This is a genomic window from Roseateles sp. P5_E1, assembly GCF_054049335.1.
Window position 1 is genome coordinate 1 of the sequence record NZ_JBFUMN010000029.1, and the last position, 56,169, is coordinate 56,169.

Below are 56,169 nucleotides of genomic sequence, written 5' to 3' on the forward strand. Positions count from 1 at the left end.
ACGGCATCCTGCACGTCGGCGCCAAGGACAAGGGCACCGGCAAGGAAAACAAGATCACCATCAAGGCGAACTCGGGCCTGAGCGAGGCCGAGATCGAGAAGATGGTGAAGGATGCCGAAGCCAACGCGGCCGAGGACAAGAAGAAGGTCGAACTCGTGCAGGCCCGCAACCAGGCCGACGGCATGGTGCACAGCGTGCGCAAGTCGGTCACCGAGCATGGCGACAAGCTCGAAGCGGCCGAGAAGGAAGCGATCGAAGCCGCGGCGAAGGACCTGGAAGAAGCCATCAAGGGCGACGACCAGGCCGACATCGAGGCCAAGACCGAGAAGCTGATGACGGCCAGCCAGAAGCTGGGCGAAAAGATCTACGCTGACCAACAAGGCGCGCAGGCCGCTGCGGCAGCGGCCACAGGCGCCGGTGGTGCTGAACAGCCCCAGGCCGCACCGCAAGGTGAAGCCAAGCGCCCGGCCGACGACAACGTCGTGGACGCCGAGTTCAAGGAAGTCAAGGACAGCAAGTAAGTCCCGCATGACCCCTGGCCCGGGACCGCGACAAGCGTGCCCGGGCCTTTGCCCTTGAAAGAAGACGATGGCGTCCAAGCGCGATTACTACGAAATCCTCGGCGTCGCCAAAAACGCGACCGAGGAAGACATCAAGAAGGCCTACCGCAAGCTGGCCATGAAGCACCACCCCGACCGCAACCAGGGCGACGGGGCGAAGAAGTCCGAGGAAAGCTTCAAGGAGGCCAAGGAGGCCTACGAGATGCTGTCCGACGCGCAAAAGCGCGCGGCCTATGACCAGTACGGCCATGCCGGCGTCGACCCCAACATGGGCGCCGGCCGCGGCGGCCCGGGCGCGGAAGGCTTTGGCGGCTTTGCCGAGGCCTTCGGCGACATCTTTGGCGACATCTTTGGCGGCCAAGGCGGCCAGCGCCGTGGTGCGGGCGGCGGCCAGCAGGTCTACCGCGGCAGTGACCTCAGCTACGCGATGGAGATCACGCTCGAGGAAGCCGCCCGCGGCAAGGAAACGCAGATCCGCATTCCCAGTTGGGAAGGCTGCGAGACCTGTGGCGGCACCGGCGCCAAGCCTGGCACCAGCGCCAAGACCTGCGGGTCATGTCAGGGCTCGGGCACGGTGCACATGCGCCAAGGCTTCTTCAGCATCCAGCAGACCTGCCCGCACTGCCACGGCAGCGGCAAGATCATTCCCGACCCCTGCACCACCTGCAACGGCCAGGGCAAGGTCAAGAAGCAGAAGACGCTGGAAGTGAAGATCCCAGCCGGCATCAACGAGGGCATGCGCATCCGCTCGGCGGGCAATGGCGAGCCGGGCGTGAATGGCGGCCCCAGCGGCGACCTCTACATCGAGATCCGCATCAAGCAGCACGAGATCTTCGAGCGCGATGGCGATGACCTGCATTGCACGATGCCGGTGTCCATGATCACCGCCGCCCTGGGCGGCAACATCGAAGTCCCCACGCTCGGCGGCAAGGCGGAAATCGAACTGCCCGAAGGCACCCAGCACGGCAAGACCTTCCGGCTGCGCGGCAAGGGCATCAAGGGCGTGCGTTCGAGCTATCCGGGCGACCTGTACTGCCACATCGCCATCGAGACGCCGGTCAAGCTGACCGAGCATCAGAAGAAGCTGCTCAAGGAGCTCGATGAGTCGCTGAAGAAAGGGGGCGAGCGCCACTCGCCCAACGCCAAGAGCTGGACGGATCGGGTCAAGGACCTGTTCAAGTAAGCGAGCACCAAACCGGTCAGAGCCGCGGCTTCCGCAAGGAGCCGCGGCTTTTTTACGCCTGTCACGCGCAGCCCGCCTGCGTCGTAAATCACGCCGCGCACCAAAAGAGCGAGTAAACGAGATCTCCCGACTTGACTCATAAACCCTAAAGTCCGTCGACTGTCACCCCAATGACTCATAAGTGACTTCTTCTGCGCGTCTCCCGATCAAAATCCACGGCCCGGCGCCGGGGCGGGAGGCCGCTTGTTCCTGATGGACCAGACCATCCAGACGGCGTCGGCGTTGATCATCGACAGCAACGCCAACTCACGCAGCCTGATGTCGGCGCAGTTGCGCGACCTGGGTGTCGGCACCGTGCGCCAGACGCCACGCGTGAAGGATGCGCGGGTGATGCTGGAGCATCAGACGTTTGACATCGTGCTGTGCGACTACCACTTCGACAGCAGCGACACCTCGGGCCAGGACCTGCTCGACGAACTCCGCCGTGAAGGCCTGCTGCCCTATTCCACGGTCTTCGTCATGGTGACGAGCGAGGCCACGTACGCCAAGGTGGCCGAGGCCGCCGAAGCCGCGCTCGACGCCTACCTCATCAAGCCCTACACCAGCGCCAACCTCGCCGAGCGCCTGGCCAGTGCGCGCCACCGCAAGCGCGTGCTCAAGGGCATCTTCGAGGCCATCGAGAACCAGGACTTCGAGACGGCCGCCGATCTCTGCCTGGCGCGCTTCGATGCCAAGGACAAGTACTGGCTCTATGCCGCGCGCATCGGTGCCGAGTTGCTGCTGCGGCTGAAGCGCTTCGACGACGCGCGCACGCTGTACGAGGCCATCATCGCTGCCAAGACCGTGCCCTGGGCGCGACTGGGCGTGGCGCGTACCGAGGTGGCCAGCGGCAATTTGCAGGCCGCACGCCGCACGCTGGAAAACCTCACCGGCGACCTGCCCGACTACGCCGACTCGCATGACCTGATGGGCCATGTGCAGATGGAACAGGGCGACCTCGCCCAGGCACTCAAGACCTATCAGACCGCCGCGACGCTGACGCCCGGCTGCCTGCTGCGCCTGCAGCGCTGCGGCTCACTGGGTTTTTACGCCGGCCAGCGCGCCGAGGCGCTGAAGATGCTGGAGCGCGCCATGTCCCAGGGCCTGCGCTCCAAGCTCTTCGACATGCTCAGCCTCGTGCTGATCGGCCTGATGCGCTTTGACGCGAAGGACCACAAGGGCTTCAAGTACACCCACGACGCGCTGGCCGCCGCGCTGGAACGCGCGCCGGGCTCCATCCGGCTGCAGCGCTTTGACCTGGTCTTGCGCGGCCTGGCCTTCCTGCTGGAGCGCCGTGTCGGCCAGGCCCTGGTCATGGCACGCGAGGTCACCGAGCACGCCCAGAGCGGCAACTTCGACCTCGAGGCGGCCTCGCTGCTGACGGCGCTGTGGATACGCTTGTCCAGCCAGGAGGTCGAGCTTGAAGAGATGATGCCCATTCTGCGCGGCCTGGGCACGCGCTACTGCTCGGCCAAGGCCAGCACCGAGATCCTCGTGTCCATGTCCGAAGGCCACCAGGGCGCGGCCGAGCAGTTCCGCGATTGTCACCAGCAGATCTTCAATGTCGCCGAGACGGCCATGCGCCACTCGCTGCGCGGCAGTGCCAAGGTGGCCGTCGAGCTGCTGATCCAGCAGGGCGAGGCCACGCGCAACGCCAAGCTCATCGACATGGCCGGCCTGGTGCTGAAACGCCATGCCGAGAAGATCGAAGGCGCTTCAAGCCTTGCCGAACAGATCGACGACCTGCACGGGCGCTATGTGAAGCCCATGGGCGGCGGGCCAGGCAAGGCGCGGGCCGCGGGCGGCGTCACGCTGCGCGCGGCGACGGCCGAAATCGCCGCTTGAGCTGACCCGGCGCTGTCGGCCACGTATCACCCGAGACGCCAGCCCGCGCGGGGCCGCGAGAATGCGTCGCCGCCTCTTTCCGCCTCCTGATGCCTTTGCTCAAGCGCCTGCTGGCCTGGTTCCAGCCCGACACCTCGCGTCCCCTCACCCAGGCCTGGCTGGCCGCCCTGTGGATGGGGTTGCTGGCCAATTGGCCGCTGTGGCAGCAGCTGCACGGCATGGCCGATGTGCGCCCCTTCTTCATCCTTGCCTTTGCCGGCATGGTCACCGCCGCGACCGGCGCGCTGCTGAGCCTGCTGGCCTGGCCGCGCTTCATCAAGGGCCTGCTCGTCGTGCTGCTGCTGAGCGCCGGCGCCCTGGCCCACTTCATCGGCAGCTACGGCATCGTCTTCGACCCCACCATGGTCACGAACATGGTGCAGACCGACGTGCGCGAAACGCGCGACCTGCTGAGCTGGCGGCTGCTCGTCAGCATCGCACTGCTGGGCGCCTTGCCCGCCTGGTGGTTGCTGCGCCGGCCCACCGCGCCGCGGCAGGCCCTGCCGAAGCGCCTGGGCGGCAACGTCGTCGCCTTTGGCCTCGGCCTCGTCGCGATGGTGCTGCTGGCGTTGAGCGTGTTTGCCGACCTGTCATCGACGATGCGCAACTACAAGACCATCCGCTACATGGTCACGCCGCTGAACGCGGTCTATTCGATCAGCAGTGCCGCGCTGCGCCGCCAGGCCGCACCCAGCGGCCCGCCCGCCGTCATCGGCGTCGACGCCCGGCTGCTGCCGCGCGCGGAAGGGGCCAGGCCGCCGTTGCTGCTGTTCGTCGTCGGCGAGACGGCGCGCTCCATGAACTTCAGCCTGAACGGCTACGCACGGCAAACGAACCCGGAGCTGGCCAAGCTGCCAAGCTCGAATCTGATCAGCCTGCGCCAGGTCACCTCCTGTGGCACCGCCACGGCGGCCTCCCTGCCCTGCATGTTTTCGCCGCTGGGCCGCGAGGCTTTTGGCGACGTGAAGGGTACGCAGGAAAACCTGCTCGACGTGCTGCAACGCGCCGGCCTGGCCGTGCTTTGGCTGGACAACCAGAGCGGCTGCAAAGGCCTTTGCGACCGCGTGCCCAACAGCTCAACAGCCAAGCTGCCTGAAGGCGCGGCGCCGCTGCCAGCGGGCCTGTGCGATGGTGAGGAATGCTTCGACGAAGCTTTGCTGCATGAGTTGGACAAACGCATCGCGGCGCTGGATCCGGCGCGTGTGAAGCGTGGCCTCGTCCTCGTCATGCACCAGATGGGCAGCCACGGCCCGGCCTACTTCAAGCGCTCACCGCCCGACCTCAAGCCCTTCCAGCCCGAGTGCAAGAGCAACGCGCTGCAGCAATGCCCGCGCGAGCAGGTCGTCAATGGCTACGACAACACGCTGGTGACGACCGACCGCCTGCTGGCGCGCAGCATCGCCTGGCTGCAGGCGCAGCAGGCCTTCGATGTGGGCATGCTCTACGTCTCTGACCACGGCGAGTCGCTGGGCGAGAACGGCCTCTATCTGCACGGCATGCCCTATGCCATGGCGCCGGCCGAGCAAACGCATGTGCCCATGGTGCTGTGGGTGCCCGAGGGTGGAGGGCTGGCTGCGTCGCTGAAGCCCGGCTGCCTGCAAGGCCTGCGCGACAAGCCCGCCTCGCACGACAACCTCTTCCACACCGCGATGGGTTGGGTGGGCGCTCGGTCGGACGTCTACAAGGCCGGATGGGATTTGCTCGCGGGGTGCCGACGCTAGAACAGGCTCCCCTGTGCAGAAGGCTTGCGCGGCGGCGTGAACAACGCCAGTTGCACCGGCCGCCGCTTGTTGCGCAGGCCCAGCTTGTGGACGGCCCGCTGGAAGCGCGCCTGCATCAGCTGAGCCCACACGCCTTCGCCGGTAAAGCGCGTGCCGAATCGAGCGTCGTTGTCTTTGCCGCCGCGCATGTCGCGGATGCGCGCCATGACACGCTCGGCGCGGTCGGGGAAGTGGCGCTGCAGCCAGTCCTGGAACAGCGGATTCACCTCCCAGGGCAGGCGCACCGGGATGCTGAACGCCGAACTCGCCCCGGCCGCTGCAGCGGCTTCGAGGATGCGTTCCAGCTCGGGCTCGTTGATGAAGGGAATGATGGGCGACACGCTGACGCCCACCGGCACGCCAGCCTCGGCCAGTGCCTGGATGGTGCGCAGCCGCCGCGCGGGCGCCGCAGCGCGTGGCTCGAGGATGCGGGCGAGGTCGTTGTCCAGCGTCGTCACCGACAGGTAGACCGACACCAGGCCCTGCATGGCCATCGGCGCGATCAGGTCCAGGTCGCGCTCGATGCCGCTGCTCTTGGTGACGACCGAGAACGGGTGGCTGCACTCCGCCAGCACCTCGACGATGCGGCGCGTGATGCCCAGCTTGCGTTCAACCGGTTGGTAAGCATCGGTGGCCGTGCCCAGCACCAGCGACTTGGGCACGTACTTGGCGCCGGCCAGCGTTTCGCGCAGACGCTCGGCCGCATTGACCTTGGCAATGATGCGGGTCTCGAAGTCCAGCCCCGGCGACAGGTTCAGATAGCTGTGCGTGGGCCGCGCAAAGCAGTAAATACAGCCGTGTTCGCAGCCTCGATACGGGTTGATGGAGTAGTCGAAGGAGATGTCGGGCGACTGGTTGCTGGTGACGATCTTCTTGGCGTGCTCTTCGATGATCTGCGTGGCCACCGGCACATGCTCTTCGCCGGCCTCCTGGTCCAGCGAACCCCAGCCGTCGTCGTACTGCTCACGCTCGCGCTGCTCGAAGCGATGGGGCATGGCGGTGGCCGTGCCACGGCCCTTGATGGAGTCGATCGGGACGAGGGCCGGCTGGGCGGCGGCAATGCGGGTGGGAGCAGGCGACATACTGTAAATATATACAGTATTTTGACGATATTCCAGGCAAACCCCGCGCCTCCTCGGGATGGTGGCGTGACACGCCTTGCGTAGAGTCCGCCCGATGCCCCATCCACTTGCGCGGCCCTGGCCGCTGTTGCTTCTTGCCCTGGCCGCGACCTGCGGCGCCGCCTCACCCCTGCCGACCCCGGGGCACTACCGCATCGATGGCGAAGCCACCATGCGCAGCGGCAGCGGCCCCCTGTTGGTCGAACGCGTCGAGCGCTGGGACGGCAGCAACGGCAACCGCTTCATCACCACGCGGGCCGACGGCCGCTCCCACCAACAGACCTATGCCGGCACCGAGCCGGTGACCTGGTGCGTGCCGGCCGCCTCGGTGCCGCCCAACCAGTTGCCCGACCGCTGCAAGACGCGCTGGTGGCCGGCACAGGGCGGCACCCTGCTGCAGGCCGAGTGCCAGGCCGGCCGGCTGCAGGAGCAATGGAAGCAGCTCGACGCCAAGACCTGGGAGCGGCAGATGCGCCTCACGCTCGCGCCGGGAGGCGGTGGCAGCGACCCCGCGGCCGCTCTCGCCATGGTCGAGCGGGGCCTGTCGCCAGCCGAGGCCGCCAAAGCCCGCGCGGCGATCGCGGCCCTGCCCTCGGCCCAGGGCCGGGCCGCCGCGATGGCGCCGGTCTACGAAAAGATCGAGGCCACCATCCGCAACGGCAAGCCGGAGGAAGCAGCCGCCGCGCGCCAGCAACTGGCCGCCCTGCAAGCCGCCCAGGGCGGCAGTGGCGTGACGTGGACGACGACGCTGACCGAGCGCTGGACACTCACCGGCGATCACTGCAAGCCGGGCTCCTGAAACGCAGCCGCGACCGCGAGAACGCGGCCGAGATAATCCGCCCGCTTTCCCCTTGGCGACTTTTGCCCTTTTGGCAGGTGCCCTCGTCCGCCCAATGCCTCTCGAAGCGATTCCCGGCACCCCCGCCCGACTGCGCGATCAGCGCGACTACATGCGCCTGCTGGGGGCCCGCGTGACCGGCGGCGCAGCCAACCAGATGCTGATGGTGGCCCTGGGCTGGCAGATGTACGACCTCACCTCCAGCGCCTGGGACCTGGGCCTGGTCGGCCTCGCGCAATTCCTGCCTGCCCTGCTGCTCACCTTGCCGGCCGGCCATGTCGTGGATCAGCACGACCGGCGCCTGCTGCTGGCCGCCAGCCTGGGCCTGCAACTCGTTGCCGCGGCCTGCCTGGCGCTGTCCAGCGCCAGTGGCTGGGTGGGGCCGAACATGATCCTGATGCTGTCCGTGCTGCTGGGCTGCGCCCGCGCACTGCAGATGCCATCGCAGCAGGCCCTGATGCCGACGCTTGTGCCCCCCATGCTGCTGCCCCGTGCCGTGGCGGCGGCCAGCTCGTCGATGCAGGTGGCCATCATTGCGGGCCCGGCCCTGGGCGGCGTGCTCTATGCGCTCGGGCCCTGGGCGACGGGTGCTGCCGCGCGCGGCGATGCGGCGCATTGGGGCGCGGCCATCGTCTACGGCGTCTCGCTGCTGTTGCTCGCCGCGGCGATAGCCAGCGTGTTGACGATCCGCCATCGCGCTGCGCCGTTGCGCCGTGCGGCCCCCGACCTGGCGCAGCTGACGGCCGGCATCCGTTTCATCTGGCAGAGGCCCGTCTTGCTCGGTGCAATCTCGCTGGACCTGTTCGCCGTGCTGCTCGGCGGTGCCACCGCCCTGCTGCCCATCTTCGCGCGCGACATCCTGCACACCGGCCCCGAGGGGCTGGGCCTGCTGCGCTCGGCCCCGGCCCTGGGCGCCGTCGTCGTCGGCGTCTGGCTGGCTCGCCACCCCATCGCATGCCGCGCCGGCCACTGGCTGCTCGGCGCCGTGGCGGTGTTCGGCTTGACGATGATCGCGTTTGCGCTGACGACCTCCTTCCTGGTCGCCTTCGCCGTGCTGGCCGTCAGCGGTGCGGCCGACATGTTCAGCGTCGTCATCCGCCAGTCCCTGGTGCAGCTCGAGACGCCGGACGAGATGCGCGGCCGCGTCGGCGCCGTGAATTCGGTCTTCATCGGCGCGAGCAACCAGTTGGGCGAGTTCGAGTCCGGCGCAACGGCGGCCCTGCTTGGCCCGGTCGGCTCAGTGCTGCTCGGCGGCATCGGCACGCTGGCCATCGTCGCGCTTTGGTTCAAGGTCTTCCCGGCGCTGGCACGGCGAGACAGCCTGCAACCCGAGTCGCGCGAAACGTTGGCGCGTTGATCGCGCCGACTACGCGTAGGCCACGACCTACATCTCCACGCGGCCTCGGCGAGATGGCTGGCCCACGCACCGGCGACTAGATTTGAACGGTCGGAAGCCAGGAGCTGTAGCCTCAACAGGCCGCTCAACAGGCCAACGGCGGAACGCTCGACGCCTCGCGTCGAGCGTTCTCTTTTTGCCCAACGCTTCGGAACGCCGCCAGGCACACGGCTTGCCCATCGCCCATCACATGAGCAGCGTCCGCATCCAACCCTTCAATCCCGACAAGATGAGGAGGTGAACATGGACGTCTCGGGGCTTTTCGCCATCCACGTGTCGCCACTGGAGCTGATGCTGCGGGGCACGCTGATGTACTGGTTCCTGCTGCTGATCTTTCGCTTCGTGCTGCGGCGCGACCCCGGCTCCTTCGGCGTCGCCGACATCCTGATGGTGGTCGTGATCGCAGATGCCTCGCAGAACGCCATGTCGGGCAGCTACGACACAGTGGCCGAGGGCTGGATCCTGGTCGCTACGCTGGTGTTCTGGAACTATGCGCTGGACTGGGCCAGTTGCCGCTGGCCCCTCGTGCACAAGCTCACCGAGCCTGCGCCACTGCAGCTCGTCAAGGCGGGGCGCGTGCTGGGCCGCAATCTGCGCAAGGAGTTCCTGACGCGCGAGGATCTGGAGGCCCAATTGCGCCAGGCTGGCGTCGAGGACGTCGGCGCGGTGCGGGCGGCCTACCTGGAGGGCGACGGCAAGTTGTCGGTACTGCGATACGACGAGAAGAAGCCTGCCCGCCGGGACGAGGACGAAGGACCGCCCGGCACATGACGTCGGACGAGACACGGGCACACTGCCTGCCCCCGGCCCGCCCTCAACACGGAAGGACGAACTTGAAAGCCGATGAAGAAGGCCTGCACCGCAGCGAGGAGCGTTTTCGCCTGCTGGTGGACAGCGTGCGCGACTATGCGATCTTCATGCTGGATCCCGCCGGCCATGTGCTGACCTGGAACGCCGGCGCCGAACGCTTCAAGGGATACAAGGCGGACGAGATCATCGGCAGCCATTTCTCGCGGTTCTACCCGCCGGAGGCGCTGGCCCGGCAGCTGCCGGCCCATGAACTCGAGATGGCCGCGCGCGAAGGCGCCTTCGAGGACGAGGGTTGGCGCGTGCGCAAGGACGGGTCGCTGTTCTGGGCCAATGTCGTCATCACGGCGATGCGCGACCCGACGGGACGGTTGGTGGGTTTCGCCAAGGTCACGCGAGACCTGACACAAAGGCGCAACCACGAGGAAGCGCTCAAGCGCAGCGAGGAGCGTTTTCGGCTGCTGGTCGAGGGCGTGGCCGACTACGCCATCTTCATGCTGGACGTGAACGGCCGCGTGTCGTCCTGGAACGAAGGCGCGCAGCGCATCAAGGGCTACGCCGCCGAGGAGATCCTTGGCGAGCATTTCTCCGTCTTTTATCCGCCGGAAGTGCGCGCAAGCGGTTGGCCCGAATACGAGCTGCAGCAGGCCCAGGAGGTCGGGCGTTTCGTCGACACGGGCTGGCGGCTTCGCAAGGACGGCACGAGCTTCTGGGCGCAGGTGAGCATCACGGCGCTGCGGGACGAGACCGGGCAGTTGATCGGCTACGCCAAGCTGACGCGCGACCTGACGGCCACCATGCGCATCGAGGCCATGGAAATCGCCAACCGCGAACACGAGGAAATCCTGGACGCCGAGCGCAATGCGCGCATCGCCGCCCAGCGCGCCACGCGCATCAAGGACGAGTTCCTCGCCACGCTGTCGCACGAACTGCGCACGCCGCTGACGGCCATCCTCGGTTGGACCCAGGTGCTGCTGCGGGCCAAGCCAGGCGATGAGCGCGTCAATGTGCAGCGCGCCATCGAGGTCATCGATCGCAATGCGCGTGCCCAGGTGCAGCTCATCGACGACCTGCTGGACCTGAACCGCATCATGACCGGCAAGCTGAGGCTGGACCTGCAGCAACTGAGCATGGCCAACGTCATCCAGGCAGCCGTCGAAACCGTCGCTCCTTCGGCATCGGCCAAAGGTGTGGAGCTGCAATCCCTGCTGGATACGGGCCCCGCCATGGTCAATGGCGACAGCGGGCGGTTGCAGCAGGTGGCGTGGAACCTGCTGAACAACGCCATCAAGTTCACGCCCGCGGGCGGCCGGGTGCAGGTGCTGCTGCAGCGCGTCGACTCCCAGGTGGAATTCAGTGTCAGCGACACCGGCATCGGCATCCCGGCCGCCTTCCTGCCTCAGGTGTTCGATCGCTTCACGCAGCAGGACGGTTCCACCTCACGGGCCCACGGCGGCCTGGGCCTGGGCCTGGCGATCTGCAAGCAGCTTATCGAGCTGCACGGGGGCAACATCCGCGCCGAGAGCGCCGGTGAGGGCCGGGGCGCGAGCTTCTTCGTCAGGCTGCCGCTGTCTGCCCTGCAGGCGGCCGGAGAGCGTGACGAGGATCCTGCCTCTGCCGATGCGCGGGCCAGCGAGAATCTCGCCCTCCCCAAGCTGGACGGCGTGCACATCTTCGTGCTGGACGACGAGCAGGACACACGCAGCCTGCTGTGCCGCATCCTGGAGGACCAGGGGGCCCGGGTGGTGGCCTTTGCCTCGGCGCAGGAGTTGCTCAAGGCCGTCCAGCTGTCACGGCCGACCGTCATCGTCAGCGATGTGGGCATGCCCGGCGTGGACGGCTATCAGATGATCCGTACCTTGCGGGCGACCGAGACGCGGAACTCCCGCATTCCGGCCCTGGCTCTCACGGCCTTCGCCCGGGCCGAGGACCGCAAGCGCTCGCTGCTGGCCGGCTTCCAGGCCCATCTGGCCAAGCCTTTCGACGTGGCCGAGCTCATCCTGCTGGTGGCCAATCTGGCCGAGAAATAGCGCGCGCCTCAGTACTCGTCACGCTCCACACCCACATACCCAGGTGCGAGGTTCTCAAACTTGGTGTGCATCCGCTGGAACATCAGCTTGACTGTCCCGACCGGGCCATTACGCTGTTTCGCAATGATGATCTCAGCCACGCCCGGCTCCTTGCACTCGTCCTTCGTGTAGTACTCATCACGGTAGATGAACATGATGATGTCGGCGTCCTGCTCGATGGCGCCGGACTCACGCAGGTCGGACATCATCGGCCGCTTGTCGGGCCGCTGCTCCACCGAGCGGTTCAGCTGCGACAGGGCGATGACGGGGCACTTCAGCTCCTTGGCCAGGGCCTTCAGGCCGCGCGAGATCTCGCCCAGCACCGTCGCGCGGTTTTCCTCGCTGCCGCCGCCATTGCCGCTCATCAGCTGCAGATAGTCGATGACGATCAGGCCGAGCTGGCCGCAGATGCGCGCCTGGCGGCGTGCACGGGCGCGCACCTCACTGGGCGATAAGCCGGGGCTCTCGTCGATGAAGATGCTGGCCTTGCCGAGCTTGTCGACGGCCTCCGACAGGCGCCCCCATTCGTCGTCCTTCAGCTGGCCGGTGCGCAGATGGCTCTGGTCGATGCGGCCGATCGAACCGACCATACGCAACGCGAGCTGTGCGGCACCCATTTCCATCGAGTAGATGACGACGGGCAGGCCTTCGTTGATGGCGACGTTCTCGGCGATGTTGACCGCGAACGCGGTCTTGCCCATGGACGGGCGCGCGGCGAGCACGATGAGGTCGCCGCCCTGCAGGCCGGCGGTCTGGCGGTCCAGGTCGTAGAAACCGGTGCGCACGCCGGTCACGTCCTGGGCGCCGCTCTCGGCCAGCTCGTTGACGCGGTCGATCAGCTGCACGACGAGCTGGTCCATGCTCTGGAAACCCTGGCGGCTGCGCGAGCCCTCCTCGCCGATACGGAAGATCTTGCCTTCGGCTTCGTCGAGGATCTGCGTGACGGCGCGGCCTTGCGGATTCATCGCGGCGGTCGCGATCTCGTCGCTGGTGGCGACCAGCTTGCGCAGGATGGCCCGCTCGCGAACGATCTCGGCATAACGGCGCAGGTTGGCGGCACTTGGAACGCTCTGGGCCAGCGCATTCAGATAGGCCAGGCCGCCGCATTCCTCGGCGCGCCCCACCGAGGTCAGTTCGTCAAAGACGGTGACGACGTCAGCCGGCTTGCCCGCATTGATCAGCTTGCCGACCGCTGCGTATACATGCTTGTGCTCGAAGCGGTAGAAGTCGGTCTCGGTCAGTAGGTCGGCCGCCTTGTCCCAGGCCGAGTTGTCGATCAGCAGGCCACCGAGCACGCTCTGCTCGGCCTCGACCGAATGCGGCGGCACGCGCAGGCGTGCGACCTCATCGTCATACGGCGCGGCGGAAGAAGAAGCAGGAAAGATCGCGGACATGCCTGTGGATAAAGCTGTGAACGAACTGGGAGCAGACGGTGGACGAAGCGGGAAAACTCGTCCCAGAAAAACCAAAGGCCGAAACCCTGTGGGGCCTCGGCCTTCTTCAATGTTGCGGCGTCAGACGCCGCAGCGCAAGGGCGCTTACTCCGACGTTACTCGGCTTCAGCAACCACCTGGACGGTGATCTCGACCACGACGTCGGTGTGAGCCGCGACCTGGACCGGGAACTCGCCGACGGTCTTCAGCGGACCGTTGGGCAGGCGCACCTGCGACTTGGCGATGGCGCTGCCAGACTTGGTCAGCGCTTCGGCCACGTCGGCGTTGGTCACGGAGCCGAACAGGCGGCCGTCAACGCCAGCCTTCTGGGCGATGCGCACGGTCTTGCCAGCGATGGCTTCACCCAGCTTTTGGGCTTCGGCCAGCTTGGCAGCAGCAGCCTTTTCGAGCTCTGCGCGGCGGACTTCGAATTCCTTGATCGCGGCCTCGGTGGCGCGGCGCGCCTGCTTGGTCGGGATCAGGAAGTTGCGGGCATAACCGTCCTTGACCTTGACGACGTCGCCGAGGTTGCCGAGGTTGGATACTTTTTCGAGCAGGATCACTTGCATGTCGTCAGCTCCTTAGACCTTGTGCTGGTCGCTGTACGGCAGCAGGGCCAGGAAGCGCGCACGCTTGATGGACACCGTCAGCTGACGCTGGAAGAAGGCGCGCGTGCCGGTCAGGCGAGCGGGCGTGATCTTGCCGTTTTCGGAGATGAAATCGCGCAGCGTGTCGATGTCCTTGTAGTCGATCTGCTCGACACCGGCGACGGTGAAGCGGCAGAAACGCTTGCGACGGAACAGCAACGATTGTTGGTTGCGCTTGGGCTTCTTGTCTTTGGAGAAGCGACCTTTACCACGTGGCGGGGGCATAGAGGACCTCTGTTAAATCTATCCGGATTCAATCAATTCCGGGTTCTAGGAAGCAGCGGGTTCGATCACGGTGACGTGGGCGATGAAGCCCCGGCCGTTGCGCTGGTGGGTCAGGAAACCGCGGAAGACCGCGATGCCACCGACTCCCAGCGCCTGCAACTGCTTGGCCACCTCGCCCACCGCAACCGCTTTGATCTCCAGCGAGATCTTGCGCGGCTTGCCGGCTTCGATGACTTCGGACTCGGCCTTGAGGCTTGCGTCCAGGGCCATCAGCCCGGCGGGTGTGTAGCGAACTTGTCCGAGTTGCTGGATCTGCGCCTGGAGGTGAAGCTGGTTCACGCCAGGGGCACGCTGCTCGAAAAACCTGGTTCTTTAGCGATGACCTGTGCTCAGGCCGCTTCTTGCGGTTGCGGCGCCTTGCGGGCTTCTTCGCGCTCGACGGCCTTCATCATGACCGAGGGGGTCGCGATGGCCTTGTCCTGAACCACGGTGAGGTGGCGCAACACGGCGTCGTTGAAGCGGAAGCCGGTCTCGAGTTCAGCCAGGACTTCCTTGCTGCACTCGATGTTCAGGCACAGGTAATGGGCCTTGGCGAGCTTCTGGATCAGGTAAGCCATCTGGCGACGGCCCCAGTCCTCAACTCGGTGCACGACACCACCACCGGTGGTGATCAGGCCCTTGTAGCGCTCCAGCATGGCCGGAACTTGTTCGCTTTGATCCGGATGGATCAGCAGAACGATTTCGTAGTGACGCATATTTACTCCTTGTGGATTCCAGCCCGACAGGGTTGCCGGTCTGAGGAAGCCGCGCCACGGCGTCTACACGCGGTACGGCAAGGGGGAACCAAGGATTCTAGCCCGGAAGGGGTGAATGACCAAATCGCCGCCCCTTCACTCTCGTTGATCAGGCCACCGGCCGACTGCGCAGCTTGTCGACGAAATCACGATCGCGCTGGCTGGGCGCGGCTGTCAGCAGGCTGACGAGGGCCAGGACCAGCGCACCGGCGGGCACGCCGAAGAGGCCGGCCGAGGCCGGCTGGATGCCCCAGATCAATGTCGCCGGGCCGGGCAGGCCGATCAGGGCCCGCGCGCCCGGGTGGGCGATGACGAGATAGATCAGGCAGACGACGAGGCCGGTCAACATGCCCGCCAGGGCGCCGGCGCGGTTGGCGCGGCGCCAGAACACGCCGGCGACCAGGGCCGGGAAAAAGGTCGAGCCGGCGATGGAGAAAGCGGCCGTGACGACGGCCAGGATGTCCGCCGGCCGGCTGGATGCCACCGCCGCCGCCGCCAGCGCTGCCGCCAGCAACAAGGCCTTGGACAGCGTGACCCGCCGCGTGCGCGACGCCTCGGGGTTGATGGCCTTGTAGTAAAGGTCGTGGGACAGCGCGCTGGAGATGGCCAGCAGCAGGCCGTCTGCGGTGGACAACGCAGCCGCCAGCCCACCGGCCGCCACCATGCCCGAGATGACATAGGGCAGGCCGCCCAGCTCGGGCATGACCAGCATGACGAGATCGGGGTGCAGGCGCAGTTCGCCCAGTTGCAGGCGGCCATCACCGTTCAGGTCCACGGCCGACAGCAGGGTAGGGTCGACGCGCTGCCATTGGCGTATCCAGGCAGGCAGTTGGTCGAAGGACGTGCCCACCAAGCTGTTGAAGACCTCGGTCTTGACCATGACGGCCAGGGCCGGCGCCGTCAGATAGAGCAGGCAGATGAAGACCAGGGACCAGGCCACCGACTGGCGCGCCGTCGCGACGGAGCTGGTCGTGTAGTAGCGCGTCAGCAGATGCGGCAGGCCGGCCGTACCGACCATCAGGCAAAAGGCCAGGGCGATGAAGTTGCGGCGTGCCGCGCTGGCCTGCTCGCGCTCGGGCGGGCTGCCGTCGGGGTTGCCTGCAAAGGGCTGCATATGGGGCACGAGGCCGGACAGCGGCTGGGCGAGCTGAGCCTCCCCCGCCTGCTCGCGCCGCCAGCGCTCCTCGGCCTCGGGCGGTGTACGCGGCAGCGCGGCGCGCTGCTTCTCGGCGGCCTGGATGCGGGCCAGCGGCGCGCCCTCGGCCTTCAGCGCGGCGACCTGAGCGGCCGCCCTGCCCTGCTCGTCGGCCAGCGCCTGGGGCACGTCGGCCAGGCGCGCGGCGGCTGCATCGGCACGCCGCTGGTGGATGGCGCGTACCTGCAGCTCGCCCGGATCGCGCATCAGCTCACGCTCGCGCTCGGCCAGTTGATGCAGCTGCTGGCCGTAGACGAGCTGCGGCAGGGGCCAGCCGGTCTGCTTGACGCTGAGCCAGATGACCGGCACCAGGTAGGCCAGGATCATGATCAGGTACTGGGCCACCTGGGTCCAGGTGACGGCACGCATGCCGCCCAGGAAGGAGCAGACCAGCACGCCGCCCAGGCCGACGAAGACGCCGACCTCGAAGCCCAGGCCGGTGAGTCGCGTCGTGATGAGGCCGACGCCGTAGATCTGTGCGACCAGGTAGACGAAGGACACCAGGATGGCGGCACAGGCGCCCACGAGCCGCAAGGCGCGGCTGTCGAAGCGTTCGGCGAGGAAGTCCGCCAGCGTGAACTGGCCGAAGCGACGCAGATAGGGCGCGATGCACAGCGCCACGAGAACGAAGCCACCCGTCCAGCCCAACACATAGGCCAGGCCCGCGTAGCCGCTGGCGTAGAGCGTGCCGGCCAGGCCGATGAAGGTGGCCGCGCTCATCCAGTCCGCACCGGCGGCCATGCCGTTGTACAGCGGCGGCACGCGCCGGCCGGCGACGAAGTATTCGGCCGGATCGGTGGTGCGGCAAAGGATGCCGATGACGGCATAGACGGCGACGGTCGCGCCGAGGAAGGTGTAGCCGATCCAGACCTTGGGCAGGCCGCGCTGCTCGCCCAGGCCCAGGCTGACCACCAGGGCGATGAAGCTCAGTGCGAACAGGAAATAGCGGCGGTGCAGAGGGCTGGCGGACACGGCCGCGATCATGGCAATAAAAAGCCCGGGTTCCCTTGCGGAGAACCCGGGCCGATCTTCAGTCGCTCAATCGCGAAGACTTACTTGGCGGCCAGGCGCTGCCAGGTCTCGATCACCGTGTCCGGGTTCAGCGAGATCGACACGATGCCCTCCTCGGCCAGCCAGTCGGCGAAGTCCGGGTGATCGCTGGGACCCTGGCCGCAGATGCCGATGTATTTGCCGGTGGCGCGGCAGGCGCGGATGGCGCGCGAGATCATGGCCTTGACGGCCGGGTCGCGCTCGTCGAAATCGCCGGCCAGCTGCTCCAGGCCCGAGTCACGGTCCAGACCGAGTGTGAGCTGCGTCAGGTCGTTGGAGCCGATGGACATGCCGTCGAAATGCTCCAGGAACTGCTCGGCCAGGATGGCGTTGCTCGGCACTTCGCACATCATGATGATGCGCAGGCCGTCCGTGCCACGCTTCAGGCCGCGCTCCGCGAGCATCGCAACGACCTTTTCGGCCTGCTTCACGGTGCGCACGAAGGGCACCATGATCTCGATGTTGTTCAGGCCCATTTCCTTGCGCACGCGCTTGAGGGCCTCGCACTCCATCGCGAAGGCGTCCTGGAAATCGCCGCTGATGTAGCGCGAGGCGCCGCGGAAACCCAGCATGGGATTCTCTTCGTCCGGCTCATAGCGGCTGCCGCCGATGAGCTTGCGGTACTCGTTGCTCTTGAAGTCAGAGAGGCGAACGATGACCGGGCGCGGGAAGAAGGCGGCGGCAATCGTCGCGATGCCTTCGGCCAGCTTATCCACATAGAAGGCGCGCGGCGAGGCGTGGCCGCGGGCGACGGACTCGACGGCCTTCTTCAGGTCGGCATCGATGTTCGGATAGTCCAGGATGGCCTTGGGGTGGACACCGATGTTGTTGTTGATGATGAACTCAAGCCGCGCCAGGCCCACGCCGCCAGAGGGCATCTGCGCGAAGTTGAAGGCCAGCTGCGGGTTGCCGACGTTCATCATGATCTTGATGGGGCAGTACGGCAGCTCGCCGCGGTGCACCTCGCTGATCTCGGTCTCGAGCAGCCCGTCGTAGATATAGCCGGTGTCGCCCTCGGAGCAGGCCACCGTGACGAGCTGGCCGTCCTTGAGCTTCTCGGTCGCGTCGCCGCAGCCGACCACGGCCGGGATGCCCAGCTCGCGCGCAATGATGGCCGCGTGGCAGGTGCGGCCGCCGCGGTTGGTGACGATGGCGCTGGCGCGCTTCATGACCGGCTCCCAGTTCGGGTCGGTCATGTCGGTGACGAGCACGTCGCCGGGCTGCACGCGCTCCATCTCGGCCACGCTATCAACCAGGCGGACCGGGCCGGTGCCGATCTTCTGGCCGATGGCGCGGCCTTCCGCCAGCACGGCGCTGTGGGCCTTGAGCTTGTAGTGGTGCTCGACCTGGCCTGCAGCTTGGCTCTTCACCGTCTCCGGGCGGGCCTGCAGGATGTAGATCTTGCCGTCGACGCCGTCACGGCCCCACTCGATGTCCATCGCGCGGCCGTAGTGCTGCTCGATGATGAGGGCGTACTTCGCCAGCTCGGTCACCTCGGTGTCGTTCAGCGAGTAGCGGTTGCGTTGCTCGGGCACCGTGTCGACGGTCTTGACGAGCTTGCCGGCAGCCGCCTTTTCCTCGGGCGACGCGAACTCCATGCGAATCAGCTTGGAGCCGAGGTTGCGGCGGATGATGGCCAGCTTGCCGGCCTTCAGCGCCGGCTTGTGCACGTAGAACTCGTCCGGGTTCACAGCGCCCTGCACCACCGTCTCACCCAGGCCATAGCTGGACGTGATGAAGACGACCTCCTGGAAGCCGCTCTCGGTGTCGATGGTGAACATGACGCCGGCCGAGCCGAGGTCGGAGCGCACCATGCGCTGCACGCCGGCGGACAGCGCCACGTCGTTGTGCGCGAAGCCCTTGTGCACGCGGTAGCTGATGGCGCGGTCGTTGTAGAGCGAGGCAAACACCTCGCGCATCTTGTGCAGCACGTCATCGATGCCGACGACGTTCAGGAAGGTTTCCTGCTGGCCGGCAAACGACGCGTCGGGCAAGTCTTCGGCCGTGGCGGACGAACGCACGGCGAAGGAGACGCCTGGGTTGTCGGCGGTCAGCTGCGCGAAGGACGAGCGCACGCCGGCTTCCAGGTCGGCCGGGAAGGGTTGGTTCTCGATCCAGCCGCGGATCTCGGCGCCGGCCTCGGCCAGCGCGCGGACATCGTCGGTGTTGAGCGTGGCCAGGCGCGCCGCGATGCGCGCGTCCAGCCCCTCGTGCTTGAGGAACTGCCGGAAGGCGTGCGCCGTGGTGGCGAACCCTCCGGGGACGCGCACGCCGCTGGCGGCGAGCTGCGAGATCATTTCGCCGAGGCTGGCGTTCTTGCCGCCAACTGCCTCGACATCGCTCATCCTCAGGTTCTCAAACGGTACGACCAGGGCGGTCGCCTCGAACAGGGTGGACATGGGGAAACTCCGGGAGGTTGAAAAACCGGTGTCGTCGCGTCGTCCACGCCCAGTGCCGAGCCAAGATGCTCAAGGCAGGCGCAGCTCCGTCCATTTCTGGATTCTTTGAGGAGGAGGGAGGCGCGCATGGGCTGATCGCGATGAATTGCCGCGGATTCTAGGCCTCGGGTTTCATCCGGGTACGGCGGGGGGATGTGCAATAAGTCCCTTCTCGGCGCCGTGTCCCCTCTTTCGGGGTGGCATGAAAACGTTGACGGCCGACTGATGCGGGTCAGGCCAAGGGAGCCCTGGCTGTGCACGATGCCCGCGTGAGCAGCGACGAAGCCACCGCACAGGAGATCAATCGCACGACCTGGAAGATGTGATCCATGTGTCCGAGGTTGCAGGGCGAAAGCAGGGTGCTGGCTATCATGGCCGCGCCGTAACTCGATGGAATGCCGCCATGACCGCCAGAACCGTTTACTTCGTCTCTGACGGCACCGGCATCACCGCCGAGACCTTCGGCAATTCCATCCTCGCGCAGTTCTCCATCAAGGCCCGCCATGTGCGCCGGCCCTTCGTCGATTCGGCCGACAAGGCGCACGCCGTCGTCGCCGAGATCAATGAAGTCGCCGTGCGCGAGGCCCAGCGGCCCATCGTCTTCGCGACGCTGGTGGACCGCGACGTGCTCAAGATCGTGCGCGAGCATTGCCAGGGCCGCGTCATGGACATGTTCGGCACCTTCATCGAGCCGCTGGAAGACGAGTTCGGCATCAAGAGCAACCACCGCGTGGGTCGCTTCTCAGACGTGGCCGAAAGCAAGGAATACCACGACCGCATCGAGGCCATCAACTTCTCGCTGGCCCACGACGACGGCCAGTCGGCGCGCAACCTCGACGTGGCTGACGTCATCCTCGTCGGCGTGTCGCGCTCGGGCAAGACGCCGACTTCGCTGTACCTGGCCATGCAGCATGGCATCAAGGCCGCCAACTACCCGCTGATCCCCGAGGACTTCGAGCGCCGCAAGCTGCCCGCACCGCTGCTGCCGCACAAGCGCAAGTGCTTCGGCCTGACCATCGACCCCGAGCGCCTCTCGTCCATCCGTAACGAGCGCCGTCCCGGCAGCAAATATGCCGACGTACTGAACTGCCGCTACGAGGTCAACGAGGCCGAGGCCATGATGAAACGCGACGGCATCTCCTGGCTGTCGTCCACGCACAAGTCCATCGAAGAGATCGCGACGACCATCCTGCGCGACATCCGCCCGGACAGGCTGATGTACTGATGCCGCTCCACGCGCTCGCACTGGTCCTCACCGCCGCCCTTCTCCACGCTGTCTGGAACCTCGCCGCCAAGAAGTGGGGCGGGGGCACGCATTTCGTCTTCAGCTGTGCGCTCGGTGTGGTGGTGCTGTGGCTGCCTGCTGTGCTCTGGGTCGGCCTGGATGAGCTGCCGCACTGGTCACTGCTGGCCTGGGGTTTTGTCGCCGCCAGCGCCGTGGTCCACCTGGGCTACTTCAACTGCCTCATCGCTGGCTACCGGGCCAGCGACCTCACCGTCGTCTACCCGGTCGCACGCGGCAGCGGCCCTTTCCTGTCGGCGCTTGCGGCCGTCGTGTTGCTGGGTGAGCACCTGGGCGTCTATGGCGCGCTGGGCCTGGCCGGCGTCGTCGGCGGCATCCTGCTGATCACCATGGGGCCGCGCCTGATCGGCCGCGGTGTGGACCACGATGCCGAGGCAGCCATGCGCCGCCGCCGCGGCGTCTATTGGGGCGCCGCCACCGGCACGCTGATCGCCGGCTACACGGTGCTGGACGGTTATGCCGTCAAGGTGCTGGCCGTGTCGCCGCTGATGCTGGACTACTTCGGCAATGTGCTGCGCGTGCCGCTGCAACTGCCGACGCTGCTGCGCAACCCGCAGAGCTTCTGGCCGGAGCTGCGCCGCTCATGGCGCGGCGTGCTTGCCGTCGCAGGCCTGGGGCCGCTGGCCTACATCCTGGTGCTGATGGCCATGCGCGAGGCGCCGCTGTCACGCGTAGCGCCAGCGCGCGAGGTGTCTATGCTGTTTGCGGCACTGCTGGGCGGGCAGTTGTTGGGCGAAGGCGAACGAGGCTGGCGTATCGCCGGCGCCGCGCTGATTGGGGTTGGAGTCATCGCGCTGGCCATTTGACGGTAGGAATGGCTGCATCGTGACACGCCGCGCCATGGCACCTCGCGACCACGTCAAACCTCTGCCAGTTGAGGCGCGCAAGGATAGGACGGGTGCGCCTCGACCTCGGGCCTGAAAGCGTCGTCAGGCGGAAGCGGGCGCCAGATGTTCAGAAAGGCCAGGTTGAGCATCGTCGTCAGCCCGACGTATGTAAAAACTGGATCGAAGCCTTCGGGACCCAGTGATTTGGCGCATTGCCAGGACCAGGCCTTCCAAACGGCCTTCCCTGCAGTTTTGGCAGGCAAACGAATACCGCGCACTTTCAGGTAGGCCATCCAATCCATATGCACGCCACCGGAAAGCGCTCTCTCACGCTCACGCTCATACAACAAGCGTTCGAAGCCCGCTCCGTACGACGCATTGACGCCTCGCTCGATGAGGGCGAGGCGCACAAAGTAGTGATCGTTCTTGGGCGTGAACCGCGAGGCCGGATGCAGGTGATCCACCTGCAGGTTGTGCGGGATGCCGTCATCGCCGATTCCGCCCCACTCGGACAGGAAAAGCCGGAAGGCCTTTCGATACCCGCGATATCGCGATCGCACCCACAACTCCGGTTGCATATTGGGCTTCCGAATCACGACGCAAGATGTCGGCTTGATGCCTGGAAGATGTGCAGCCGTCCAGCCATAGGACTCACAGTGCTCAAGCAGCCGTGTCCTCGTCGTGGCGATCAAGCAGGTGACGCTCCCGTCCCTGAAATCACCGGTCATTGAGTCGAGTTGGTGCCCGAGAAACAGGGACAGGCCTCGCATGAAGTCGCTTGTCTGTGCGCAGTCCAGTTTCACATCAACGACCCAGCACACCGCGATACACATCCGCATACCGTTGCGCGGCGGCGTTCCAGTCAAAGTGCTGTCGCATCGCCGCCAAGCGCACGCGACCCCAGCACTCTTGCCGGCTCCACAACGCAAAGGCACGGCGCAGCGCGCGACGGTAGGCGTCGGCCGTGAAGGCGTTGAAGACAAAGCCCGTGGCGGCGCCGGCATCGAGGTCTTCCAGCGTGCAGTCGACCACCGTGTCGGCCAGCCCACCGACGCGGTGCACCAACGGCAGCGTGCCATAGCTCAGGCCGTAGAGCTGGGTGAGACCACAAGGTTCGAAGCGGCTGGGCACCAGCATCACATCGCTGCCGGCATAGATGCGGTGTGCCAGCCCTTCATCCATGCCGATGCGGCGGGCGATTTGGCCCGGGTGCCTGGCGGCGGCTTCGCCAAACGCTGCTTCAAGGCGGGCGTCGCCGCTGCCAAGAATGACAAGCTGCCCACCCGCGTCGATCAGGTCGTTCAGCGCCTCGATCACCAGAGGCAGACCCTTCTGCTCGGTCAGGCGGCTGACTACGCCGAACAACGGCGCCTGCGCCTTCACATCCAGCCCACATTCGCGCTGCAGCGCGGCCTTGCAGACGGCCTTGTCTTCGGCGTTGTCGACGTCATAGGCTCGGGCGATGCTGCGGTCGTGGGCGGGCGACCACACGCCGTAGTCGACGCCATTCAGGATGCCGTGCAACACCTCGGCGCGATGGCGCAGCAGGCCGTCCAGACCACAGCCCTGCTCGGGCGTCTGGATCTCGCGTGCATAGCTCGGGCTGACCGTGGTGATCGCGTCCGCGAAATGCAGGCCGGCCTTCATGAAGCTGACCTGGCCATAGAACTCCACGCCCTCGACCGCGTAGTGTTGGGGTGGCAAGCCGAGATCGCAGAAATGGTCGGCCGGGAACAGGCCCTGGTAGGCCAGGTTGTGCACGGTAAAGACCGTCCGCGCCTCGGTGCGGCGGCGCGAGCGACTGGCGGCGATGTGGGCGCAGGCAAGGCCCGCGTGCCAGTCATGGGCGTGCACGATCTGCGGACGCCAGGCGGCATCCACGCCCTCGGCAAGACGGGCAGCCGCCAGGCCCAGCAGCGCGAAGCGACGGTGGTTGTCCGCGTATGCGACGCCGCTCTCATCCGCGTAAGGGTTGCCGGGCCGGTCGAAAAGACCAGGAGCGTCCAGCACGTAGACGGGCATGTCGAAGCCCGGCAGCCGCCCGCGCAGCAGCGCCGCCCTTCCTTCGCTCCATGGCAGTGCGACGGGAACGACGGCGCATTCCAAGGTCAACGAATCGCGGATGGCCGGGAACCCCGGCACCAGCAGCCGTGGCTCGGCACCCGCTGCAGCGAGCGCCGCGGGCAGCGCACCAGCCACGTCGGCCAGCCCGCCGGTCTTCAACAGCGGGAACAGCTCCGCGCTGACCTGTAAGACTCTGGTCACAGCCTGGCCAGCATCTGCTTGGTGATCAGCACGACGCCGCTTTCCGTGCGCTCGAAGCGTTCGGCATCCAGCACCGCGTCCTCGCCGACGACGAGGCCATCGGGGATCTCGCAACCGCGATCGACGATGACCTTGGTCAGCCGGCAATGCCGCCCGATCTCAACGCCGGGCAGCAGCACGCACTGGTGGATGTTGCAGAAGGAGCGGATGCGCACGTTGTTGAACAGCACCGACTGCACGACATGCGAGCCCGACACGATGCAGCCTGCGCTGACGATGGTGTTGACTGTCATGCCGTGCATGCCGTTGTGGTCGGGAATGAACTTGGCCGGAGGCAGCTGGCGCTGGTAGGTCCAGATCGGCCAGTCGGTGTCGTAGATGTCGAGCTCGGGGCTGATGGAGGCCAGGTCGAGGTTGGCGGCCCAGAAGGCGTCCAGCGTGCCGACGTCGCGCCAGTAGGGCGTGGCACCGTTGGGATTCATGATGCAGCTCATGCCGAAGGGGTGAGCCACGGCGCGGTTCTCGGTAACGACCTTGGGAATCACGTCCTTGCCAAAGTCATGGCTGGAGGTGGGGTCGGCCAGGTCTTCGGCCAGAAGCCGGTACAGGTAGTCGGCGTTGAAGATGTAGATGCCCATGCTGGCCAGGCAGACGCCATCGCGGCCCGGGATGCAGGGCGGGTCGGCGGGCTTTTCCTTGAAGGCCGTGATGCGGCGCTCGTCGTCCACGGCCATCACGCCGAAGGCACTCGCCTCGCCCTTGGGCACCTCGATGCAGCCAACGGTGCAACCCGCCCCTGTGGCGACATGATCCACCAGCATGCTGGAGTAGTCCATCTTGTAGATGTGGTCGCCCGCCAGCACGACGATGTAGTCGGCGCCGGTGCTCTGCACGATGTCCAGATTCTGGAATACCGCATCGGCCGTGCCGCGGTACCAGCTCTCATCGTCGGTGCGCTGCTGGGCCGGCATCAGGTCGACCGTCTCGTTGAGCTCGGCGCGCAGGAAGCTCCAGCCACGCTGGATGTGGCGCAGCAGCGAATGGCTTTTGTACTGCGTGACGACGCCGATGCGACGGATGCCGCTGTTGACACAGTTGCTCAGCGCGAAATCGATGATGCGGAACTTGCCGCCGAAGTAGACGGCCGGCTTGGCGCGCGAATCGGTCAACTGCTTGAGCCGCGAGCCGCGGCCACCGGCCAGGACGAGGGCGATGGCGCGGCGCGCGAGCTGGTGGGGCGAGGCGACGGGGGGCATTGACAGTCTCCGGCTGCAAACAATTGCAGTTTGCGGCAGGCAGTTTGCCGCCTCGCTGGGGGCTTCCCCTCAGACCGCCATATTTGCCCCTCCCTGTGCCGCGGCCTGGGCCAACGCGCGCTCGAAGGCGCTGCGGCTGGGTGTCTCGACAAAGACGCAGCGCTTGTTGTGGCGCTTGCAATGGTCCTTCACGCGCCAGTAGGCGTCATGGGTGATGCAACCCGTCTGGCAGATGACGAGATCGGCCGCGGCGAGCTGGGGCTCCAGCTGGGCTGGCTTGTGCTCGCTGCCGCCGTCATGGTGCAGGAACTGCGCGCCACAGCCTTCCACGGCCTGACGGTACTGGGGCACGCTGCCGCTGCGGCCACCGACGCAGAGCACGACCCGGTGCTCCAGCTTCACGGTCTCAACGCGGACCTCTTGTTCGACCCATGCGGCGGCGGGTTCGGCGGCATCCGCCACCGCCGGTGTGCGCGACGCGAGTCGGTTGACCTCGCGTTGCAGCGCCAGGTTGCGCTCCAACTGTTCGGCCAGGCGCTCGCGCAGGGCCTCGCGTTCGGGCAGATCGGGGCGCGCGGCCTGCCAATGCTGCAGTTGCCCCTGCGCCTGGGCGAGTTGGGTCTGCAGGCCGATCTGCGTGGCGCGGAACTGCATGCGCTCCTGCTCCCAGGCCTGCTGCTCGCGGGCGCGCTCCAGGCTCCAACCAGTCACGCGCTGCTGCACCTCGGCGTAATCGCGCGCCAGCGCCTGATGTTCGGCAGACAGCTCACGGTGGGCAGCCAAGTCCATGCGCTGCGCGGCGCCGACCTGGTGCTGCAGCATGTGCACCTGGCCCAGCACGCGCATCTCCAGCCATTCGTCGCACCGTGCGTGCATCAGCGTGGCCCACAGCGCGCCGGCAATTTCGCCCTGGACGGCGCGGTTGCGCCACCAGCTCATCAGGCTTTCGCGGCATTTGGCCTGGGCGGCGTTGCGCACGTCGAGCGCGAAGCGCTGCTCCAGATCCTTTTGCAACGACTCGGACACCGCGTTGCGGCGCGCGGCTGCAGTGACGAGGCTGCAATGCAGCGTGTAGTCGTCCTCGTCGCCCTGCAGCACCAGTAGCTTCCTGGCCAGGATGCGCACGCGTTCCAGCGGCAGGCAGACGCCGATGACGGGGCAGTGGGCATGGCTGCCCAGCTCCCACAGGCGGCGCCGGCGCGAGCCGGTGAGGGAGGGGAGCGCGGCATGCACAGCGCAGCAGGTGTCGGCCATTCGGAAGTCTCCAGGGGAGAAGCGCGGGCGGGCGACGGCTGGCTGGCGCGATATGACGAGCGAGGGCTATTTGGTCAGGATCAACTTGCCCTGGGACGTGATGCGCAGGCGGTAGACCTGCTGTTGATGCACGATGAAGACTTCGCCCTTGGGGCCGAGCAACGTGGCGCTGTCGATCTGGCGGGCCTGGCCTCTGCCCAGGATCACAGCCCCCGGCTGTGCCGCAGGCTTTGGCGGATAGGATTCAGTGAGCATCAAGTCACTGTAATGAGAATCATTCTCGATTGCAAGCGGCAATCAAGGGGTCAGCCCAGTGGCTCCCGGCACAACGCAAAGCTTCCGCGCGTTCTCAGCCCTTCTGCCGTTCGCTCTCGTACAAGCAGATCGCCGCCGCCGCCGCCACATTGAGCGACTCCTCGCCGCCTGGCTGCGGGATGCCCACGGTCAGCGCGCAGCGGGCCATCAGCTCGGGCGACACGCCCTGGCCTTCGTGGCCCATGACCCAAGCACAAGGCGAGGGCAAGGCGACGCGATGCAGCACATGCTCGGTGTGCGAACTGGTCGCGATCATGGGCACATGCAGCGCCGCGAGGTCATCGGCCGCCAGGCCTTCAACGAGGCGCAGGCCGAAATGGGCGCCCTGCCCTGCGCGCACGACCTTGGGCGACCACAGCGCCGCAGTGCCTTTGAGGGCCAGCACCTGGCGCACGCCAAAGGCCGCCGCACTGCGCAGGATGGCGCCGACGTTGCCGGCGTCCTGCAGGCGGTCAAGCACGACGCTGGCGGCGTTGGCATCGATCTCCGGTGAAGCCGGCAGTGTCAACTCGGCACCGATTTGCGCTGGTGACTCCAGGCCGCTCAGGCCCTTGAACAGCGCCATCGGCACGACGAGAGTGCGCGGTGCCGATTCGGCCAGCGCGCTCAAGGCCGTGTCCTGCATCGCGCCTTCGGTCAGCACGACGAGCGCCGGTTTCCACCCGCGTTGCAAGGCTGCACGCAGCAGATGGTCACCTTCGATCCAGACGCTGCCGATCTTGCGGTAGCCGCCGGCGTCCGCCGTCAGCTTGCGCAGCCGCACCAGCGCCGGGTTGTCGCGCGAAGTGACGTGGTCGATCTTCATGCCAGCGGATTGATCGTCACGTCAATGCAGACCTCGCGGACCGGCGCGAAGCTGCGACGGTGCCAGGGGCTGGCGCCATGCTGCTTCAGCGCGGCGAGGTGCTCCGGCGTGCCATAGCCCTTGTGCGCGGCAAAGCCGTATTGCGGATGGCTTGCGTGCATCTGCTCGCAAAAGAGGTCCCGCGCCACCTTGGCGAGGATGCTTGCAGCGGAGATGGCCTGCACGGTGGCGTCGCCCTGCACGATGGCCTCTGCCGGCACGGCCAGCACCGGCAGCCGATTGCCGTCGATGCGAACGAGCGCTGGCTTGAGCCGCAGGCCCGTCACCGCGCGCTGCATCGCCAGCATCGTGGCCTGCAGGATGTTGATGCGGTCGATCTCTTCGTGCGTCGCATGCGCGATGCAGCAGCACAGCGCCTTGGCACGGATCTCGTCGTACAGCCGCGCGCGCTTGGCCGGTGTCAGCACCTTGGAGTCGGCCAGGCCCTTGATGGGCTGCAGGTCGTCGAGGATGACGGCCGCCGCGAACACCGGGCCCGCGAGCGGCCCGCGTCCGGCCTCGTCCACGCCGGCGACGAGGCCGGGCGGTGTCCAGTCGAGGGACACCTGTTCAGGCTTGGATGAGCGTCGCGATGGCATCGCTGGCACGCTGCGCGGTGTCTTGCCGCAGCAGCTCGTGAAGTTGGACAAAGCGCTCGTGCAGGGCAGCACGGCGCGCTGCATCGGCAAGCAGGCCTTCCGCCTCCCGCGCCAGGTTGTCGGGCGTGCAGGCGTCCTGGATCAGCTCGGGTACCAGGAACTCGCGCGCCAGGATGTTGGGCAGGCCTACCCAGGGCTGCAGGCCGCGGCCCTTCATGCGCCACCAGTTCAGCGCGTTCATGCGGTAGCCGATGACCATGGGGCGCTTGAACAGGGCCGCCTCCAGCGTGGCGGTGCCGCTGGCCAGCAGCGTCAGGTCGCAGGCCGCCAGCGCCGCGTGGGACTGGCCGTCGACAAGCAGGATGTCGGCGCCCTGGATCAGCGGCTCGACCAGGCTGCGCAGCCCCGGCACGATGGGCATGACAAAGCGGCGGCCCGGCCGGGCCAGCAGCTTCGCCGCATCGATCAGCGCTGGCGCGATGTAGTTGATTTCGCTCTTGCGGCTGCCGGGCAGCAGCGCAATGACGGTGTCGGCGGCGGCCAGGCCCAGTGCCTCACGCGCTGCGGCGCGCGGGGGCTCCATCGGAATCGCATCCGCCAAAGGATGGCCCACGTAGGTGGCACCGATGCCCGCCTTGTGCAGGATCTCTGGCTCAAACGGGAAAAGGCACAGCACATGATCGGCCGCGGCCTTGATCTTCACGACCCGTTCGGGCCGCCAGGCCCAGATGGACGGGCAGACGAAATGGACGGTCTTGATGCCCGCCTCGCGCAGCCGCGTCTCGAGGCCGAAATTGAAGTCGGGCGCGTCCACGCCGATGAAGACATCGGGCCGGTTCGAGATGAGGCGCGTGCCGAGCTGCTTGCGGATGGACAGCAGCTCGTGGATGTTCAGCAGCGCGTCGACATAGCCAAAGATGGACAACTTGCTGTGCGGCCACCAGGTCTCGAAGCCCTGGGCGATCATCTTCGGGCCGCCAATGCCCTGCGCTGTCAGCGCCGGCCAGCGGGCACGCAGGCCCTGCAGCAGCAGGCCGGCCAGCAGATCACCGCTGGCCTCGCCGGCCACCATGCCGAGGCGGGGCGCGGTCTGCATTGGGCTACCGAACAATGCCGCGCGTGGAGGCGGCGAGGAAGTTCAGCATCAGGTCGATGTCACCATCTGCCGCGCCGGCTTCCGTGCCACGCAGCGCTGCAATGCCGGCCTTGGCCTCATCCAGCGTGTGGCCGCTGCGGTAGAGCAGCTTGTAGATCTGGCGGATGACGCCGATGCGCTCGCTGCTGAAGTCGCGCCGCTTCAGGCCGACGATGTTGACCGCACGCGCCGCGAGCGGGTTGCCGTCCACCGTCATGAAGGGCGGCACGTCTTGGGCCACATGGGCCTGGAAGCCGATCATGGCGTGGTCGCCGATGCGCATGCGCTGCAGCACGCCGGTCAGGCCGCCAATGGTGACCCAGTCGCCCACCTGTACATGGCCCGCAAGCGTGGCGTTATTGGCCAGCACGCACTCGTCGCCGATGACAACGTCATGGGCCAGGTGGCAGTAGGCCATGATCCAGTTGTCGTTGCCGACCGTCGTCTCGCCGCGGTCCTGCACGGTGCCGATGTTCAGCGTGCAGAATTCGCGCACCGTGTTGCGGTCGCCGATGACCAGCTTCGTCGGCTCGCCCGCGTACTTCTTGTCCTGGTTGGCAGCACCGATGGAGCTGAACTGGAAGAAGGTGTTGTCGCGGCCGATGGTCGTGTGGCCTTCGATGACGACATGCGGGCCGACCTTGGTGCCGGCGCCGATCTTCACGTGCGGGCCGATCAGCGTGTAGGCGCCGACCTCGACCGACGAGTCCAACTCGGCGGCCGGGTCGACGATGGCGGTCGGGTGGATGCTCATCAGTCTTGGATACGACGCATCGTGCACATCAGCTCGGCCTCGGCGGCCAGCTGCCCGCCCACCAGAGCACGGGCATTGAACTTGTAGATGCCGGCCTTGGCGCGGCCCAGCGTCACTTCCAGCACCAGTTGGTCGCCTGGCTCCACCGGGCGCTTGAAGCGGGCGCCGTCGATACCGGCGAAGTAGACGACCGACTTCTCGTCCAGCACGATGCCCACGGTCTCGATGGCCAGCAGCGTCGCGGCCTGGGCCAGCGCTTCCAGCACCAACACGCCCGGCATGACCGGGCGGTGCGGGAAGTGTCCGAGGAAGAAGGGCTCGTTGATCGAGACGTTCTTGATGGCGCGGATGCGCTCGCCCTTGATCAGCTCGACGACGCGGTCCACCAGCAGGATGGGGTAGCGGTGCGGTAGGCGCTTGAGGATTTCGTGGATGTCCATCGTCGTCGGGACGATGGCCTGAGTCTGGGTCGAGGTCTGGGTCGGTTCGTTCATTTATTTCTTCTCCAGCGCGCGCACGCGCTCGCGCAGGGTGCTGAGCTGTCGCAAGGTGGCCGCGTTCTTCTGCCAGCTCGAATTCTCTTCGAAGGGATAGGGGCCGCTGTAGACGCCCGGCTCGGTGATGCTGCGGGTGACGGTGGTGGCGGCGGAGATGTGCACGCCGTCGACGATGGTCAGGTGGCCGATGATGTTGGCCGCACCGCCGATGGTGCAGTTGGCACCGATCTTTGTCGAGCCGGCAACGGCCGAACAGCCGGCCATGGCCGTGTTGCGACCGATGTGCACGTTGTGGGCGATCTGGATCAGGTTGTCGAGCTTGACGCCGTCTTCGATGACGGTGTCGGCCAGCGCGCCGCGGTCGATGCAGGTGTTGGCGCCGATCTCGACGTCATCGCCGATGGCGACATTGCCGAGCTGCTCGATCTTCACGTAGCCGCTCTTGCTGGGCGCGAAGCCGAAACCGTCGGCGCCGATGACCACGCCGCCGTGCACGAGGCCACGCACGCCGATCCGGCAGCCATAGCCCAGCACGACGCGCGGCGCCATCCGTGTGTGCGCGCCCACGACCGCCTCGCGCTCGACGACGCAGTGAGCGCCGATGCGGGCGTGGTCGCCGATGACCGCACCAGCCTCGATGACGGCCAGCGGACCGATCTCGACGCCCTGCCCCAGCTTTGCATCGGGTGACACCACGGCGCTGGCGTGCACGCCGGCCTTCGGGGCCGGGCGCGTGCGCGCTGCCCACCACTGCGTCAGCCGCGCAAAGTACTGATAGGGATCGGGCGTAACGATGGCCGCGCCACGCGCTGACGCCACCTCGGCAAAAGCCGGCGCAACGATGACGCAGGCGGCCGCCGTGGTGGCCAGCTGGGCCTGGTAACGCGGGTTGGCGAGGAAGCTGATGCTCGTGTCGTCAGCCTCGTCAAGCGGCGCGATACGCGTGATGCGCATGTCGGGCCCACCAAGCAAATCGCCGCCCAAGGCGGCGATCAACTCGGAGAGCGCGACGGTCGTCGAGCTCATGGAACTGGCGACTTACTTCTGCGCGTTCAGCGCGTCGATCACCTTCTTGGTGATGTCGACACGCGCGCTGAAGTGGATCGCGTCCTGCAGGATGAGGTCGTACTTCTCGGCATCGAAGATCTGCTTGATGACCTTGTTGGCGCGCTCGACCACGGCCGACAGCTCCTCGTTCTTGCGTTGGGTCAGGTCTTCCTGCCACTCGCGGCGCTTGCGCTGCAAGTCACGCTCCTGCTCGACGATGTCGCGCTGGCGGCGGTTGCGCTCAGCTTCGGACAGCGTGGGCGCGTCCTTTTCCAGCTTCTCGGCAGCGCCGCGCAGCTTGGTCTCCAGATCGCGCAGGTCTTTCTCGCGCTTGCCAAACTCAGTCTCCAGCTTGACCTGGGCTGCCTTGGCCAAGTTGGCCTCGCGCAGCACGCGCTCGCTGTTGACGTAGCCGATCTTCAGTTCCTGGGCTTGCACCACCGTGGTGGCCACCATCATCGATGCGGCCAGGGCCATCGATTGCAAGAGCTTGCTCATCATCAGAATGCAGTCCCGATCTGGAATTGGAATTTTTCGATTCTATCCGTCCGCGCCTTGCGAACGGGCTTGCCGTAACTCAGCCGCAGCGGGCCCATCGGCGAAATCCAGGACAGGCCGATACCGGCGGACATGCGCAGCATGTCGCGGCCCTCATTGTCCTTGCCGTTGGTCAGCGTGTTCCAGTTGAGCTTGGCGTCCGGCCCCCAGACACCACCGAGGTCGGCGAAGCCGAAGATGCGGAAGCTCTTGTCGTTGCCGCTGCCGGGCACCGGCAGGTAGAGCTCGGCATTGGTGTTGAAGCGCCGGTTGCCGCCGATGTAGGAGCCGGTCGGGTCCACAGGGCCCAGCGAGCCGGCCTCGAAGACGCGCACGGAGCCCAGGCCACCGCCGTAGAAGTTCTTGAAGATGGGATAGGGCTTGCCGCCCAGGCCCACGCCCCAACCCAGTTCGCTGTTGATGCCCAGCGTGATCTTGTTCGTGACCTCGAAATACTGCTGGTACTGCAGGTTGATACGCGCGAACCGGGCGTCGCCGATGGCGCTGGTCTCGACGTTGACGCGCTGGTACTTGCCCTTGAGCGGAGAGATGACGCTGTCGCGGCTGTCACGCTGCCAGCCGATGGTGAATGGGATGGAATTGCTGCGCTGGCCGAACTGGTTGACGAACAGCAGATAGCTGTTGGGCAGACCCTTGGACGTCGTGATGTCGGTCTGCTCGTAGCCAAGGCCAAAGAAGACGGTGTCGATTTCCGAGAAGGGCACGCCAAAGCGGATGGCACCGCCCTTGGTGACGTACTGGTATTCCTCGCCCAGCGTGTTGATAGGGCGCGTGGTCCGATAGAACACATCGAGCGAGCGCGACACACCGTCGACCGTGAAGTAGGGGTCGACCGTGCTGACCTGCACCTGGCGGCCCGTGCGGGCGGTGGCCAAGTCGATGCCGAGGTAGTTGCCCGAGCCGAACACGTTGTCCTGGCGGATGGAGCCGGTGAAGGACAGCTTGGTCTGGCTGGAGTAGCCCGCACCGACCGTGATGGCGCCGGTGGGGCGCTCGACGACGGTCAGGATGACGTCGACCTGATCCTGGGCGCCCGGCACCTCCTGGGTGTCGATGCTGACTTCCTTGTCCTTGAAGTAACCCAGGCGCTCGACGCGATCACGCGAGGACTTGATCTTCTGGCCGTCGTACCAGGCCGCCTCGAACTGGCGGAATTCGCGGCGGATGACTTCGTCACGGGTGCGCGAGTTGCCGGAGATGATGACCTTGCGCACGTAGACGCGGCGCTGCGGCTCGGCGACGAAGGTGACGACGACCTGGCCGGTCTCGCGGTTGATGTCGGGGCGGCTGTCGACGCGGGCGAAGGCATAGCCATAGGTGCCGAACAGGTCGCTGAAGGCGCGCGTGGTGTTGGCCACCGCTTCGCCCTGGTAGGCCTGGCCGGGCTTGAGGAAGACGAGGTGCTTGAAGTCCTCCTCGCGGCCCAGGTAATCACCCTCGAGCTTGACGCCCGTGACGGTGTAGGGCTGGCCTTCGCTGACCGTGATGGCGATGCTGATGCTCTGCTTGTCCGGCGAGATCGTCACCTGCGTGGAGGTGACGGCGAACTCCAGGTAGCCGCGGTTCAGGTAATAGCTGCGGATGGTTTCCAGGTCCGCGTTCAGCTTGGCGCGCGAATAGCGGTCGGTCTTGGTGTACCAGGTCAGCCAGCCGGTGGTGGTCTGCTCGAGCAGGCCCATCAACGTGCTTTCGGAGAACACCTTGGAACCCAGAATCCGGATCTCGGCGATCTTGGCCGGCTCGCCCTCCGTCACGTTGAAGCTGACGTTGACGCGGTTGCGCTCGATGGGCGTGATCGTCGTCGTGACCTCGGCACCGTAGAGGCTGCGCGTGAGGTACTGGCGCTTGAGCTCCTGCTCGGCACGGTCGGCCAAGGCCTTGTCGAAGGGCTTGCCTTCGCCGATGCCGACGTCCTTCAGCGACTTGGTCAGCGCCTCGGTATCGAACTCCTTCAGGCCGACGAAGTTGACGTTGGCGATGATGGGCCGCTCGTCGATGATGACGACGACGGCATTGCCGTCGATGCTGATGCGCACGTCCTTGAACAGGCCCGTGGCGAACAGGGCACGCAGCGCGGCAGCGCCTTTTTCATCGTTGTAGGTGTCGCCGATGCGAAAGGGCAGCGACGCGAACACGGTGCCCGGGTCGGTCCGTTGCAGGCCTTCGACGCGGATGTCCTTCAGCACGAAGGGATCTGCCGCCCAGGCTAGCCCCGACTGGAACATCCCCGTGACAGCCAAAGCCAGCAAGCCGAGGCGGAAGGGGCGACGCTTCGCTCCCGAACTGAAAGGAAAGGACATGGGAACCGGGGAGTGTCAGTGCCAGCCCGCGAGGCGGGCGACGTCGTTGGAAAGGGCCAAGGCCATCATCAGCATCAGGATCAGCGCGCCAGCGCGCTGCAGTTGCCGTTGCCACCATTCGGAGACGGGGCGGCCACTCAAACCCTCGAAAAGATGATACATGAGGTGCCCGCCGTCGAGCATCGGCAGCGGCAGCAGGTTCAGAATCGCCAGGCCGAGCGAGATCTGCGCAAGCCGTTCCAGGTAGTAACTGGGCCCGGCCTTGGCGGCATCGCCGATCGCCTCGGCCATGGTGAGCGGCCCGCTGAGCAGCTTCAACGAGGCCTGGCCGGTCAGCATGCGGCCCAGCATCCGGACGGTGGTGACCGCCATGTCCCAGCTCTGCGTCACGCCCTGCCACAGGCCGTCGACCAACCCGTAGCTGATGCTCACGCGCTCCAGCGACGACCCCACGCCAATGCCCAGCCGCGCCACGCGCTGGCCCGCCTCCTGCACCAGGCGCGGCGTCGTTGCCAATTCCAGCACCTGGCCGGCTCGCTCGATCCGCCATTGCATGGTGCGCGGCGTGTCGCCATCGCGCGCCAGGCGGATGGCATCGCGCAGGAAGGCAGCGTCGGGCACGGCACGGCCATCGATGGTCAGCACACGATCGCCTGCCATCAGGCCGTCCGCGGCTCCCGCGCCGCCGTCAGCCACGCGGCTGATCACCGGCTGCGAAAACGGCGTCAGGCCGATGTCCGCAATCAGCTGCGCATCCGGCGCGCGGCCTACCAGGCGCTCGGTCTCGAGGCGCACGCTGCGCGGCGAACGGCCATGGGCGTCACTGACCGACAGGTGCAGGCTTTCGCCCAGCACCTGGGCGCGCAGCATCGCCGCCTGCAGGTCGGGCAGTGACCGGACGGGCTGCCACTCTCCTTCCGTGTCGGAGGCAGCCAGCACGGTGTCACCCGCACGCAGACCAGCTCGCTCCGCCAAGGAGCCGCTGGTCGGGGTACCGAGCAAGGCCTTGGGCTGGTCGATGCCCATCCAGGCCACCACGGCGAACAGCACGATCGCCAGCAGCCAGTTGGTCAACGGCCCGGCCGCAATGATGGCGGCGCGCTGGCGCAGCGGGCGCTGATTGAAGGCCTGCTCGCGCTCGTGCGGCGCTACGGGCGCGTTGCGCTCGTCCAGCATCAGCACATACCCGCCCAGCGGGATGGCGCTGAGCGCGAACTCGGTGCCGCCGCGGCCGATACGACGCCAAAGCACCGGGCCGAAACCGATCGAGAAACGCAGCACCTTGACCCCACACGCCCGGGCCACGCGGTAGTGGCCCCATTCATGGATGGGGATCAGCACCGCCAGCGCCAGCAGGATGCCCAACGTCATCGTCACAGCAGGCTCCTGGCATGCTCTCGGGTGCGGGCGTCCAGCGCCAGCAGCGCTTCGATGCTGGCGCAATCGTCCGGCTGGATGTCGGCCAGACACTGCGAGTTGATCGCGTGGATCCGGTCAAAGCGCAGAAGGCCGTTCAGGAAGGCATCCACCGCCACTTCATTGGCCGCATTCAGCACCGTGGTGCTGCCTTCCGGCGCGCGCAGGGCCTGCCAGGACAGGTGCAAGCCGGGGAAGCGCACGGCGTCGGCCTCCTCGAAGGTGAGGTTGGGCGTCGTCAGCAAGTCCAGGCGGCTGGCACCAGACGTGATGCGCTCGGGGAAGGACAGGCCGTAGGCGATGGGCACGCGCATGTCGGGCGTGCCGAGCTGGGCCAGCACCGACTGGTCACGGCAGACCACCATCGAATGGATGATGCTCTGCGGGTGAATCAGCACTTTGATCTGTTCGGGCGTGAGGTTGAACAGCCAGCGCGCCTCGATGACCTCCAGCGCCTTGTTCATCATCGTCGCCGAGTCGACCGAGATCTTGCGGCCCATGACCCAGTTGGGATGGGCGCAGGCCTGAGCCGGCGTCACATCGGCCAACGTCTTCGGGTCGCGGCTGCGGAAGGGGCCACCGGAGGCTGTCAGCACGATGTGGTCGACGCGTTCGTGCCAGGCCGCGCGGTCCTCAGGCAGGCACTGGAAGATGGCCGAGTGCTCGCTGTCGATGGGCAGCAGCGTGGCTCCGCCCTCTTCCACCGCCTGCATGAAGAGGGCCCCGCCGACGACGATGGCCTCCTTGTTGGCCAGCAGCAGGCGCTTGCCGGCGCGCGCCGCGGCGATGGCCGGTGCCAGGCCGGCGGCGCCGACGATGGCAGCCATGACGGTATCAACTTCGGGATGGGCGGCAATGTCGGCCAGCGCCTGAGCGCCGTCCAGCACCTCGGTACGGCTGCCGGCTTCACGCAGCCGCTCGCGCAGGCGGCCAGCAGCGTCCCGCTCGGGCATGACGGCGAAACGCGGCTTCCACACCAGGCATTGGGCGAGCAACTCGTCAACTCGGCTCATCGCGCTCAACGCAACGACTTCATAGCGCTCTGGGTGGCGTGAGAGGACATCCAGCGTGTTGACGCCGATGGAGCCGGTCGAGCCGAGGACGCAGACGCGTTGGCGACGGTTCATAAGCTGATCAAGGCAAGCGCCAAGGGAAACACGGGCAGCAGCGCGTCGATGCGATCCAGCACGCCGCCGTGACCGGGCAGCAGGTTGCTGCTGTCCTTTGCGCCAGTGGCGCGCTTGACGAGGGATTCGAACAGATCGCCGACGACACTCATCGCGCCGAGGAAGACCAGAGCCAGCAACGACACCCAGCCATGGCGCTGGACCAGCAGCGTGTAGAGACTGGGCGAATCCACGGCCAGTTTCACGTCGATGACATGCACCCAGATGAAGCCGAGCAGGATGACACCAGCCAAGCCGCCCCAGACGCCTTCCCAACTCTTGCCCGGGCTGATGGCCGGCGCGAGCTTGCGCTTGCCGAAGGCGCGACCGCAGAAATAGGCGGCGATATCGGCCATCCATACGAGGCAAAACACCGACAGGATGAAGTTGATGCCATGCACTTTGGCCTGCACGATGGCCAGCCAGGCACCCCACAGCAGCACGGCGCCCAGGGCCAGCCGCGCGCCGCGCGCGATGCGCGGCCAGCCGCTCGGGCCGGCGCGCAAGGCATAGGCGCCGCCCAGCACCCACAGGAGGCTGGCCAGCGACCAGATCCAGGCCGGCGGCGCGTTCAGGCCACCGAGCAGCAGCGTCCATACGCAGGCCAGCGCCAGCGCCACACCGCCCGCGATCGCACCGGTGCCGGGCAGGCCGTTGAGCCGCGTCCATTCCCAGCCGGCCGCGCCCATCATGACGACCGTGACCCAGGCAAAGGGCCAGGGCGAAGCCTGGAAGAGCACCGGCAGCAGGACGGCCAGCAGCACGACGGCGGTGATGACGCGGGTCTTAAGCATTACGCCTCCTTCAAGGCATTGCCGAGGCGACTGCCGTGGATCCGGCTTTGCTGGGCCACTGGCAGTGCCCCCTTGAGGGGGCCGGCGAAGCCGGTACGGGGTGGGCTCATACCACCTCTTTGACACCGCCGAAGCGGCGATCGCGTTCGTGGAAGGCCGCAATGGCCGCGTCCAGTTCACGCTCGCCGAACTCGGGCCACAGGCAGTCCGAGAACACGAATTCGGTATACGCCGCCTGCCAGAGCAGGAAGTTGCTGATGCGCACCTCGCCACCGGTGCGGATGAAGAGGTCGGGGTCGGGTGCATAGCTCATGGCCATGAACTCCGACAGCTTGGCTTCGGTCAGCTCGTCAGGCTTCACACCCGCCTTGATCGCGGCCTTGCAGGCCTGCACGATGTCCCAGCGGCCGCCGTAATTGAAGGCGACATTGAGCGTCAGCTTGGTGTTGTGCAGGGTGCTGGTCTCGGCCTCGTTCCAGGCGTTGCGCAGCTTGTCAGACACGGCGTCACGGTCGCCGACGATGCGGATGCGCACGCCCATCGCACCCATCTTGGCCAGGTAGCGGCTCACCGCAGCCAGCACCAGGCCCATCAGGCCCGAGACCTCGTCGCTCGGACGCTTCCAGTTCTCGCTGGAGAAGGCGAAGACGGTGACGTATTCGATATCGCGGTCGATGCAGGCCTGGACGACCTTGACGAGGCTGTCCACGCCGGCCTTGTGGCCGAAGAAGCGCGGCAGGAAGCGCTTCTTGGCCCAGCGGCCATTGCCATCCATGACGATGGCCACATGGCGCGGCGGCGCCGGGCGGTCTTGCGCCATGAGCACGGCGCTCAAACCGCCAGGATCTCGGCTTCCTTGCCCGAGATCAGCTTGTCGATCTCCGAGATCACCCGGTCGGTGAGCTTTTGCACTTCATCGAGGCTGCGACGCTCGTCGTCCTCGCCGATTTCCTTGTCCTTGAGCATCTTCTTGGCATGCTCGTTGGCGTCACGGCGCAGGTTGCGAACAGCCACCTTGGCGTCCTCGCCGGCGTTGCGCACGACCTTGGTCAGGTCACGGCGGCGCTCTTCGGTCAGCGGCGGCATCGGCACGCGGATCAGGTCGCCCTGGGACGCCGGGTTCAGGCCCAGATCGCTCTCGCGGATGGCCTTCTCGATCTTGGCGCCCATGCCCTTTTCCCAGGGTTGGACGGAAATGGTGCGCGCGTCCAGCAACGTCACGTTGGCCACCTGCGAGATCGGCACCATGGCGCCGTAGTAGTCGACGCTGACCTGGTCGAGGATGCCGGGGTGGGCACGGCCAGTGCGGATCTTGTGCAGGTCGTTCTTCAGGGATTCGACCGACTTGGCCATCTTGGCCTCGGCGTTCTTCTTGATGTCGGCAATGCTCATGATCGATACCTATGAATTTGCGGGACAGACCGCCCGAGCGTCAGCAAGCAGCTCTGCCCCCAACTGACTAAGGTTTTAGACGTGCACCAACGTGCCTTCGTCCTCGCCCTGCACCACGCGACGCAGTGCGCCGGGCTTGAAGATGCTGAAAACCTTGATCGGCAGCTTCTGGTCGCGGCACAGCGCAAAGGCGGCGCCGTCCATGACCTGCAGATTGCGCGTGATGACCTCGTCGAAGCTGATGCGCGCATAGCGCGTGGCGGTCGGGTCCTTCTTCGGGTCGGCCGAGTAGACGCCGTCGACCTTGGTGGCCTTCAGCACGATCTCGGCGCCGATTTCGGCGCCACGCAGCGCCGCAGCCGTGTCGGTTGTGAAGAAGGGGTTGCCGGTACCGGCAGCGAAGACGACGATCTTGCCCTCTTCGAGGTATTGCAGCGCCTTCGGGCGCACATAGGGCTCGACGACCTGCTCAATGGCGATGGCCGACATCACGCGGGCAGTCATGCCCTCCTGGCGCATCGTGTCGGCCAGGGCCAGCGAGTTCATGACCGTGGCGAGCATGCCCATGTAGTCGGCGGTGGCGCGGTCCATGCCGACCGAGCCGCCAGCCACGCCGCGGAAGATGTTGCCGCCGCCGATGACGACGGCCACCTCGATGCCCATCTGCGTCACTTCGCGGATTTCCTGCACCATGCGAACGATGGTCGCGCGATTAATGCCATAGGCGTCGTCGCCCATCAGGGCTTCGCCGGAGAGTTTGAGCAGAATGCGCTTGTACGCGGGCATGGTGTCCTCAGGTTTGGGGGGCCTATGGTGGGCCGCAAGTTTAAAGGGCGCCAACTTGGCGCCCCTTCATTTCGTACGATTTCGCAAGCGTCTTTACTGACCCTTAGCAGCTGCCACCTGGGCAGCCACTTCGGCCGCGAAGTCGTCGACCTTCTTCTCGATGCCTTCGCCAACGACGTAGAGCGTGAAGCCCTTGACCGTGGTGTTGGCCGACTTCAGGTAGGCCGCCACGGTCTGCTTGCCGTCGGCAGCCTTCACAAAGACCTGGTCCAGCAGGCTGACTTCCTTCAGGAACTTCTGCACCGAGCCTTCGACCATCTTGGCGACGATGTCGGCCGGCTTGCCGGATTCGGCAGCCTTCTCCGTGGCAATGCGGCGCTCCTTATCGACCAGGTCGGCCGAGACTTCGGCGCTGGACAGCGCTGCCGGCTTCATGGCGGCCACGTGCATGGCAACGTCCTTGGCGGCGACGTCGTCACCCTCGAACTCGACCATCACGCCAATGCGGGTGCCGTGCAGGTAGGACGCCAGCTTGGTGCCGCTGTAGCGCCGGAAACGGCGGATCGACATGTTCTCGCCGATCTTGCCGATCAGGCCCTTGCGCACGTCTTCCACCGTCGGGCCGAAACCTTCCTGGGACAGCGGCAGCGCCGACAGCGCAGCCACATCAGCCGGGTTGGCTTCAGCAACCAGGCCGGCCAGCGCGTTCACGAAGGCCAGGAAAGCGTCGTTCTTCGAGACGAAGTCGGTCTCGCAGTTGACTTCGATCAGCGCACCATTGCCACCGACCACGGCCGAGGCGACGATGCCTTCGGCGGTGATGCGCGAGGCAGCCTTGCCGGCCTTGTTGCCGAGCTTGACGCGCAGGATCTCTTCAGCGCGGGCCAGGTCGCCTTCGGCTTCAGTCAGCGCCTTCTTGCACTCCATCATCGGGGCGTCGGTGCGGGCACGCAGTTCGCCCACCATGCTTGCGGTGATAGCAGCCATTTCTCTTCTCCAGATTTCGGTTGGCAAAAGGGGCCTCGCGGCCCCTTTCAAATGCAGGGCGGAAGGGCTTTAAGCCTCTTCGGAGACCTCGACGAACTCGTCGCCGGCGGGAGCAACCGCAGCCAGCACTTCGTTCGTGGCGTTGGCCTTGCCTTCGAGCACGGCGTCAGCAACGGCGCGGGCGTACAGCGCCACAGCCTTGGCCGAGTCGTCGTTGCCGGGGATGACGTAGTCGATGCCGATGGGCGAGTGGTTGGTGTCCACCACGCCGATGACGGGAATGCCGAGCTTCTTGGCTTCGGCAACGGCAATCTTGTGATAGCCGACGTCGATGACGAAGATGGCGTCGGGCAGTGCGGTCATGTCCTGGATGCCGCCGATGTTCTTCTCGAGCTTGGCGATGTCGCGTTGGAACATCAGCGCTTCCTTCTTGATCGCGGGCTGGGTGCCGGCGTCAATCTGGGCCTGCATGTCCTTCAGGTTCTTCAGCGAGGTCTTGACCGTCTTGAAGTTGGTCATCATGCCGCCGAGCCAACGCGAGTCGACGTAGGGCATGCCGGCGCGCTGGGCTTCCAGGGCGACGACTTCACGGGCCTGGCGCTTGGTGCCGACCATCAGGATGGTGCCGCGCTTGGCAGCCAGCGAGCGGACGAACTTCATCGCGTCGTTGAACGCAGGCAGCGTCTTCTCGAGGTTGATGATGTGAATCTTGTTGCGATGGCCGTAGATATACGGGGCCATCTTGGGATTCCAGAAGCGGGTTTGGTGGCCGAAATGGACGCCGGCTTCCAGCATCTCGCGCATCGTGACAGACATGGGTCTTACTCCGAAGGTTGTGTCTAAAATCCGGCCCGAATTGCGTTGCAGCATCTGGAAACGCTTGTTTCTCAAGCGAAATCCAGGCCGCAAACTACAACACCTTTGAGTGGCCGGTTTGCGATTTGTTGCGACGGTGGCGACCGAGAAGTTCAGCCACAACACCCTCACAACCGTTCTGCCGAGTCTTGCAACGCCTAAAACAGCGCAGCACCCCCGGCAAAACCCGCAGAGTATACACAAACCCATGGCCTTTCCCAGCCGACGCCGCTTTGCAGCGGCCGCAAGCTTGCCCGTCAGGGCGTCCCTCCGGGTGTGCGCTTGACCCGCCGCGTCGCGGTGGTTGGTGCCGGCCTGGCCGGTGTGACGACGGCCTACGAACTGGCCGCCTTGGGGCTCCAGGTGCAGGTCTTCGAGCGCGGAGGTAGCGTCGCCGAGCAGGCCAGCTTCGCCAGCAACGCCCTGCTCTCGCCCTTTACACCCAACTTGGCAGACACCACGTCACCGGCACCTCTGGCCTTTCGACTTCGTCGTTGGCGCGCGGGGCGCAGCACGGGTGACGCAGCAGGCCAACTCGTTGCGCTGAGCCAACTGGGTCTGGCCCGTGCCGTTGACCTGCGCCGCGCGCTGGGCTTGGACGATGAAGCGACCGATGGCCTTCTCGTCGCGCTGACTGACGCCAAGCGCGTCGCAACCGCCCAGGCCCGACTGGAGGGTTGGAAGGCCCTGGGCCTGCAGGTCGAGCTCATCGAGGCGGGCGAGGCTCGGCTGCGCGAACCCGGCCTGAACGCTGACGCCCCGCTGGCCGCGGCGCTGGCCTTCGCCCGCGGCGGTGCCGGCAATCCGCGCCTCTTCGCCCAGCAACTGCGCCTGCAAGCCCAGCGCCTGGGCGCAGGGTTTCGCTTCCACACCACCGTGCGCGCCATCGCCGCCGACGGCACCGGCCTGATGCTGCGCCACGAATACACACCGCCGCTGGAGGCGCCGATCCGCGGCACCGAGCGCGACGCTGGAGACACCCTGCCGCAGCTGCCCGGCGCTCAGGACGAACGCTTCGACGCTGTGGTGTTGTGCAACGGCCTGGACGCCGCCACGTTGTCGGGCCAACGCCTGCCCCTGGCGGCGCAGCACGAAGCCTCGGTCACGGCACCGCTGCGGCTGCTCGAAGCCCATCCCGACCTGGGCCCCAAGGCTGGCTGGATCGACCCGACGCTGGGCCTGGCCATTGCCCGCACCGGCCAGCGCGTACGCGTGACCGGCGGCCTCACCGTCGCCGGCGCCCGAACCCGAGTGACCCCGGACTTCGAAGCCCTGCACCGCGGCCTGCAACACTGGTTCCCTGGCTCGGTGCTGCACAGCCAAGTGCAGCAGAGCCAGAGCCGCCGCGCGCTGCCGGCCGATGGCCTGCCCGTGCTTGGCAGCGGCGGTCGCGCGGGCTTGTGGCTCAACATCTCGCCAGGCGGACTGGGCTGGGGCCTGGCCTGTGGCAGCGCCCAGATCCTGGCCCAGCAGATCGCCGGGCTGGCACCCGCGCTGGACATCGCCGCACTCGGGCCGCAACGACTGCTCTAAGCTCATGGGCATGCATCCGGTGCTGCCCACGACCTCCACGCTGCCGCTGTTCGATGTAGCGGCCAGCAGGCGCATTGAGGCGCGCGCGCTCGCCCACTCGCCCGACCTGATGGAACGCGCAGGACTGGCCGTTGCCAAGCTCGCCCTGGCGCTGCGCCGGGGCGCCGGCCCGGTATGGGTGGTCTGCGGCCCCGGCAACAACGGCGGCGACGGCCATGTCGCCGCGCGACGGTTGGCCGAGGTCGGTGTCCCGACCCACGTGAGCCACGACGCGCCGCAGTGCCCTTCTCTCGTCATCGACGCGCTGCTTGGCCTGGGCCTGAATCGTGCGCCCTCACCCGAGCTGCTGGCACCCATCGTCGCAATGGGCAATTGCGGCGCGCCCGTCCTCGCCGTTGATCTGCCCAGCGGCCTGCTCGCCGACACCGGCCAACTCGCAGGCGAACGCGCCATGCGCGCCGATCACACACTGACACTGTTGACGCTCAAGCCCGGCCTCTTCACCGGCGAGGGACGCGCGCACGCAGGACGGATCTGGTTCGACGAGTTGGGCATTGCACCCGACGAGCCGCCCACGGCCGACCTGCTCGGCCCGGGCGCGGCCCTGCATCGCAGCCCGACCAGCCACAAGGGCAGCCACGGCCAGGTGCTGGTCGTGGGCGGAGCACCGGGTATGCAGGGCGCCGCCCGGCTGGCCGCCCGCGCGGCCCTGGCCTGTGGCGCGGGACGGGTCTATCTGGACCTGCTGGGGCTCGGCCCCGCCGAGGTCGCTGACTCCGGCTGGCTCGAGTTGATGCGCGGCCGGCTCACGGAGCTGCCCCAGGCAGTGGGCGTCATCGGCTGTGGCGCTGGCGACGCCATCACACCCCATTTGCCCTCACTGCTGCAAACGCTGCCGCGCCTCGTCATCGATGCCGACGCGCTGAACGCCATCGCCGCCGACACAACTCTGCAGTCCCTCGTGCGCACAAGGCCAGCAGGCTCCACGCTGCTGACGCCGCATCCGCTCGAAGCCGCCCGCCTGCTGAATCGCGGCACAACCGCCATTCAGGCCGACCGCCTCGCCGCTGCGCAGGAACTGGCCTTGCAATTGGGCTGCACCGTCGTCCTCAAGGGCTCGGGCAGCGTGATCACCTCACCGGCCGAGCGGCCGGCGCTCTGCGCCAGCGGCGGCCCGGCCCTGGCTACAGCCGGCAGCGGCGACGTGCTGGCCGGCTGGCTGGGCGGGCTGTGGGCTCAGCAACCATCCGCCACGGCTCACGCCATCGCCTGCACCGGCGTGGACGCGCACGGCCGCGCGGGCGAGTACGGCGGCGTGCTGCGCGCCGGCGAGCTCATCGAGCGCCTGGCGGCGCTGCGCTGACGCTCAGCGGCGTTTGCGCGGCGCGGCCTTGGCAGCCGTTTTCTTGGCGGCGCGCTTGGCGGCCTGCTGTGCGGCCTTGACCGGATGCAGGGACGCGACGACTTCCTTGCGGCTCTTCTTCACGTCGCGATCCTGCTGGCGCACATCGTCCAGCGTCTCGACGGCCGTCTTGGGCGCGCGCTTGCGGGCTGGTGTCTTGCCCGGGGCTTTGCCCGTGGGTTTGGATGCCCCGCCGCGCCCGGGTGAGCGCGCGTCTTCGGCGTCGCGCACCAGGCGGAAGTCGATGCGCCGGCCGTCCAGGTCAACACGGCTGACCTGCACCTGCACGCGGGCGCCGGTCGCGTAGCGAATGCCAGTGCGCTCGCCACGCAGTTCCTGGCGCACCTCGTCGAAGCGGTAGTACTCGCCGCCCAACTCGGTGATGTGCACCAAGCCCTCGACGTAGAGCGCATCCAGTTGCACGAAGAGGCCGAAGGACGTGACCGCACTGACGGTGCCGGCGAACTCCTCGCCGAGACGGTCGCGCATGTAGCGGCACTTCAGCCAAGCCTCGACATCGCGGCTGGCCTCGTCGGCACGACGCTCGTTGGCGCTGCAATGCGCGCCCACGACCTCCCAGCGCTCGGCCTCGTTGCGGGCGTCTGCCGGGTTGGGCGGCGCTGGCCGGCCGGGGCGCTTGGGCGCCTGCGGCACGTTCATCTTGCTGGCGTCCAGCGTGTAGCGCTTGCTCGCCAGCAGGCATTTGATGACGCGGTGGACCAGCAGGTCGGGATAGCGCCGGATCGGGCTGGTGAAGTGGGTGTAGGCCGGGTAGGCCAGGCCGAAATGGCCGGAATTGGTGCCGGTGTAGATGGCCTGCTGCATGGAGCGCAGCAGCATGGTGTGGATCTGCTGCGCGTCGGGCCTGTCTTTGGTCGCCTGGGCGATCGCCTGGAATTCACGCGGCGTCGGGTCGTCGGACACACCCATGCCAATGCCCAGCGAGCGCAGATAGTTCTGCAGCGTCGTACGCTTCTCGGGCGTCGGACCTTCGTGCACGCGGTAGAGCGAGTGGTGCTTGGACGACTGGATGAAATCGGCCGAGCAGGTGTTCGCGGCCAGCATCGCCTCCTCGATCAGCCGGTGCGCGTCGTTGCGCGTGCGCGGGATGATCTTCTCGATACGGCCGTTGTCGTCGCAGACGATCTGCGTCTCGGTGGTCTCGAAGTCGATGGCGCCACGGCGGCCCCGCTCTGCCAGCAGCGCGCGATAGACCTCGTGCAGATGCAGCAGATGCGGCACCAGCTCGCGGCGCTTGGCGGCCTCGGGGCCATGGGTGTTGGCCAGGACGGCCGCGACCTCGGTGTAGGTGAAGCGGGCGTGTGAGCAGATCACGGCCGGATAGAACTGGTAGGCGCTGACCGTGCCATCGGTGGACACGAGCATGTCGCAGACCATGCTGAGCCGGTCTTCATACGGGTTCAGCGAGCACAGCCCGTTGGACAGCTTCTCGGGCAGCATCGGGATGACACGGCGTGGGAAGTAGACCGACGTCGCCCGTTCGTAGGCATCGGCGTCCAGCGGCTCGCCGGGCTTCACGTAGTGCGACACGTCGGCAATGGCCACCAGCAGGCGCCAGCCCTCGACGGCCTTCTTGCCACGCCCCTGCTTGAAGGGTTCGCAGTAGACGGCGTCGTCGAAGTCGCGCGCATCCTCGCCATCGATGGTGACCAGCGGCACGTCGCGCAGGTCGATGCGGTGCTTGAGATCGGCGGCGCGCAGCTTCTCGGGCAGCTTGGCGCTCTGCGTCAACGTTTCGGGGCTGAAGCGATGCGGCACGTCGTACTTGCGCACCGCGATCTCGATCTCCATGCCGGGATCGTCGATCTCGCCGAGCACTTCGACGACACGACCGACAGGTTGCGAGTACAGCGACGGCGGCTCAGTCAACTCGACAGCAACAACCTGCCCTGCGGTCGCGTTGGCGATGCCGTTCTTGGGGATCAGGATGTCCTGGCCCATGCGCCGGTCCTCGGGCGCAACCAGCCAGATACCGGACTCGAGCAACAGGCGGCCGATCAGCGGCCGCTTCTTGCGCTCGAGGATCTCGAGCACCTTGCCCTCCGGACGACCGCGCTTGTCGAAGCGCACGACGCGCACGCGCAGCCGGTCGCCGTGCATGACGGCATGCGTTTCCTGCGACGACAGATAGACGTCGGCGGCACCGTCGTCGGGGATCAGGAAACCATGGCCATCGCGATGACCCTGCAACGTGCCTTCGACTTCGCCGAGCAGGCCGGCACCTTCGCCCTTAGTCGACGGGTTTGAGTTCTTCAAGTTTTTAATGATATGATCCTTGCTTTCCTGAAACGGCCCAGGCACTTCGTTTGAAGTCTTGAGCAACTAGCCCAGGTGGCGGAATTGGTAGACGCACTAGTTTCAGGTACTAGCGGGTAACTCCGTGGAGGTTCGAGTCCTCTCCTGGGCACCAAAACAAAAGACAAAAGGCCAGCACGCAAGTGCTGGCCTTTTGTCGTGTGGCGCCCAGGAGAGGACTCGAAGGGCACGTCACCGAGGACCGAGGGCAAGCCCCGCGGCTTGCCCGACGCCTCGATGAAGGCTTCGCGCTTGCAAGCGCGAAGCCGCCTGCCGGGGTCGCCGGAGGTGACCGAGTCCCCGCCGATGCGCCCTCGATGGGCGCTTCGGCGAGTGGTGGCACAAACCGAGTTCTGTCGTGCCACGCCCTCGTTCCCCTCAAACAGCGAACTTCTTCGCCAGCAGCTCCGGCCCCATGCCGTCGTACTCCTCGAACGGCTGATGGATCCACGGCGAGGTTTCCAGCATCTCGCAGTAGTAGTCCGGCATGTAGGCAGAAACCTTTTTGGTCCAGATGACCGCCGAGCGCAACTCGGTGATGGACGGCATGCCGCGCAGGCGCTCCACCACGGCCTTCAGCGTGACGCCCGAATCGGCCAGGTCATCCACCAGCAGCACGCGGCCGGCCAGTTCGCCCTTGGGCATGGTGATGTACTTGGCCATGTCCAGGCGACCCTGGATGGTGCCGGCCTCGGCGCGGTAGGAGCTGGTCGACATGATGCCCAGGGGCTTGTCGAAGACGCGCGACAGCACGTCGCCCGGGCGCATGCCACCGCGGGCCAGGCAGAGGATCTGGTCGAACTGCCAGCCCGAAGCGTGCACCTTGAGGGCCAGGCGCTCGGTCAGCAGGTGGTACTCGTCCCAGGACACGTAGAGGTGTTTGCCGTCGTCGGTCAGCATGATGGCGGGGTCTCCGTCGAATAGGTTTGAAGTGTCGGGCGAATTTCAGGACGAATAGGGGTGGCGCAGCACGATGGTGTGCTCGCGGTCGGGGCCGGTCGAGACCATGTCGATGGGCGCGCCGATGACTTCTTCCACGCGCTTCAGATAGCTGCGCGCATTGGCCGGCAACTTGTCCCAGGCAGTGACGCCGAAGGTCGTCTCGGGCCAGCCCGGAAAGGTCTCGAACACGGGCTCGCAGGCCTCGATCTCGTCGGCGTCCAGCGGCAGGATGTCGAGCAGCTTGCCATCGAGCTGGTAGCCCACGCACATCTTGATCTCGGTCAGGCCGTCCAGCACGTCCAGCTTGGTCAGGCACAGGCCGGTGATGCCATTGATGATGATGGAGCGCTTCAGCGCAGCGGCGTCCAGCCAGCCGCAGCGGCGCGCGCGGCCGGTCACGGTGCCGCGCTCCTGGCCGACGGTGGACAGGTGGTAGCCCACGGTCCCGGGCGTTTCCCAGTCCAGCTCGGTCGGGAAGGGCCCGGAGCCCACGCGCGTCGTGTAGGCCTTGGTGATGCCCAACATGTAGTGCAGCATCTGCGGGCCGACGCCAGCGCCGGCGGCGGCATTGCCGGCCACGCAATTGCTGGACGTCACGTAGGGATAGGTGCCGTGGTCGATGTCCAGCAGCGTGCCCTGGGCGCCTTCGAACAGGATGTTGGCGCCAGCCTTGCTCGCTTTGTGGATCATGTAGCCGACGTCGGCCAGCATGGGCTTGATGGCTTCGGCCATCTTCATCGCCTGCTCGAAGATGGGCTCGAAGGCCAGGGGCTCGCCCTTCAGATAGCCCGACAGCGCGAAGTTGTGCAGGTCCAGCAGCTCGCGCAGCTTCTTGGCGAAGCGCTCGGGGTGCTTCAGGTCCTGGGCGCGCAGCGCGCGGCGGGCGACCTTGTCCTCGTAGGCCGGGCCGATGCCCTTGCCGGTGGTGCCGATCTTGCCGCTGCCGCTGGTCTCGCGCAGCTGTTCGCGCGCCTTGTCCACGGCGACGTGGAAGGGCAGGATCAGCGGGCAGGACTCGCTGATGAACAGGCGCGAACGCACCTCGACGCCGGCCGCTTCCAGGCGCTCGATCTCGGTCAGCAGATGGGTGGGGTCCACCACGACGCCATTGCCGATGTAGCAGGCCACGCCGTCGCGCATGATGCCGCTGGGGATCAACTGCAGCGCGGTCTTCACGCCCTTGATGACCAGCGTGTGGCCTGCGTTGTGGCCGCCCTGGAAGCGCACCACGCCCTGGGCGTGATCCGTCATCCAGTCCACGACCTTGCCCTTGCCCTCGTCACCCCATTGGGTGCCGACGACGACCACATTGCGTCCACGCGCGGTTTGGCTCTGCATCTTGTTTGCCTGCTAGCTTTGGATTGGGAAGGGCCGCCGGCGCTCAAAGCGCGCGGACGATCCAGTCAGTGTGCTCGCGAACCAGTTCGCGGTCACAGTCGAATTCATCGGCCTCGTGCTCATGGCCCGGCAGCACGCAGACCACGGTCTCGCCCTGCTCACGCAAGGCCCGTACAGCCTGGCGCAGTGAAGCATCCTCGCCCCACGGCGCGCGCACGGCGGCGCGCAAAGGCGTGGCCGGCACCAGGGCCACCAGCGTCTTCAGGTCCAGACTGAAGCCGACGGCCGGGCGGCGGCGGCCGAAAGCGGCACCGACCTCGTCATAGCGCCCGCCGCGCAGCACGGCGTCGGAGCAGCCCGAGGCATAGGCGGCGAAGCGGATGCCGGTGTAGTAGGCATAGCCCTGCAGGTCGGCCAGGTCAAAGCCCAGCGCCACCTCGGGGTGGGCAGCGGCAAGATGGCCGGCCAGCCAGTCCAGGTCGGCCAGGGCGGCCTGGACCAGAGGGTGACCGGGCAGCCGGCGCGCGGCCTCGGCCAGCACTTCCCGGCCACCGAACAGACTGGGCAAGGCCAGCAAAGCATCGCGTGTGACGGCCGGCATGCCCGTGCTCAGCGCGGCCAGTGCGGAGAGGTCCTTGGCGGCCAGCGCCGCCGTCAGCGCTTCCAGCGTCTCGGGAGCCAGCTTGATGCCTTCCAGCACGCCTTGCAGCAGGCGTGCATCGCCAAGGTCCAGCATCACGTCGCTCAAGCCGGCTCGGCGCAGCGCGTCCAAGGCCAATTCATGCACCTCGAGGTCGGCTTCCAGGCCGGCATGGCCATAGATCTCGACACCGAACTGCAAGGGCTCGCGGCTGGTGTTGAGGCCATCCGGCCGCGTGTGCGCGATGGGCCCGCAGTAGCACAGGCGAGTCACGCCCTGGCGATTCAGCAGGTGGGCGTCGATGCGGGCGACCTGGGGCGTCGTATCGGCACGCAGGCCAAGCGACCGGCCCGAGAGCTGGTCAACCAGCTTGAAGAGCTTGATTTCGGAGCCACTGCCCGTGCCGGAAAGCAGCGAGTCGAGATGCTCCAGCAGCGGCGGAATGACGAGCTCGCAGCCGTAGCTGCGGGCCATGTCGAGCAGTTCTCTACGCAGCTCTTCGATGTGGCGCGCCTGCGAAGGCAGGACATCGGCGATGTGCTCGGGCAGCAGCCAAGCAGAGGACATGGGCGAAGGCAGGCGGTTAAAAACGGCATTCTACCGGTGCCTCCCGGGCCCAGCCTTCAGATCAGCGCAACCAGAGCAGTCCGAACACACCCATCAGGATGCTGGCCAGGCCGATGAAACGAATCTGCCCATCGCTCATCGCCAGGATGCGGCTGAAGACCTCGCGCCAGCGCGCCGGGCTGAGCAGGGGCATCAGCCCCTCGATGACCATCACCAGCGCGAGCGCGGTGAGGAGTTCGTTCACTTGCGCGCCGGTGCGGCGGCGGCCGCGGCGCCGGAGCCCCGCATGGCCTTGAAGAAGTCGCTGGATGGATCGACCACCATCACGTCGCTCTTCCTGCTGAAGCTGGCGCGGTAAGCCTCCAGCGAGCGGTAGAACTGGGCGAACTGGGGATCACGGCCAAAGGCTTCGGCGTACAGGGCAGAGGCCTTGGCGTCGCCCTCGCCTTTGATGAGCTGGGCATCACGGAAGGCCTCGGCAACGATGATTTCGCGCTGGCGATCAGCATCGGCCTTGATCTGCTCGCCCTCGGCGGAGCCGGTGGACCTGGCCTCGGCGGCCACGCGCTTGCGTTCCGAATCCATGCGGCGGTAGACCGACTCGGTGATGCTGGCCGCGAAGTCCACACGCTTGATGCGCACGTCAACGACCTCGATGCCGAACTGCTTGGCCTCGTCGGCCAGGCGTTTGCGCACGTCCTGCATGATCTTCTCGCGCTCGGTGGCCAGCACGGCGATGACGGTGCGCTTGGTCACTTCATCGTTGAAGGCGGCCTGCACGACGGGCACCAGGCGGTTCTCGACGTTGCGCATGTCAGCGCCGCTGTTGCGAATGAACTGGCGCGGCTCGGCGACGCGCCACTTGATGAGCCAGTCGATGACCAGGCTCTTCTTTTCAGCCGTGAAGACGGGCCGCGACTCGGTGCTGTCAAGCGTCTGCACGCGGCGGTCCAGCAGCACGACGTTTTGCAGCGGCGGCGGCAGCTTGAACTTCAGGCCCGGCTCGGTAACGACTTCCTTGATCTCGCCGAGCGCATAGATGACGGCGAACTGGCGCTGGTCGACGATGAAGAGCATCGACGACAGCAGCATCAGGACGACGATGGCGCCGGCGACGATGGCGGCAATACGGTTCATTCGGATGGTCCTCGATCAGCGGCCGTCGCGGCTGCGCTGGTTGTCACGGCTGCGCAGGTCGTTGGCACTGGGCAGCGTCTGCGGCTCGGGCACGGTGGTCGGCTGCGGTGCCGACACGGTCACGGTGCCGCTGCTGCCTTGCTGCAGCAGCTTGTCCAGCGGCAGGTAGAGCAGGTTGGAGCCGCTCTTGCTGTCCACCATCACCTTGCTGACGTTGGTGTAGACCTGCTGCATCGCGTCGATGTAAAGGCGATCACGCGTGACCTGGGGCGCCTTCTGGTACTCGGTCAACACGCTCTTGAAGCGCGCCGCATCGCCCTCGGCCGTCGCGATGACACGGGCCTTGTAGCCCTCGGCCTGCTCGCGCAGCCGGGCGGCATCGCCTCGCGCACTCGGGATCTTGTCGTTCGCGTACGCCTGGGCCTCGTTCTTCAACTGCTCGCGGTTGGCGTTGGCCTTCTGCACGTCGTCAAACGCCGCCTGCACCTGCTCGGGCGGCTGCACGCTCTGCACATTGACGTTGACGACCTGGATGCCGGCCTTGAGGCGATCCAGCTGGACCTGAATGGACTTGACCAGGTCAGCGGCGATGGCGTCGCGCTGCTCATAGAGCACCGAATCCATCGTGCTCTTGCCGACGATCTCGCGCACCGCCGACTCTGCGGCCAGCAGCACGGCCTGCTCGGGGTCACGGTTCTCGAACAGGAAGTCGCGCAGGTCACGGATGGTGAACTGCACCGTGAAGCGGATATCGACGATGTTCTCGTCCTGCGTCAGCATCGACGAGTCGCGCAGGCCGGTGGCGGCGACGACCGAACTGCGCCCAACCTCGACCTGGCGCAGCTGCGAGACCGGCTGGATCTCATGCGCCTGGAAGGGATAGGGCAGGCGCCACTGGAAACCAGCTTCGACCGTCTTGCTGTACTTGCCGAAGGAAGTGATGACGCCCTGCTGGCCTTCCTGCACGATGAAGAAGCCGCTGGCCAGCCAGCCCAAAACGACAACGCCGGCGATGAGGCTCAGGCCAATACCGGCGCCCTTCATGTCGGGCGAGCCACCGGAGCCGCTGGGGCCGGATGGCCCGCTGGACTTGCCACCGAACATGCCCGAGAGCTTGCGATTGAATTCGCGCCAGAGCTCATCGAGATCGGGCGGGCCGTCGTTGCGGCCGTTGTTCAGCAACCGGCTCGCGGCACGGGCGACCGGCGTCATCAGACGCTGGGCCCAGGTGCTGCGGGGCGTGGTGTGAGGAGTGCTGCTCATGCCTGGGAGGGGTCTGAGGAAGAAGTTTCGGGATCCGACGAATCAGTGTCGAAACGTGGGTCCCGTTCGTCGGGAATCAAGGGCTGGACCTGCATGGCGGTCGCAATCAGCTGGCGCAACTCGGCAAGTCCGCTGCCATCCAGGGCGCTGACGAAGACTCGCGGCGTCGGCTCGGTACTGCCATTGGCGCGCAGCACGGCGTCGACGATCTCGCGCGGGCGCTGATCGCCGGGCAGCAGATCCTGCTTGTTGTAAACCAGGATCTGCGGCACGTCGGCCGCACCAATCTCGGCCAGCACGCGCTCGACCTCCGCCATCTGTTCCTCCAGCACCGGGCTGGCGGCATCAACGACATGCAGCAGCAGGTCGGCGTCGGCCGCCTCCTGCAGCGTGGCGCGAAAGGCCTCGACGAGCTTGTGCGGCAGATCGCGGATGAAGCCCACGGTGTCAGACAGCGAGACGCTGGCCGCGGCCTGCTCCAGGTAGAGGGAGCGCGTCGTCGTGTCCAGCGTCGCGAACAGCTGGTTGGCCGCATAGGCGCGCGCCTTGGTCAGCGCGTTGAACAGCGTGCTTTTGCCGGCGTTCGTATAGCCGACCAGCGAGACCTTGAAGACGCCATTGCGCGAGCGCGCCTTGCGCTGCGTGCCGCGCTGGCGCTGCACCTGCTTCAGGCGTTCCTTGGTCTTCTTGATACGCTCGTCGATCATGCGGCGGTCCAGCTCGATCTGAGCCTCGCCGGGGCCGCCGCGCATGCCGATGCCACCACTCTGGCGCTCCAGGTGGCTCCAGCGCCGCACCAGGCGCGTGGCCAGGTATTGCAGGCGCGCGAGTTCGACCTGCAGCTTGCCCTCGTGGCTTTGCGCACGGGCGGCAAAGATCTCGAGAATCAGCGCGGTGCGGTCGGCGACGGGCACGCCGAGCACGCGCTCCAGGTTGCGCTGCTGGGCCGGCGAAATGGCCTGATCGAACAGCACCGTGTGGGCCTGGTGGGCCAGCACGAGCAGCTTGATCTCGTCGGCCTTGCCGGAGCCGACGAACAGGGCGGCGTCAGGCGCCGGGCGGCGGGCGATGACCTTGGCGACGGGCGTGTCACCGGCGGATTCCGCCAGCAGGGCCAGTTCATCCAGGCTCTCGTCAAAACCCTGGGCGTTGCGGTGACGACCGAAATCGACACCCACAAGAATGGCGCGCGCCGCCTCGGAGGGCGGCGTCGCGTCGTGGGCAGAGGTCGAGGACAAGGGGTGGGGATCAGGCGTCCGCGGGAGCGTCGCCGGCGTGGAAGTTGACCGCACGGCCCGGCACGACAGTCGAGATCGCGTGCTTGTAGACCATCTGCGTCACAGTGTTGCGCAGCAGGACGACGTACTGGTCAAACGATTCGATGTGGCCTTGGAGCTTGATGCCGTTCACGAGGTAGATCGAAACGGGCACATGCTCTTTGCGGAGCAGGTTCAAAAAGGGGTCCTGCAAAAGTTGGCCTTTGTTGCTCATCGGTATGCTCCGAGTTATTCGGGGGGATGGGGGACTACGGGTAAGACCTTAACACAGCGTCTCAGGCCCTCCAGAGGTCAGCCTAGATCTTTTCGTCGAAGGGATTCTTCGAAGAACGCAGCTCGATCTTCAGCGGCGTTCCAACCAGCTTGTAGTGCGCGCGGATGCGGCCTTCCAGATAGCGCTTGTAGACCTCGGTGACACCGTCCAGCGCATTGCCGTGGATGACGACGATGGGCGGGTTCTGGCCGCCTTGGTGGGCATAGCGCATCTTGGGGCGCGAAACCCCCGAGCGCTTGGGCTGCTGATGCTCCGTGGCTTCCTGGATGAGGCGGGTCAGCACCGGCGTCGTCATCTTGCGGTAGGCCGAGGCGTAGGCGTCGGCCAGCGAATTCCAGACCGCCGACAGGCCCTGGCGCTTCAGCGCCGAGATGTTGTGCATCGGCGCGAACTTCAGGAAGGTCAGACGCTGCTCGATCTGGCGCTGCAGCGTCTCGCGCTGGTAGCTGTCGACGGCGTCCCACTTGTTGAGCGCAAGCACCACCGCACGGCCGCTGTCGAGGATGTAGCCGGCGATGTGGGCATCCTGGTCGGTCACGCCCTGGGTCGCGTCCAGCAGCAGCAGCACGACGTGCGCGTCGGCAATCGCCTGCAGCGTCTTGACGACCGAGAACTTCTCGATGGCCTCGAAGACCTTGCCCTTGCGGCGCAGGCCGGCCGTGTCGATGAGCTTGAATTTCTGGCCGTTGCGCTCGAAATCGACCGAGATCGCGTCGCGGGTCGTGCCCGGCATGTCGAAGGCGACGAGGCGCTCTTCGCCCAGCCAGGTGTTGATCAGCGTGCTCTTGCCGACGTTGGGCCGGCCGGCCACGGCCAGGCGGATGACGCCGTCCTGCTGCGGCCCGGCACCGAATTCCTCGGTGGCGTCCTCGAAGGGCTCCAGCACCGCGTCCAGCAGGCTGCGGATGCCCTGGCCATGGGCCGACGAGATCGGATGCGGCTCACCCATGCCGAGCTCATGGAACTCGGCCAGCAAAGGCGATTCGCTCATGCCCTCGGCCTTGTTGACGGCCAGATGCACGCGCTTGTTGACGCTGCGCAGATAGCGCGCAATGTCGCTGTCGTGCGCCGACAAACCCAGGCGGATATCGACGACGAAGATGACCGCATCGGCCTCGGCCACGGCCTGCTTGGTCTGCTTGGCCATCTCCTTGACGATGCCGGTGCTGCTGTCGGGCTCGAAGCCGCCGGTGTCGATGCAGATGAACTCGCGGTCGCCCATGCGGCCGTCGCCGTAGTGTCGGTCGCGCGTCAGGCCGGCGAAGTCGGCCACGATGGCGTCGCGCGACTTGGTCAGGCGGTTGAACAGCGTCGACTTGCCCACATTGGGGCGGCCGACCAGGGCAATGACAGGTTTCATTCGGCGGTGATCGCGAACAGGCCGCCGCTCTTGGTCGCAACGAGGGCCGTCTCGCCCTGCAGCGCGATCGTAACGACCGGCGAGCCGTCGGTGGCCAGGCGCGAGCGCGTCTTGCCGGTGTCGCGGTCGATCAGATGGACCTGGCCCTCGAAGTCGCCGATCAGCACCTGCTTGGCCGTCACAACGGGTTCGGACAGCTTGCGGCGCTGGAACTGGTCCGCCGACCAGGCGAGGTCGCCGTTGGCCAGCTTCCAGGCCGACAGGCGGTCGGAGGCGTCGCCGGCGACGACGACCTGGGCGTCAGCGCCGATGCCGTTGGTGCCACCGACGA

At 66.6% G+C, this 56,169-nt stretch carries 52 protein-coding genes and 1 tRNA gene (1 of these 53 only partly in view); 13 read left to right on the forward strand and 40 right to left on the reverse strand.

Translation table 11 applies throughout. The features are described 5' to 3' along the window. The 4 genes from ACXJKJ_RS19540 to ACXJKJ_RS19555 form a co-directional block, all read left to right on the forward strand. The coding region (locus ACXJKJ_RS19540) for an Hsp70 family protein (RefSeq protein ID WP_457391747.1) at positions 1-521 on the forward strand (521 nt) is incomplete at its 5' end. A gap of 67 nt (positions 522-588) precedes the next feature. Continuing rightward, positions 589-1,743 (forward strand): molecular chaperone DnaJ, encoded by a 1,155-nt coding sequence (gene dnaJ, locus ACXJKJ_RS19545; protein ID WP_056198076.1) that lies wholly within the window; start codon positions 589-591, stop codon positions 1,741-1,743. A 252-nt stretch (positions 1,744-1,995) separates the two neighbouring features. Beyond that, positions 1,996-3,627, forward strand: a complete 1,632-nt coding sequence (locus ACXJKJ_RS19550) for a response regulator (protein WP_457391786.1) — start codon at positions 1,996-1,998, stop codon at positions 3,625-3,627. Between the two features lie 89 nt (positions 3,628-3,716). Further along, positions 3,717-5,387, forward strand: a complete 1,671-nt coding sequence (locus ACXJKJ_RS19555; RefSeq protein WP_457391748.1) for a phosphoethanolamine transferase — start codon at positions 3,717-3,719, stop codon at positions 5,385-5,387. Here ACXJKJ_RS19555 and ACXJKJ_RS19560 read toward each other — a convergent pair. Further along, positions 5,384-6,508 (reverse strand): PA0069 family radical SAM protein, encoded by a 1,125-nt coding sequence (locus ACXJKJ_RS19560; RefSeq protein WP_457391750.1) that lies wholly within the window; start codon positions 6,506-6,508, stop codon positions 5,384-5,386. The two genes, ACXJKJ_RS19555 and ACXJKJ_RS19560, sit on opposite strands and share 4 nt — an antisense overlap. A 94-nt stretch (positions 6,509-6,602) precedes the next feature. Between ACXJKJ_RS19560 and ACXJKJ_RS19565 the strand changes: the two genes are divergently transcribed. The 4 genes from ACXJKJ_RS19565 to ACXJKJ_RS19580 all read left to right on the forward strand — a co-directional run bounded on the left by ACXJKJ_RS19565 (position 6,603) and on the right by ACXJKJ_RS19580 (position 11,618). After that, positions 6,603-7,346 carry a hypothetical protein gene (locus ACXJKJ_RS19565; RefSeq protein ID WP_056198080.1) on the forward strand — a complete coding sequence of 248 codons (744 nt, stop codon included), beginning with the start codon at positions 6,603-6,605 and terminating at the stop codon, positions 7,344-7,346. Between the two features lie 94 nt (positions 7,347-7,440). Beyond that, positions 7,441-8,742: an MFS transporter gene (locus tag ACXJKJ_RS19570; protein ID WP_457391751.1), complete on the forward strand. Its 1,302-nt coding sequence runs from the start codon at positions 7,441-7,443 to the stop codon at positions 8,740-8,742. A gap of 282 nt (positions 8,743-9,024) precedes the next feature. Then, on the forward strand, positions 9,025-9,552 hold the full coding sequence (locus ACXJKJ_RS19575) for a DUF421 domain-containing protein (RefSeq protein WP_457391752.1): 528 nt from the start codon (positions 9,025-9,027) through the stop codon (positions 9,550-9,552). Beyond that, positions 9,549-11,618, forward strand: a complete 2,070-nt coding sequence (locus tag ACXJKJ_RS19580; RefSeq protein WP_457391753.1) for a hybrid sensor histidine kinase/response regulator — start codon at positions 9,549-9,551, stop codon at positions 11,616-11,618. The genes ACXJKJ_RS19575 and ACXJKJ_RS19580 overlap by 4 nt, the downstream gene beginning before the upstream one ends. An 8-nt stretch (positions 11,619-11,626) precedes the next feature. Here ACXJKJ_RS19580 and dnaB read toward each other — a convergent pair whose 3' ends face one another. The 7 genes from dnaB to ppsA form a co-directional block, all read right to left on the reverse strand. Then, positions 11,627-13,051 (reverse strand): replicative DNA helicase, encoded by a 1,425-nt coding sequence (gene dnaB, locus ACXJKJ_RS19585; protein ID WP_457349733.1) that lies wholly within the window; start codon positions 13,049-13,051, stop codon positions 11,627-11,629. Between the two features lie 155 nt (positions 13,052-13,206). Continuing rightward, positions 13,207-13,659 carry a 50S ribosomal protein L9 gene (gene rplI / locus ACXJKJ_RS19590; protein WP_056198090.1) on the reverse strand — a complete coding sequence of 151 codons (453 nt, stop codon included), beginning with the start codon at positions 13,657-13,659 and terminating at the stop codon, positions 13,207-13,209. Positions 13,660-13,671: 12 nt separating this feature from the next. After that, entirely contained in the window at positions 13,672-13,962 is a 291-nt protein-coding gene (gene rpsR / locus ACXJKJ_RS19595; protein WP_056198092.1) for a 30S ribosomal protein S18, read from the reverse strand. A gap of 45 nt (positions 13,963-14,007) precedes the next feature. Continuing rightward, on the reverse strand, positions 14,008-14,301 hold the full coding sequence (priB, locus tag ACXJKJ_RS19600; protein ID WP_056198094.1) for a primosomal replication protein N: 294 nt from the start codon (positions 14,299-14,301) through the stop codon (positions 14,008-14,010). Between the two features lie 50 nt (positions 14,302-14,351). Beyond that, a complete protein-coding gene (gene rpsF, locus ACXJKJ_RS19605; protein ID WP_056198096.1) occupies positions 14,352-14,717 on the reverse strand; it encodes a 30S ribosomal protein S6 in 366 nt (121 codons plus the stop codon). A 148-nt stretch (positions 14,718-14,865) separates the two neighbouring features. Then, positions 14,866-16,923 carry a sodium:solute symporter family protein gene (locus ACXJKJ_RS19610; RefSeq protein ID WP_457391754.1) on the reverse strand — a complete coding sequence of 686 codons (2,058 nt, stop codon included), beginning with the start codon at positions 16,921-16,923 and terminating at the stop codon, positions 14,866-14,868. Between the two features lie 80 nt (positions 16,924-17,003). After that, a complete protein-coding gene (ppsA, locus tag ACXJKJ_RS19615; RefSeq protein ID WP_457391756.1) occupies positions 17,004-19,400 on the reverse strand; it encodes a phosphoenolpyruvate synthase in 2,397 nt (798 codons plus the stop codon). Between the two features lie 442 nt (positions 19,401-19,842). Here ppsA and ppsR point away from each other — a divergent pair, with 442 nt between their 5' ends. After that, entirely contained in the window at positions 19,843-20,664 is an 822-nt protein-coding gene (gene ppsR, locus ACXJKJ_RS19620; RefSeq protein WP_056198103.1) for a posphoenolpyruvate synthetase regulatory kinase/phosphorylase PpsR, read from the forward strand. Further along, positions 20,664-21,548 carry an EamA family transporter gene (locus ACXJKJ_RS19625; protein ID WP_457391758.1) on the forward strand — a complete coding sequence of 295 codons (885 nt, stop codon included), beginning with the start codon at positions 20,664-20,666 and terminating at the stop codon, positions 21,546-21,548. Before ppsR ends, ACXJKJ_RS19625 begins: the two co-directional genes overlap by 1 nt. Positions 21,549-21,601: 53 nt before the next feature. On the opposite strand, the gene ACXJKJ_RS19630 is transcribed toward ACXJKJ_RS19625, so the two are convergent. The 21 genes from ACXJKJ_RS19630 to rpsB form a co-directional block, all read right to left on the reverse strand. Continuing rightward, the gene (locus ACXJKJ_RS19630) at positions 21,602-22,297 is read right to left on the reverse strand and encodes a hypothetical protein (protein WP_457391760.1); all 696 of its coding nucleotides are present in this window, start codon (positions 22,295-22,297) and stop codon (positions 21,602-21,604) included. Between the two features lie 76 nt (positions 22,298-22,373). After that, positions 22,374-23,834, reverse strand: coding sequence for a glycogen synthase GlgA (glgA, locus tag ACXJKJ_RS19635; protein ID WP_457391762.1), 1,461 nt, complete (start codon positions 23,832-23,834; stop codon positions 22,374-22,376). Next, positions 23,831-25,090 (reverse strand): glucose-1-phosphate adenylyltransferase, encoded by a 1,260-nt coding sequence (gene glgC / locus ACXJKJ_RS19640; protein ID WP_457391764.1) that lies wholly within the window; start codon positions 25,088-25,090, stop codon positions 23,831-23,833. Before glgC ends, glgA begins: the two co-directional genes overlap by 4 nt. A gap of 69 nt (positions 25,091-25,159) precedes the next feature. After that, positions 25,160-26,344 carry a DUF2325 domain-containing protein gene (locus ACXJKJ_RS19645; RefSeq protein ID WP_457391765.1) on the reverse strand — a complete coding sequence of 395 codons (1,185 nt, stop codon included), beginning with the start codon at positions 26,342-26,344 and terminating at the stop codon, positions 25,160-25,162. A 66-nt stretch (positions 26,345-26,410) separates the two neighbouring features. Beyond that, positions 26,411-26,551 (reverse strand): hemin uptake protein HemP, encoded by a 141-nt coding sequence (hemP, locus tag ACXJKJ_RS19650; RefSeq protein WP_457349715.1) that lies wholly within the window; start codon positions 26,549-26,551, stop codon positions 26,411-26,413. A 142-nt stretch (positions 26,552-26,693) separates the two neighbouring features. Further along, a complete protein-coding gene (locus ACXJKJ_RS19655; RefSeq protein ID WP_457349713.1) occupies positions 26,694-27,464 on the reverse strand; it encodes a TrmH family RNA methyltransferase in 771 nt (256 codons plus the stop codon). Then, positions 27,461-28,102, reverse strand: a complete 642-nt coding sequence (gene rnhB / locus ACXJKJ_RS19660; protein WP_457349712.1) for a ribonuclease HII — start codon at positions 28,100-28,102, stop codon at positions 27,461-27,463. The genes ACXJKJ_RS19655 and rnhB overlap by 4 nt, the downstream gene beginning before the upstream one ends. Beyond that, positions 28,074-29,198, reverse strand: a complete 1,125-nt coding sequence (gene lpxB / locus ACXJKJ_RS19665; RefSeq protein ID WP_457349710.1) for a lipid-A-disaccharide synthase — start codon at positions 29,196-29,198, stop codon at positions 28,074-28,076. Before lpxB ends, rnhB begins: the two co-directional genes overlap by 29 nt. A 4-nt stretch (positions 29,199-29,202) precedes the next feature. After that, on the reverse strand, positions 29,203-29,991 hold the full coding sequence (lpxA, locus tag ACXJKJ_RS19670; protein WP_457349708.1) for an acyl-ACP--UDP-N-acetylglucosamine O-acyltransferase: 789 nt from the start codon (positions 29,989-29,991) through the stop codon (positions 29,203-29,205). Next, the gene (fabZ, locus tag ACXJKJ_RS19675; RefSeq protein ID WP_457349706.1) at positions 29,991-30,485 is read right to left on the reverse strand and encodes a 3-hydroxyacyl-ACP dehydratase FabZ; all 495 of its coding nucleotides are present in this window, start codon (positions 30,483-30,485) and stop codon (positions 29,991-29,993) included. Before fabZ ends, lpxA begins: the two co-directional genes overlap by 1 nt. Beyond that, the gene (gene lpxD, locus ACXJKJ_RS19680; protein ID WP_457349704.1) at positions 30,486-31,514 is read right to left on the reverse strand and encodes a UDP-3-O-(3-hydroxymyristoyl)glucosamine N-acyltransferase; all 1,029 of its coding nucleotides are present in this window, start codon (positions 31,512-31,514) and stop codon (positions 30,486-30,488) included. Positions 31,515-31,526: 12 nt separating this feature from the next. After that, positions 31,527-32,033 (reverse strand): OmpH family outer membrane protein, encoded by a 507-nt coding sequence (locus ACXJKJ_RS19685; RefSeq protein ID WP_394326333.1) that lies wholly within the window; start codon positions 32,031-32,033, stop codon positions 31,527-31,529. A 2-nt stretch (positions 32,034-32,035) separates the two neighbouring features. Further along, the gene (bamA, locus tag ACXJKJ_RS19690) at positions 32,036-34,393 is read right to left on the reverse strand and encodes an outer membrane protein assembly factor BamA (RefSeq protein ID WP_056198129.1); all 2,358 of its coding nucleotides are present in this window, start codon (positions 34,391-34,393) and stop codon (positions 32,036-32,038) included. A 15-nt stretch (positions 34,394-34,408) separates the two neighbouring features. After that, positions 34,409-35,764 carry an RIP metalloprotease RseP gene (gene rseP / locus ACXJKJ_RS19695; RefSeq protein WP_457322945.1) on the reverse strand — a complete coding sequence of 452 codons (1,356 nt, stop codon included), beginning with the start codon at positions 35,762-35,764 and terminating at the stop codon, positions 34,409-34,411. 2 nt (positions 35,765-35,766) lie between these two features. After that, a complete protein-coding gene (ispC, locus tag ACXJKJ_RS19700; RefSeq protein WP_457391767.1) occupies positions 35,767-36,936 on the reverse strand; it encodes a 1-deoxy-D-xylulose-5-phosphate reductoisomerase in 1,170 nt (389 codons plus the stop codon). Next, positions 36,933-37,769: a phosphatidate cytidylyltransferase gene (locus tag ACXJKJ_RS19705; RefSeq protein WP_457391768.1), complete on the reverse strand. Its 837-nt coding sequence runs from the start codon at positions 37,767-37,769 to the stop codon at positions 36,933-36,935. Before ACXJKJ_RS19705 ends, ispC begins: the two co-directional genes overlap by 4 nt. A 106-nt stretch (positions 37,770-37,875) precedes the next feature. Then, positions 37,876-38,589 (reverse strand): polyprenyl diphosphate synthase, encoded by a 714-nt coding sequence (gene uppS, locus ACXJKJ_RS19710; RefSeq protein ID WP_056198138.1) that lies wholly within the window; start codon positions 38,587-38,589, stop codon positions 37,876-37,878. Positions 38,590-38,600: 11 nt separating this feature from the next. Beyond that, a complete protein-coding gene (gene frr / locus ACXJKJ_RS19715) occupies positions 38,601-39,161 on the reverse strand; it encodes a ribosome recycling factor (RefSeq protein ID WP_056198140.1) in 561 nt (186 codons plus the stop codon). A gap of 75 nt (positions 39,162-39,236) precedes the next feature. Next, positions 39,237-39,947, reverse strand: coding sequence for a UMP kinase (pyrH, locus tag ACXJKJ_RS19720; RefSeq protein ID WP_056198141.1), 711 nt, complete (start codon positions 39,945-39,947; stop codon positions 39,237-39,239). A gap of 93 nt (positions 39,948-40,040) precedes the next feature. Beyond that, positions 40,041-40,934, reverse strand: a complete 894-nt coding sequence (tsf, locus tag ACXJKJ_RS19725; protein WP_056198143.1) for a translation elongation factor Ts — start codon at positions 40,932-40,934, stop codon at positions 40,041-40,043. A gap of 69 nt (positions 40,935-41,003) precedes the next feature. After that, positions 41,004-41,750: a 30S ribosomal protein S2 gene (rpsB, locus tag ACXJKJ_RS19730; RefSeq protein ID WP_056198145.1), complete on the reverse strand. Its 747-nt coding sequence runs from the start codon at positions 41,748-41,750 to the stop codon at positions 41,004-41,006. Positions 41,751-42,071: 321 nt separating this feature from the next. On the opposite strand from rpsB, the gene ACXJKJ_RS19735 reads away from it, so the two are divergent. Both ACXJKJ_RS19735 and ACXJKJ_RS19740 read left to right on the forward strand, forming a co-directional pair. Continuing rightward, positions 42,072-43,322, forward strand: a complete 1,251-nt coding sequence (locus tag ACXJKJ_RS19735) for an NAD(P)/FAD-dependent oxidoreductase (protein ID WP_457391769.1) — start codon at positions 42,072-42,074, stop codon at positions 43,320-43,322. Positions 43,323-43,326: 4 nt separating this feature from the next. Continuing rightward, positions 43,327-44,685: an NAD(P)H-hydrate dehydratase gene (locus ACXJKJ_RS19740; RefSeq protein WP_457391771.1), complete on the forward strand. Its 1,359-nt coding sequence runs from the start codon at positions 43,327-43,329 to the stop codon at positions 44,683-44,685. A gap of 3 nt (positions 44,686-44,688) precedes the next feature. Here ACXJKJ_RS19740 and rnr read toward each other — a convergent pair whose 3' ends face one another. Next, on the reverse strand, positions 44,689-47,001 hold the full coding sequence (gene rnr / locus ACXJKJ_RS19745) for a ribonuclease R (RefSeq protein ID WP_457391772.1): 2,313 nt from the start codon (positions 46,999-47,001) through the stop codon (positions 44,689-44,691). Positions 47,002-47,070: 69 nt separating this feature from the next. Between rnr and ACXJKJ_RS19750 the strand changes: the two genes are divergently transcribed. Further along, a tRNA-Leu gene (locus ACXJKJ_RS19750) sits at positions 47,071-47,155 on the forward strand. 263 nt (positions 47,156-47,418) lie between these two features. Here ACXJKJ_RS19750 and ACXJKJ_RS19755 read toward each other — a convergent pair. From ACXJKJ_RS19755 to bamB, 10 genes are all read right to left on the reverse strand, one after another. Next, on the reverse strand, positions 47,419-47,940 hold the full coding sequence (locus ACXJKJ_RS19755; protein ID WP_056198151.1) for a phosphoribosyltransferase: 522 nt from the start codon (positions 47,938-47,940) through the stop codon (positions 47,419-47,421). A gap of 45 nt (positions 47,941-47,985) precedes the next feature. Continuing rightward, on the reverse strand, positions 47,986-49,320 hold the full coding sequence (locus ACXJKJ_RS19760; protein ID WP_457324743.1) for an adenylosuccinate synthase: 1,335 nt from the start codon (positions 49,318-49,320) through the stop codon (positions 47,986-47,988). Between the two features lie 43 nt (positions 49,321-49,363). Continuing rightward, positions 49,364-50,527, reverse strand: a complete 1,164-nt coding sequence (locus ACXJKJ_RS19765; RefSeq protein WP_457391774.1) for an ATP phosphoribosyltransferase regulatory subunit — start codon at positions 50,525-50,527, stop codon at positions 49,364-49,366. 61 nt (positions 50,528-50,588) lie between these two features. Then, positions 50,589-50,771, reverse strand: a complete 183-nt coding sequence (locus ACXJKJ_RS19770) for a DUF2065 domain-containing protein (protein WP_056198157.1) — start codon at positions 50,769-50,771, stop codon at positions 50,589-50,591. After that, positions 50,768-51,664 (reverse strand): protease modulator HflC, encoded by an 897-nt coding sequence (gene hflC, locus ACXJKJ_RS19775; RefSeq protein ID WP_056198161.1) that lies wholly within the window; start codon positions 51,662-51,664, stop codon positions 50,768-50,770. Before hflC ends, ACXJKJ_RS19770 begins: the two co-directional genes overlap by 4 nt. 15 nt (positions 51,665-51,679) lie before the next feature. Continuing rightward, a complete protein-coding gene (gene hflK, locus ACXJKJ_RS19780; protein ID WP_157281646.1) occupies positions 51,680-52,927 on the reverse strand; it encodes an FtsH protease activity modulator HflK in 1,248 nt (415 codons plus the stop codon). After that, on the reverse strand, positions 52,924-54,165 hold the full coding sequence (gene hflX, locus ACXJKJ_RS19785; RefSeq protein WP_235531995.1) for a GTPase HflX: 1,242 nt from the start codon (positions 54,163-54,165) through the stop codon (positions 52,924-52,926). The genes hflK and hflX overlap by 4 nt, the downstream gene beginning before the upstream one ends. A gap of 10 nt (positions 54,166-54,175) precedes the next feature. Continuing rightward, positions 54,176-54,418 carry an RNA chaperone Hfq gene (gene hfq / locus ACXJKJ_RS19790; RefSeq protein ID WP_056198163.1) on the reverse strand — a complete coding sequence of 81 codons (243 nt, stop codon included), beginning with the start codon at positions 54,416-54,418 and terminating at the stop codon, positions 54,176-54,178. Between the two features lie 82 nt (positions 54,419-54,500). Next, positions 54,501-55,838, reverse strand: a complete 1,338-nt coding sequence (gene der, locus ACXJKJ_RS19795; RefSeq protein WP_457391776.1) for a ribosome biogenesis GTPase Der — start codon at positions 55,836-55,838, stop codon at positions 54,501-54,503. After that, positions 55,835-56,169 carry the 3' portion of an outer membrane protein assembly factor BamB gene (gene bamB, locus ACXJKJ_RS19800; RefSeq protein ID WP_457391777.1) on the reverse strand. 802 nt of this gene lie beyond the right edge of the window, so only the last 335 of its 1,137 coding nucleotides appear in the window; its start codon lies off the right edge, out of view — the gene reads right to left on this strand; the stop codon is at positions 55,835-55,837. Before bamB ends, der begins: the two co-directional genes overlap by 4 nt.

What these genes read in the sequence shown, in the direction of transcription:
- dnaJ (WP_056198076.1), top strand. Translation starts at nt 589, where the DNA reads ATGGCGTCCAAGCGCGATTACTACGAAATCCTCGGCGTCGCCAAAAAC.
- ACXJKJ_RS19550 (WP_457391786.1), top strand. Translation starts at nt 1,996, where the DNA reads ATGGACCAGACCATCCAGACGGCGTCGGCGTTGATCATCGACAGCAAC.
- ACXJKJ_RS19555 (WP_457391748.1), top strand. Translation starts at nt 3,717, where the DNA reads ATGCCTTTGCTCAAGCGCCTGCTGGCCTGGTTCCAGCCCGACACCTCG.
- ACXJKJ_RS19560 (WP_457391750.1), bottom strand. Translation starts at nt 6,508, where the DNA reads ATGTCGCCTGCTCCCACCCGCATTGCCGCCGCCCAGCCGGCCCTCGTC.
- ACXJKJ_RS19565 (WP_056198080.1), top strand. Translation starts at nt 6,603, where the DNA reads ATGCCCCATCCACTTGCGCGGCCCTGGCCGCTGTTGCTTCTTGCCCTG.
- ACXJKJ_RS19570 (WP_457391751.1), top strand. Translation starts at nt 7,441, where the DNA reads ATGCCTCTCGAAGCGATTCCCGGCACCCCCGCCCGACTGCGCGATCAG.
- ACXJKJ_RS19575 (WP_457391752.1), top strand. Translation starts at nt 9,025, where the DNA reads ATGGACGTCTCGGGGCTTTTCGCCATCCACGTGTCGCCACTGGAGCTG.
- ACXJKJ_RS19580 (WP_457391753.1), top strand. Translation starts at nt 9,549, where the DNA reads ATGACGTCGGACGAGACACGGGCACACTGCCTGCCCCCGGCCCGCCCT.
- dnaB (WP_457349733.1), bottom strand. Translation starts at nt 13,051, where the DNA reads ATGTCCGCGATCTTTCCTGCTTCTTCTTCCGCCGCGCCGTATGACGAT.
- rplI (WP_056198090.1), bottom strand. Translation starts at nt 13,659, where the DNA reads ATGCAAGTGATCCTGCTCGAAAAAGTATCCAACCTCGGCAACCTCGGC.
- rpsR (WP_056198092.1), bottom strand. Translation starts at nt 13,962, where the DNA reads ATGCCCCCGCCACGTGGTAAAGGTCGCTTCTCCAAAGACAAGAAGCCC.
- rpsF (WP_056198096.1), bottom strand. Translation starts at nt 14,717, where the DNA reads ATGCGTCACTACGAAATCGTTCTGCTGATCCATCCGGATCAAAGCGAA.
- ppsA (WP_457391756.1), bottom strand. Translation starts at nt 19,400, where the DNA reads ATGTCCACCCTGTTCGAGGCGACCGCCCTGGTCGTACCGTTTGAGAAC.
- ppsR (WP_056198103.1), top strand. Translation starts at nt 19,843, where the DNA reads ATGACCGCCAGAACCGTTTACTTCGTCTCTGACGGCACCGGCATCACC.
- ACXJKJ_RS19625 (WP_457391758.1), top strand. Translation starts at nt 20,664, where the DNA reads ATGCCGCTCCACGCGCTCGCACTGGTCCTCACCGCCGCCCTTCTCCAC.
- ACXJKJ_RS19630 (WP_457391760.1), bottom strand. Translation starts at nt 22,297, where the DNA reads ATGACCGGTGATTTCAGGGACGGGAGCGTCACCTGCTTGATCGCCACG.
- glgC (WP_457391764.1), bottom strand. Translation starts at nt 25,090, where the DNA reads ATGCCCCCCGTCGCCTCGCCCCACCAGCTCGCGCGCCGCGCCATCGCC.
- ACXJKJ_RS19645 (WP_457391765.1), bottom strand. Translation starts at nt 26,344, where the DNA reads ATGGCCGACACCTGCTGCGCTGTGCATGCCGCGCTCCCCTCCCTCACC.
- ACXJKJ_RS19655 (WP_457349713.1), bottom strand. Translation starts at nt 27,464, where the DNA reads ATGAAGATCGACCACGTCACTTCGCGCGACAACCCGGCGCTGGTGCGG.
- rnhB (WP_457349712.1), bottom strand. Translation starts at nt 28,102, where the DNA reads ATGCCATCGCGACGCTCATCCAAGCCTGAACAGGTGTCCCTCGACTGG.
- lpxB (WP_457349710.1), bottom strand. Translation starts at nt 29,198, where the DNA reads ATGCAGACCGCGCCCCGCCTCGGCATGGTGGCCGGCGAGGCCAGCGGT.
- lpxA (WP_457349708.1), bottom strand. Translation starts at nt 29,991, where the DNA reads ATGAGCATCCACCCGACCGCCATCGTCGACCCGGCCGCCGAGTTGGAC.
- fabZ (WP_457349706.1), bottom strand. Translation starts at nt 30,485, where the DNA reads ATGAACGAACCGACCCAGACCTCGACCCAGACTCAGGCCATCGTCCCG.
- lpxD (WP_457349704.1), bottom strand. Translation starts at nt 31,514, where the DNA reads ATGAGCTCGACGACCGTCGCGCTCTCCGAGTTGATCGCCGCCTTGGGC.
- ACXJKJ_RS19685 (WP_394326333.1), bottom strand. Translation starts at nt 32,033, where the DNA reads ATGAGCAAGCTCTTGCAATCGATGGCCCTGGCCGCATCGATGATGGTG.
- bamA (WP_056198129.1), bottom strand. Translation starts at nt 34,393, where the DNA reads ATGTCCTTTCCTTTCAGTTCGGGAGCGAAGCGTCGCCCCTTCCGCCTC.
- rseP (WP_457322945.1), bottom strand. Translation starts at nt 35,764, where the DNA reads ATGACGTTGGGCATCCTGCTGGCGCTGGCGGTGCTGATCCCCATCCAT.
- ispC (WP_457391767.1), bottom strand. Translation starts at nt 36,936, where the DNA reads ATGAACCGTCGCCAACGCGTCTGCGTCCTCGGCTCGACCGGCTCCATC.
- ACXJKJ_RS19705 (WP_457391768.1), bottom strand. Translation starts at nt 37,769, where the DNA reads ATGCTTAAGACCCGCGTCATCACCGCCGTCGTGCTGCTGGCCGTCCTG.
- uppS (WP_056198138.1), bottom strand. Translation starts at nt 38,589, where the DNA reads ATGGCGCAAGACCGCCCGGCGCCGCCGCGCCATGTGGCCATCGTCATG.
- frr (WP_056198140.1), bottom strand. Translation starts at nt 39,161, where the DNA reads ATGAGCATTGCCGACATCAAGAAGAACGCCGAGGCCAAGATGGCCAAG.
- pyrH (WP_056198141.1), bottom strand. Translation starts at nt 39,947, where the DNA reads ATGCCCGCGTACAAGCGCATTCTGCTCAAACTCTCCGGCGAAGCCCTG.
- tsf (WP_056198143.1), bottom strand. Translation starts at nt 40,934, where the DNA reads ATGGCTGCTATCACCGCAAGCATGGTGGGCGAACTGCGTGCCCGCACC.
- rpsB (WP_056198145.1), bottom strand. Translation starts at nt 41,750, where the DNA reads ATGTCTGTCACGATGCGCGAGATGCTGGAAGCCGGCGTCCATTTCGGC.
- ACXJKJ_RS19740 (WP_457391771.1), top strand. Translation starts at nt 43,327, where the DNA reads ATGGGCATGCATCCGGTGCTGCCCACGACCTCCACGCTGCCGCTGTTC.
- ACXJKJ_RS19755 (WP_056198151.1), bottom strand. Translation starts at nt 47,940, where the DNA reads ATGCTGACCGACGACGGCAAACACCTCTACGTGTCCTGGGACGAGTAC.
- ACXJKJ_RS19760 (WP_457324743.1), bottom strand. Translation starts at nt 49,320, where the DNA reads ATGCAGAGCCAAACCGCGCGTGGACGCAATGTGGTCGTCGTCGGCACC.
- ACXJKJ_RS19765 (WP_457391774.1), bottom strand. Translation starts at nt 50,527, where the DNA reads ATGTCCTCTGCTTGGCTGCTGCCCGAGCACATCGCCGATGTCCTGCCT.
- hflC (WP_056198161.1), bottom strand. Translation starts at nt 51,664, where the DNA reads ATGAACCGTATTGCCGCCATCGTCGCCGGCGCCATCGTCGTCCTGATG.
- hflK (WP_157281646.1), bottom strand. Translation starts at nt 52,927, where the DNA reads ATGAGCAGCACTCCTCACACCACGCCCCGCAGCACCTGGGCCCAGCGT.
- hfq (WP_056198163.1), bottom strand. Translation starts at nt 54,418, where the DNA reads ATGAGCAACAAAGGCCAACTTTTGCAGGACCCCTTTTTGAACCTGCTC.
- der (WP_457391776.1), bottom strand. Translation starts at nt 55,838, where the DNA reads ATGAAACCTGTCATTGCCCTGGTCGGCCGCCCCAATGTGGGCAAGTCG.